This window comes from Streptomyces sp. NPDC088197 (genome assembly GCF_044741185.1).
GTDB lineage: Bacteria > Actinomycetota > Actinomycetes > Streptomycetales > Streptomycetaceae > Actinacidiphila.
The window spans coordinates 115,344-156,001 of the sequence record NZ_JBIUSD010000018.1 but is presented as its reverse complement, the minus strand read 5'-3'; the positions used below and the strand labels follow the sequence as shown (position 1 = coordinate 156,001).

The window sequence follows — 40,658 nt, the reverse complement described above, 5'->3', positions numbered from 1 at the left end:
GTTACATTCCGAACCCGGAAGCTAAGCCTTTCAGCGCCGATGGTACTGCAGGGGGGACCCTGTGGGAGAGTAGGACACCGCCGAACAATCTTTATCAATGCCTTGGCCCCCGAGCTTCGACTCGGGGGCCAAGGCATTTTTGTTTTCCGTTACCCTCTGTTCACGTCGCTCCGAGACTCTGGGCCTCCCGATAGGCGGAGGTGTGGAGACGTGCAGCAGATGACGACTGCCGGACGACGGCACAGGATCGCTTCGGACGCGACGGCCGCCGCGCTGCGCACGTCGCTCGAGGAGCTGGGTATCGGGACAGGGGACGAGGTCATCGTCCCGTCGTTCGGACCGGGCGCGCCGGCCGACGCCGTCCGACTCGCGGGCGCCACACCGGTGTTCGCGGACATCGACCCCCGGACGTTCTGCCTGGCCCCCGAGGCCGTCGCCGCGGGCGTCACGGCGCGGACGGCCGCGATCGTACCCGTCCACGTATTCGGGCACCCCGCGCCGATGGCGCGGCTCGACGACCTGGCGTCGCGCCGTGGTCTGGCGCTCGTGGAGCAGGGCACCGAGGGCGGTGTCGAGGAGGACGCGGGAGTGGTCGCCCGGCGGCGGGCGCACGCGCGGTTCCTGGACTCGGCGCTCAAGGGCGTGGTCGTGCCGTACACCGAGCCGGGGGCGCACCACCTCTACCGGCAGTACGCGGTACGGATTCCCGGCAACGGCCGGCCGGACCGGGACGCCTTCGCCGCGGCCCTGGCGGCACGGGGCGTGCGGGCGACCGTGAGCGTGCCCGTACCGGTGCACCGGATGCCCGCGCACCGGTCGGGGGCCGTGTTGCCGCAGACCGAACTGGTGGCCGCGGACAGCCTGTCGCTGCCGGTCCACCCCGGCATCACCCAGCGGGAGTTGACGCACATCGCGGACGCCTGCAACGCGCTCGGCGGGCTGCTGTGAACCGCCGCTGAACGACCCTTGAGCGTGCTTCGAGCACCCGCGTTCATGGGATAGGATCTTCCCATCGACGCGCCCCAATAGCTCAGTCGGTAGAGCGTCTCCATGGTAAGGAGAAGGTCTACGGTTCGATTCCGTATTGGGGCTCGGCACAGAAGGCCCTCACCGTCAGGCGGGGGCCTTCTTCATGTCGTCGCGCACCAGGACCCGCGCCGAGGACCGTGCGAAGAATCCCCGTGCGAAGAACCCGCGCTACTCGGACTTCTTCGGAACCCGCATCGACAGGATCGCCATGTCGTCGGACGGCGCGTCAGAAGCGAAGCGCTCAACGGCCCGTTGGATACGGGCGGCCACGGCGCCCGCGGTCAGGCCCGTACAGGTGGACAGGACGTCGGCGAGGCCGTCGTCGCCGAGCATGCGGGTGCCCTCGCGGCGCTCGGTGACGCCGTCGGTGACGCAGAGCAGGACATCGCCCGGGTCGAGGGAGACGGTCTGCTCGTACAGTTCGAGGTCGTCCATCACGCCGAGCAGCGGCTGCGGTTCGGCGGCGGGTTCGACGGTGCCGTCGGGGCGCAGGCGCAGCGGGAGCGGGTGGCCGGCGCAGACCATGCGCAGGACGGCGCTGCCGTCGTGCTGGGGCCACAACTCGCCGTACAGGAGCGTGAGGAAGCGGCTGCGGGCGCCCTCGTCGAGGATGGCGGCGTTGAGGCGTTCGAGGACGGCGGGGCCGCCGAAGCCCTCGCGGGCCAGCAGGCGCAGCGCGTGCCGGGCGAGGCCGGTGACGGCGGCGGCCTCCGGGCCCGTACCGCAGACGTCGCCGATGGCGAAGCCCCAGCAGCCGTCGCGGATCGGGAAGAGGTCGTAGAAGTCGCCGCCGACCTCGTTGCCCTCGCCCGCGGCGCGGTAGACGACCTCGACCTCGACGCCGGGGATGTGCGGCAGCTCCGGCGGCAGGAGGCTGCGCTGGAGGGCCTGGCTGATCGCGGTGCGCTCGCTGTAGAGGCGGGCGTTGTCCAGGGCGAGCGCCGCTCGGCGGGAGAGGTCTTCGGCGAGTTCGAGGATCTCCTGGCGGAAGCGTTCGTCGGCGGGCTTGCCGAGGGTGAGCATGCCGATGACCCGGTTGCGGGCGACCAGCGGCAGGACGACCGTTTCGCCGCCGACGGCCGCCGCGGTGGCGAGCGCGACACCGGGGGCGCTCGGCGCGCGCCCGCCCTTGCCCGAGGTGGGCGTGGCGGCGTTCGGCGCGGACGAGGAGGGCGCGGAGCGCGCGCCGACCCCGAGGCTGCGCAGAGAGGCCCGCAGGGCGCTGGAGTGGGCCGCGTCGGAGGGCGCGGTCCACATGCGGGCGCCGGGTGTCGGGTCGGGCTCCGGAGGCCGTACCTGGGACAGCAGCGCCTTGATGCCGTCGATGCGGTCCTCGTCCTCGTGCAGGACGAAGGCCAGCTCCGGCTCCGACTGCTCGGCGATCGTGTAGACCGCGCACCAGCTCGCCAGCGTCGGAACCGTCATCTGGGCCATGAGGGCCAGCGTCTGGTCGCGTTCCAGCGTGCCCGCGAGCAGGTCGGACGCCTCGACGAGGAAGGACAGCGAGCCGCGGCGCAGCCGTTCCAGCTCGGTGAGCCGGGCGCTCTCCACGGCGAGCGCGATCCGGTCGGCGGCGAATTGGAGCCGCAGCGCTTCCTGGTTGTTGTAGCGGCCGGGGGCCTCGGCGGCGACGCCGAGCGAGCCGGTCAGGCGCCCCTCGACCTTGAGCGGCACGGTGACCACCGAGCGCATGCCGGTGCCGGACAGCAGCGGTACGGCGCCGGGGACCGCGGTGAGGTCCTCGTGGACGGCCGGCATACGGGCGCTGCCGTAGCGTCCGGTGCCCGCTTCGACGGGGACGCGGGCGAAGCGCTGGCGGGCGGACGGCAGGCCGGTGGAGGCGCGTACTTCCAGCTCGGTCTCGTCGTCGGTGGCGAGCAGCAGGTAGGCGGCGTCGCCGTCGAGCATGTCGCGGGCGCGTTCGACGGTGCGCTGGAGGAGGCTGTCGAGGTCGTCGGGGGCGGGGGAGCCGATGAAGACCTCGAAGGCGTCCGTGGTCTTGCCGCGCTGGCCGAGGCCGGATTCCGCGCTCCCGGAGCCGCGGGACGGCGTCTGGAGCACGGCCCGCTCCTCGGCGCGCACCAGCAGGATGACGGTGGAGGGCTCGCCCTCGCTGTCGCGGACCCGCAGGTGGGAGCCGTACACGGGCAGGACGCGGCCGTCGGCGTCGCGCAGGCCGTAGGTGCCTTCCCAGCGGGAGTGCAGCAGGGCCTCGGCGAGGCCGATGCCGGTGCCGGGGGTCTGCGGCCAGGCGGTGAGGTCGGCGAGCGGTTTGCCGACCACGTCGGCGGCGGGGTGGCCGAAGAGCTCGGCCGCGTCGTCGTTCCAGCGCGTGATCGAGCCCATGCGGTCGACCTGGACGACGGCGACGCGCACGCTCTCGTCGGTGAGCGGGAGGTCGGCGGCGGGCAGGACGGGTCCCGCGGAGCGGGTGCCGGCGGGGCGCTCGGGCAGGTCGAGCTGGAACCAGACGTGCTTGCCCGCGCCGGTGTACTCCACGCCCCAGCGGCTGGCCAGGGCGGCGCACAGCAGCAGGCCGCGCCCGCCCTCGTTGTCGGGGTCGCGGAACTGGCGGCCTCTGCCCTGGATGGGGATCTCGCGGTCGGGGTAGTGGTCGGCGACCTCGACGCGTACGGCCGTCTCGTACCGCAGACACTGCACGTCGGCGGCGGTGCCCGCGTGCACGACGGCGTTGGTCACCAGTTCGCTGGTGAGCACCACCGCGTCGTCCACGACGTCGGCGAAGCCCCAGCCGTGCAGGGTGTCGCGTACGAAGGCACGCGCGACGGCGACCGACCGCCCCACCGGTTCGAAGCTGGCCGCAGCGCGCGCCGTGATCACCGGTCTCCTCGTTGCTCGTCCGTGGGCGGGTCCGCTGACCGGTCCCGCCGCCCGTGCCGCCGCCGTCCTGCCCGGTCCTCGTCGGCGGCCCCCTGAGGTGTACGCCTGGCAAGGTGCGGCGCCGCCGACACAAGAGCCAGGTTACTTACCCACGCGGACACCGCGTGCGCCGGTTGCGGGTGTTTCCACCCCGAACGTGCCACGGGTTATAAGCGTTGCCGCCGAACTGTTATGGCCGGGTGGGGCCATGGTGAAACACTGGGCATGCTCTCAAGGCAGCAATCTTGCACTTTTGCAGGTCGGTCGACCCTCCAGGAGGGACACGGTGGAGTCTGGCGCATCGGCGCGGGGCACGAGCACGCGCACGAAGAACGGGCGATCCCGCGCCAGTGGGACCGTAGAGGTCGATTCGGCCGCGCTGGTCAAGCTCCTCGGAGCGCTGGCCGCGATGCGGGACGGGAACTTCCGCAAGCGGCTGACGGTGTCGGGTGACGGCGTGATGGCGGAGATCTCCGCCGTCTTCAACGAGGTCGCGGACCGTAACCAGCACCTTACCGGTGAGCTGGCCCGGGTCCGGCGGGTCGTCGGCCGGGAGGGAAAACTCACAGAGCGGCTGGAGACCGGTGCCTGCGAGGGCGCCTGGGCCGCCGCGATCGAGGCGTCCAACGCGCTGGTGGACGATCTCGTACGGCCGGTGTCGGAGGTCGGGCGGGTGCTGTCGGCGGTGGCCGAGGGCGACCTGGAACAGCGGATGGACCTGCGGTCGCAGAACGCGGACGGGTCGGCGCACCCGCTGCGCGGTGAATTCCTCAAGGTCGGCCGGACGGTCAACGGGCTGGTGGACCAGCTCTCCGCGTTCACCGACGAGGTGACGCGGGTGGCCAGCGAGGTCGGTACCGAGGGCAAGCTGGGCGGCCAGGCGAAGGTCCGGGGCATGGCGGGGTCCTGGAAGGACCTCACGGACTCGGTCAACACCATGGCGTACCGGCTGACCGCCCAGGTGCGGGACATCGCGCTGGTGACGCAGGCGGTCCTGAAGGGCGATCTGTCCCGCAAGGTCACCGTGCACGTGGCCGGCGAGATGCTGGAGCTGAAGAACACCGTCAACACGATGGTGGACCAGCTCTCCTCGTTCTCCTCCGAGGTGACCCGGGTGGCCCGCGAGGTGGGCACCGAGGGCGAGCTGGGCGGCCAGGCCCAGGTGCCGGGCATGGCCGGTGTGTGGAAGGACCTCACGGACTCCGTGAACCTGATGGCCGGGAATCTGACGGCCCAGGTGCGGGACATCGCGCAGGTGACGACGGCGGTCGCCAACGGCGACCTGTCGCAGAAGATCACCATCGGCGCGCGCGGCGAGGTCGCGCAGCTCGCCGAGACGATCAACGCGATGACCGAGACGCTGCGGACGTTCGCCGACGAGGTGACGCGGGTCGCCGGTGAGGTCGGCGCCGAGGGTCTGCTGGGCGGTCAGGCGCAGGTGCCGGGCGCGGCGGGTACGTGGAAGGACCTCACCGACTCGGTGAACACCGCCTTCCGCAACCTGACCGGCCAGGTGCGCGACATCGCCCAGGTGACCACGGCGGTCGCCAACGGCGACCTGTCCCAGAAGGTCACGGTGGACGTCTCCGGCGAGATGCTGGAGCTGAAGAACACCGTCAATACGATGGTCGACCAGCTCTCCGCGTTCGGCGCGGAGGTGACGCGGGTGGCCCGCGAGGTCGGCGTCGAAGGTGTGCTGGGCGGTCAGGCGCAGGTGCCGGGCGCGGCGGGTACGTGGAAGGACCTCACGGACTCCGTGAACACGGCCTTCCGCAACCTGACGGGCCAGGTCCGTAACATCGCGCAGGTCACGACGGCGGTCGCCAACGGCGATCTGACGCAGAAGGTCACGGTGGACGTCTCCGGCGAGATGCTGGAGCTCAAGAACACTGTGAACCGGATGGTCGACCAGCTCGGTTCCTTCGCCGCCCAGGTGACGCGGATGGCGCGTGACGTGGGTACGGAGGGGCGGCTGGGCGGTCAGGCGCGGGTGGACGGGGTGGCCGGCACCTGGAAGGACCTGACGGACTCCGTCAACTTCATGGCCGGCAATCTGACGTCCCAGGTGCGGCAGATCGCGCAGGTCACGACGGCTGTGGCGCGCGGTGACCTGTCGCAGAAGATCGACGTGGACGCGCGCGGGGAGATCCTGGAGCTGAAGAACACCATCAACACGATGGTCGACCAGCTCTCGTCGTTCGCCGAGCAGGTGACCCGCGTGGCCCGTGACGTGGGTACGGAGGGGCGGCTCGGCGGCCAGGCGCAGGTGCCAGGCGTCGCCGGTGTGTGGCGCGACCTGACCGACTCCGTGAACGGCATGGCGGGGAATCTGACGGCCCAGGTCCGCAACATCGCCGAGGTCGCCACCGCTGTGGCGCGCGGTGACCTGTCGCAGAAGATCGACGTGGACGCCCGGGGCGAGATCCTGGAGCTGAAGAACACCCTGAACACGATGGTCGACCAGCTCTCCGCGTTCGGCGCGGAGGTGACCCGGGTGGCCCGCGAGGTGGGCACCGAGGGCATCCTGGGCGGGCAGGCCGAGGTGCAGGGCGTCAGCGGCACCTGGAAGGACCTGACGCAGTCCGTCAACTTCATGGCGAACAACCTGACCAGTCAGGTCCGCAACATCGCCGATGTCACCAACGCGGTGGCGCAGGGCGACCTGTCCCGGAAGATCACCGTCGACGCCAAGGGCGAGATCCTGGCGCTGGTGACGACCGTGAACCAGATGGTGGACACGCTGTCCGCGTTCGGTGACGAGGTCACGCGCGTGGCCCGCGAGGTCGGTACGGAGGGCCAGCTCGGCGGCCAGGCGCGGGTCCGTGACGCGTCGGGCATCTGGAAGGACCTCACCGACAACGTCAACCTGATGGCCAACAACCTGACCAGCCAGGTGCGTTCGATCTCGTCGGTCGCCACGGCCGTGGCCAACGGCGACCTGACGAAGAAGATCACCGTCGAGGCGCGCGGCGAGGTCGCGCAGCTCGCCGAGACCATCAACACGATGGTGGACACGCTGTCGGCCTTCGGTGACGAGGTCACGCGCGTGGCCCGCGAGGTGGGCACCGAGGGCATCCTCGGCGGCCAGGCGCGGGTGCCGGGCGTGGCGGGCACCTGGAAGGACCTCACCGAGTCGGTGAACGGCATGGCGTCCAACCTGACCGGTCAGGTGCGGCAGATCGCGCAGGTGACCACGGCGGTCGCCCGCGGTGACCTGTCCAAGAAGATCGACGTGGACGCGCGCGGCGAGATCCTGGAGCTGAAGACGACCATCAACACGATGGTCGGGCAGCTCTCCGCCTTCGGTGACGAGGTGACCCGCGTCGCCCGCGAGGTGGGTACGGAGGGACGCCTGGGCGGTCAGGCGCGGGTGCCCGACGTCTCGGGCATCTGGAAGGACCTCACCGAGTCCGTGAACCTGATGGCGAACAACCTGACCAGCCAGGTCCGCAACATCGCGCAGGTCGCGACCGCGGTGACCCGCGGCGATCTCAATCTGCGGATCGACGTGGACGCGGCGGGCGAGATCCTGGAACTCCAGGACTACATCAACACGATGATCGTCCGTCTGCGCGAGACCACGCTCGCCAACAAGGAGCAGGACTGGCTCAAGGGCAACCTGGCGCGGATCTCCGGCCTGATGCAGGGCCGCCGCGACCTCGGCGACGTGGCCGCGCTGATCATGAGCGAGCTGACCCCGGTCGTCTCCGCGCAGCACGGCGCCTTCTTCCTCGCGGAGGACACCCAGGAGGTCGGGGAGGAGTACGAGCTGCGGCTGATCGGCGCGTACGGCTTCTCCAAGCGGACGATGTCGTCGGTCTTCCTGCCGGGGGAGGGGCTGATCGGCCAGGCCGCGGTGGAGAAGCGCTCGATCCTGATCGAGAACGTGCCGCCGGGTTATCTGAAGATCACCTCGGGGCTCGGCGAGGCACCTCCGTCGCACGTCATCGTGTTGCCGGTGCTCTTCGAGGGCCGGGTGCTCGGCGTGATCGAACTGGCCGCCTTCCAGCCGTTCACCCAGATCCAGAAGGACTTCCTCAACCAGATCACCGACATCATCGCGATCAGTGTCAACACCATCTCGGTCAACACCAAGACCGAGGGACTGCTCAAGCAGTCCCAGGAGCTGACCGAACAGCTCCAGGAGCGCTCGGCGGAGCTGGAGAACCGGCAGGCCGCCCTGGAGATGTCCAACGGCGAGCTGGAGGAGAAGGCCGAACTGCTGGCCCGGCAGAACCGCGACATCGAGGTGAAGAACACCGAGATCGAAGAGGCCCGCCAGGTGCTGGAGGAGCGCGCGGAACAGCTCGCGGTCTCGATGCGCTACAAGTCGGAATTCCTCGCCAACATGTCGCACGAGCTGCGCACCCCGCTCAATTCGCTGCTCATCCTGGCGAAGCTGCTCGCCGACAACGCGGACGGCAACCTCTCGCCCAAGCAGGTCGAGTTCGCCGAGACCATCCACGGCGCCGGTTCCGACCTGCTCCAGCTCATCAACGACATCCTGGACCTGTCCAAGGTCGAGGCCGGCAAGATGGACGTCTCGCCGACCCGTATCGCCCTGGTGCAGCTCGTGGACTACGTGGAGGCCACCTTCCGGCCGCTGACCGCGGAGAAGGGCCTGGACTTCTCCGTCCGGGTCTCGCCCGAACTGCCGGTCACCCTGCACACCGACGAGCAGCGGCTGCTCCAGGTGCTGCGCAATCTGCTGTCGAACGCGGTGAAGTTCACCGACAGCGGCTCGGTGGAGCTGGTGATCAGGCCCGCGGGCGCCGAGGTGCCGCAGTCGATCAAGGAGCAGTTGCTGGAAGCGGGCACGATGCGCGAGCCCGACCAGCCGCTGATCGCCTTCTCCGTGACCGATACGGGCATCGGCATCGCGGCCAGCAAGATGCGGGTGATCTTCGAGGCGTTCAAGCAGGCCGACGGCACCACCAGCCGGAAGTACGGCGGTACGGGCCTCGGTCTGTCGATCAGCCGCGAGATCGCCCGGCTGCTCGGCGGCGAGATCCACGCCGACAGCCAGCCGGGACGCGGCTCGACCTTCACGCTGTATCTGCCGCTGTCCCTGGGCGACTTCCCGCAGGCGCTGCCGCAACTGCCCGCGGGCGGCCACGGCGGCGACTTCGAGCAGGGCTCGGCCGGCGACCGGGCGCGCCCCGGCAGCAGCCTGGCCCGGCTGCGCCGCCGTTCCGCGCAGCCCCCGCAACTGCCCGAGGGCGGCGGCCAGTCCAACGGCTCTGCGCCCTCGAACGGGTCGGGTCCGCGCGGCGGGTCCGCGAACGGCTCGGCCAACGGCTCCGCGCAGTCGCGGGGTCCGGGCGGAGCGGGCACCGAGGACACCTGGTCCGACGAGGGGCACCCCGACGCGTACACCGGCTTCTCCGGCGGCTTCAGCGGCGAGAAGGTGCTGATCGTGGACGACGACATCCGCAATGTCTTCGCCCTCACCAGCGTCCTCGAACAGCACGGCCTGACCGTGCTGTACGCCGAGAACGGCCGCGAGGGCATCGAGGTCCTGGAGCAGCACGACGACATCGCCGTGGTGCTGATGGACATCATGATGCCGGAGATGGACGGCTACGCGACGACCACGGCGATCCGCAAGATGCCGCAGTTCGCCGGGCTGCCGATCATCGCGCTCACCGCGAAGGCGATGAAGGGCGACCGGGAGAAGAGCATCGAGTCCGGGGCGTCGGACTACGTGACCAAGCCGGTCGACACCGACCATCTGCTCACCTTGATGGAGGAGTGGATGCACGCCCGGTGACGGCCGGGCGCGGGCCCGGCGACGCCATGGGCCCGCGCCCGGGATCGTGCGCCCGATGAGGTGTGAGGGCGCCGATTAAGGGGAACCTTCTGGTCTCCGCCTACGTTTGCGGTACGTGTTGAGTGACCTGGCGGTGACAGGGTGTGGCGAACGGCGGGGTGCGGCTACCATGACCGGCACAAGGACGGGCGGCACGACGGAGTCGTCCCCGGGGGCGGCGACCGGTGTAGTGCCGGGGCGAGGAGGGCGGGCCATGGTGCAGAAGGCCAAGATCCTCCTGGTCGATGACCGGCCGGAGAATCTGCTGGCGCTTGAGGCGATCCTCTCTGCGCTCGATCAGACGCTGGTACGGGCATCGTCCGGGGAGGAAGCGCTGAAAGCGCTGCTCACCGATGATTTCGCGGTGATCCTGCTCGATGTCCAGATGCCGGGCATGGACGGGTTCGAGACCGCGGCGCACATCAAACGGCGGGAGCGGACCCGGGACATCCCGATCATCTTCCTCACCGCCATCAACCACGGCCCGCACCACACCTTCCGGGGGTACGCGGCGGGCGCGGTCGACTACATCTCCAAGCCGTTCGACCCGTGGGTGCTGCGCGCCAAGGTGTCGGTCTTCGTCGACCTCTACACCAAGAACTGTCAGCTCCGGGAGCAGGCGGCGCTGCTGCGGCTCCAGTTGGAACAGGGCGTGCCGTCCGCCGCGGGCGCCAACGGCAGGGGACGCGGCGCGGGCGAACCCGCGGGGCTGCTCGCCGAACTGTCCGCGCGGCTGGCCGCCGTCGAGGAGCAGGCCGAGGCGCTCACCAAGCAGCTCGACGAGTCCGCGGACGCCGCGGCCGTCGCCACCGCCGCCCACCTGGAGCGCAAGCTGACCGGCCTGCGCCGCGCCCTGGACGCGCTCGAACCGGGCACCGGCAACGGCGTCGTCAAGCTGCCGAATCAGGAGTGAGCCGTACGGGGAAGGCCGCGCGCCGCTTTTGACGTCGCGTCAGTCCCCGGCCCCGGCCGGACGACACGAACGGGCGTACTCTCAGGCACGCGTGTCACCCGATCACAAGGGCGGTAACCTCGGCACCATGGCCTCACGTACGTCCGGCACCGCCAAAAAAGCCCCGGCGAAGCCTGCGGCCAAGAAGACCGCGGCGAAGAAGCCCGCCGCCGCGAAGAGCGCCGCGGGGAGACCGCCCGCCAAGAAGGCTGCGGCGGCCAGACCCGCGCCCCGGCCCGCACCGTCGCCGACCAGCGGGCTCTTCCGCATGGCGCGCGCCGTGTGGCTCGGCCTGGCGCACACCGTGGGCGCCGTCTTCCGCGGCATAGGGCGCGGCGCGCGCGGCCTGGACCCCGCGCACCGCAAGGACGGCCTGGCGCTCCTCCTGCTCGGCCTGACCCTGGTGGTCGCCGCGGGCACCTGGTCCAACCTCCAGGGCCCGGTCGGCAACCTCGTCGAGGTCCTGATCACCGGTGCCTTCGGCCGCCTGGACCTGCTCGTGCCGTTCCTGCTCGGCGCGGTCGCCGTACGGCTGATGCGCCACCCGGAACAGCCGGAGGCCAACGGCCGGATCGTGATCGGCCTGTCCGCCCTCGTCATCGGCGCGCTCGGCCTGGTCCACCTGGCCTGCGGCGCCCCCGGCCGCGGCGAGGGCGCGACCGCGATGCGCGACGCGGGCGGCCTGCTCGGCTGGGCCGCCGCCTCCCCGCTCGTCTACACCGTCGGCTCGGTGCTCGCCGTCCCGTTGCTCCTGCTCTTCACCGGCTTCGGCCTGCTCGTGGTCACCGCCACCCCGGTGAACGCGATCCCGCAGCGGCTGCGCCAGGCCGCCACCCGCCTCGGCGTGTACGAGGCGCCCGCGGACCCCGAGGCGGTCCCGCTGGAGGACTTCTTCGAGGACGAGGACGACCCCCGCACCGCCGCCACCACCGACGAGTCGCCCGTACGGCGGCTGCCGATCCGCTTCGGCAAATCGGCCGCGGAGCCCTACGACGTCGACAGCGACACCGACCCCGACGAGCGCTCCGCCGTCGCGTCCGCGGCCGGGGGCGACCCGGGCGCCGACGAGCCCAAGCCGCGCCGCCGCCCCAGGCGCCGCTCCGAGGCGCTGCCCGGCGACCGGGACGAGGACGGCAGGGACGCGGTGGACGTGGCCGCCGCTGCCGCCGCCGCGCTGGACGGCGCGGTGCTGCACGGTGTGCAGCCCTCCCCGCTGGTCGCCGACCTCACCAGCCGGATCAGGAAGCCGGTGCCGGCCGCGCGCGCCGAGGACACCCCGGAGGAGTCCGGCGGGGTCCCCGCGGAGTCCGGCGGCGTCCCCGACCTCACCAAGAAGTCGCCCGAGACCACGGGACCGCCGCTGCCGCCCCGCGCGGAACAGCTCCAGCTCTCCGGCGACATCACCTACGCGCTGCCCTCCCTGGACCTGCTGGAGCGCGGCGGCCCCGGCCGTACCCGCAGCGCCGCCAACGACGCGGTGGTCGCGGCGCTCGGCCAGGTGTTCAAGGAGTTCAAGGTCGACGCGGTCGTCACCGGCTTCACCCGCGGCCCGACGGTCACCCGCTACGAGGTGGAGCTGGGCCCCGCGGTCAAGGTCGAGCGGATCACCGCGCTCGCCAAGAACATCGCCTACTCGGTCGCCAGCCCCGACATCCGGATCATCAGCCCGATCCCCGGCAAGTCCGCGGTCGGCATCGAGATCCCCAACAGCGACCGCGAGATGGTCAACCTCGGCGACGTGCTGCGCTCCGCGGAGGCCGCGGGCGAGGACCACCCGATGACCGTCGCGCTCGGCAAGGACGTCGAGGGCGGCTACGTGATGGCCAACCTCGCCAAGATGCCGCACGTCCTGGTCGCGGGCGCCACCGGCTCCGGCAAGTCCTCCTGCATCAACTGCCTGATCACCTCGGTGATGGCCCGCGCCACCCCCGACGAGGTCCGGATGGTGCTGGTCGACCCCAAGCGCGTCGAGCTGACCGCGTACGAGGGCATCCCGCACCTGATCACCCCGATCATCACCAACCCCAAGCGGGCCGCGGAAGCCCTCCAGTGGGTGGTGCGCGAGATGGACCTGCGCTACGACGACCTCGCCGCGTACGGCTTCCGGCACATCGACGACTTCAACGCCGCCGTGCGCTCGGGCAAGGCCAAGACGCCCGAGGGCAGCGAGCGCGAGCTGACGCCGTATCCGTATCTGCTGGTGATCGTGGACGAGCTGGCCGACCTCATGATGGTCGCGCCGCGTGACGTGGAGGACTCCATCGTCCGCATCACGCAGCTCGCGCGGGCCGCGGGCATCCACCTGGTGCTGGCCACCCAGCGGCCCAGCGTCGATGTCGTGACCGGTCTGATCAAGGCCAATGTGCCCTCCCGGCTCGCCTTCGCGACGTCCTCGCTCGCCGACAGCCGCGTCATCCTGGACCAGCCCGGCGCCGAGAAGCTGATCGGCAAGGGCGACGGGCTCTTCCTGCCGATGGGCGCGAACAAGCCGATTCGTATGCAGGGCGCCTTCGTCACCGAGGACGAGGTCGCCAAGGTCGTCGACCACTGCAAGGCGCAGCTCACGCCCAGCTACCGCTCCGACGTCACGGTCGGCAGCGGCCCGAAGAAGGAGATCGACGAGGAGATCGGCGACGACCTGGACCTGCTGTGCCAGGCCGCTGAGCTGGTGGTTTCCACCCAGTTCGGCTCCACGTCGATGCTCCAGCGCAAGCTGCGGGTCGGTTTCGCCAAGGCGGGCAGGCTGATGGACCTGATGGAGTCGCGCGGCATCGTCGGCCCCAGCGAGGGCTCCAAGGCGCGCGACGTGATGGTGAAGGCCGACGAGCTGGACGACGTCCTCGCCGAGATCCGCGGCGGGGGAGCGTAGGAGCGGCCGGTCCGGAGCCGGGCGTCGGCAGGTCGAGCGCGCGGGAACGGCCGGTCCTGTACGTACCGGGGGCCCGGACGGCCCACGGAAATGCGTAAGTCACGGGACTCGGGGAATGTGTTGGGGCAACTGTTTCTCCTGTTCGTACGTCAAGTTGATACAGGGGGGCTCGTATCGATGCACACGGGTGAACCTGTCGGCTTCCGACGACGATCCCGACCGCGATCCCGATGGCAATCCTGATGGCGGACAAAAAGTGATCGTCCGGTTGCCGCCGCGTTTCGTACCCCCCCTAGACTGAACTTCCAGCAGGTGGCTGCACCCTCGAAAGGCGCCCTCGTGTCCGTCGGCAACTCGCCCTCCGAAGACCGGCCTTCGGTCGGTCACGCCCTCGCCCAGGCCCGTATCGCGGCGGGGCTCTCCATCGACGAGGTCAGCACCAGCACGCGGGTGCGCGTCCCGATCGTGCAGTCGATCGAACAGGACGACTTCTCGCGGTGCGGCGGCGACGTCTACGCCCGCGGGCATATCCGGACCCTGGCGCGCGCCGTCGGCGTCGACCCCGAACCGCTGGTCGAGCAGTACGTCGCCGAGCACATCGGCGAGGAGGCGCCCGCTCCCGTCGCGCCGCTCTACGAGGCGCAGAAGATCCGTTCGGAGCCGCGCCGGGCGAACTGGACGGCGGCCATGGTCGCGGCGATCGTCGCCGTGGTGGGCTTCGTCGGCTTCACGGTCTTCACTGGCGGCAGCGGCGGCGACAAGACCGCGGCGAACTCCCCGAGCCCGTCCGCGACCACCAGCGCGCCCGCCGTCACCCAGTCGCCGCAGAGCAACGGCGCCGATCCGAAGACGGACCCGACCGACAGCGCCATCGCCGCGGCCCCGCCCGGCAAGGTCACCGTCAAGATCAGCGCCGAGAGCGGCACGAGCTGGGTCCAGGCCAGTGACGGCAACGGCAAGCAGCTCTTCCAGAAGTCGCTGAAGAAGGGCGAGTCCCAGACCTTCACCGACGACAAGAAGATCAAGCTCGTCGTCGGCAACGCGGGCGCCGTCAAGCTCTTCGTCAACGGCAAGGACCTCGGCGCCGCGGGCACCGACGGTCAGGTGGTGCGTCTCACCTACACGCCGGGTGACCCCACGCAGGGCTGAATTGTGCTTCCCCGCCGTCCCGGCACCACCGCGAGCACCGGTGGCGCGGGGGCGGCGGCGACATGGCCGGGTACGCTGAGCGTATGCCCGAACCCCGTACCGTCGCTCTTGTCACGCTCGGCTGCGCCCGCAATGAGGTGGACTCCGAGGAACTCGCCGGCCGGCTGGCGGCGGACGGATGGCAGTTGGTCGACGACGCCTCCGAGGCCGATGTGGCGGTCGTGAACACCTGCGGCTTCGTCGAGGCGGCCAAGAAGGACTCGGTGGACGCGCTGCTGGAGGCCAACGACCTCAAGGGGCAGGCGCGCACCCAGGCCGTCGTCGCGGTCGGCTGCATGGCCGAGCGGTACGGCAAGGAACTGGCCGAGGCGCTGCCCGAGGCGGACGGCGTACTCGGCTTCGACGACTACGCGGACATCTCCGACCGGCTGCGGACGATCCTGGCCGGCGGCGTCCACGCGTCGCACACCCCGCGCGACCGGCGCAAGCTGCTGCCGATCAGCCCGGCCGAGCGGCAGGCGGCGAGTGTGGCGCTGCCGGGGCACGCGCAGGGGCACGGGACGTCCGGCGAGGAGCCGGTTGAGGCCGCCGCGAGCGCTCTTGAGGCTTCCGAGGACTTCGCGGCCCAGGCGCCCGCCGACCTGCCCGAGGGCGTCGCGCCCGCCTCCGGACCGCGCGCGCCGCTGCGCCGCCGCCTGGACTCGGGACCCGTCGCCTCCGTGAAGCTCGCCTCCGGCTGCGACCGCCGCTGCACCTTCTGCGCGATCCCGTCCTTCCGCGGCTCCTTCATCTCCCGCCGCCCCTCCGACGTCCTCGGCGAGACCCGCTGGCTGGCCGGAGAGGGCGTCAAGGAGGTGATGCTGGTCAGCGAGAACAACACCTCGTACGGCAAGGACCTCGGCGACATCCGCCTGCTGGAGACGCTGCTGCCGGAGCTGGCGGCGGTCGACGGCATCGAGCGGGTCCGGGTCAGCTACCTCCAGCCCGCCGAGATGCGCCCCGGCCTGATCGACGCGCTCACCGGAACTCCGGGCGTCGTCCCGTACTTCGACCTGTCCTTCCAGCACTCCGCGCCCGCCGTGCTGCGCGCCATGCGCCGCTTCGGCGACACCGACCGCTTCCTCGAACTGCTGGACACCATCCGGGCCAAGGCCCCGGAGGCGGGTGTCCGCTCGAACTTCATCGTCGGCTTCCCCGGCGAGACGGAAGCCGATCTGGCCGAGCTGGAACGGTTCCTGGGCTCCGCGCGGCTGGACGCCATCGGCGTGTTCGGCTACTCGGACGAGGACGGTACGGAGGCGGCGACCTTCGGCGACAAGCTCGACGAGGACGTGGTCGCCGCCAGGCTCGCGCGGGTCTCGCGGCTGGCCGAGGAACTGACCGCGCAGCGCGCGGAGGAGCGGCTGGGCGCGACCGTACGGGTGCTGGTCGAGGCGGTGGACGAGGAGACCGGCGAGGTGACCGGCCGGGCCGACCATCAGGCGCCGGAGACCGACGGGCAGGTCGTGCTGGCGGTGCCCGACGGCGCTCCCGCCCCGCTGCCGGGGACCTTCGTCATGGCGAAGGTGACGGCGACCGAGGGCGTGGACCTGATCGCGGAGCCGCTGGACGTCCCGGCGGTTCCGGCGAGCCGTGTGGTTCCTGGGATTCCGGCGGTTCCTGAGATTCCCGAGATTCCTGAGGATACGACCGGGACGGCGAGTGCCGCGGGGGGCGTGACCGACGCCCCGCGCGGCCTGCAGGAGGTGGGCAGATGACCGGAGCCCCCGCGCCCGCCGCCCCGGCCTCCTCGACCCCCGACCACCTCGGGGACCCGGTGCTGCCCAAGGCCGACCTGTGGAACATCGCGAACATGCTCACGATGGCCCGGCTGGTCCTGGTCCCCGGCTTCGTGCTGCTGCTCGTGCACGGCGACGGGCACGACCCGGCCTGGCGCTCCTTCGCCTGGGCCGCCTTCGCCGTCGCGATGATCACCGACCTCTTCGACGGCGAGCTGGCCCGCCGCTACGGCCTGGTCACCGACTTCGGCAAGATCGCCGACCCCATCGCCGACAAGGCGATCATGGGCGCGGCGCTCGTCGGCCTGTCCGCCCTCGGCGACCTGCCCTGGTGGGTCACCGTCGTCATCCTCTTCCGCGAGCTGGGCATCACCGCCATGCGGTTCTGGGTGATCAGGCACGGCGTGATCCCCGCCAGCCGGGGCGGCAAGCTCAAGACGCTCACGCAGGGCATCGCCGTCGGCATGTACGTCCTGATCCTGACCGGCCCGCTGGCCACCGTACGGGCCTGGATGATGGGCGCCGCGGTCGTCCTGACCGTTGCCACCGGCTTCGACTACGTACGGCAGGCGGTCGTCCTGCGCCGCGCGGGACTGGCGGCGGAGCGCGCCGCGGTCGCGGCGGCCTCCGAGGCGGTCGCGGAAGCGGCCGCCGCTCCGGCCCAAGCTCCGGCGGGCGCTCCGGCGGGCGCGACCGCGGCGGATTCCGTGGCCGGCGTCGAGCTGGAGGCCGAGGCCGGGGCCGAGCGACCGCAGGGCGTATGACCGCCGCTGGGCGGGCGGACGCGGCGGAGGTACTGCGGCTGCTGGACGAGCGCGGCCGGACGCTGGCCGTCGCGGAGTCCCTGACCGGCGGTCTGGTGGCCGCGGAGCTGACCGGGGTGCCCGGCGCCTCCCGGACCTTCCGCGGCTCGGTGACGGCGTACGCGACAGCCCTCAAGCACGAGCTGCTCGGCGTGGACGCGGCCCTGCTGGCCGCGCGCGGCGCCGTGGACGCCCAGGTGGCCCGCGAGATGGCCGAGGGCGTACGGGACCGGCTCGGCGCCGACTGGGGCGCCGCGACGACCGGGGTGGCGGGACCCGACCCGCAGGACGGGCAGCCGGTGGGCACGGTGTTCGTGGCCGTCGCGGGTCCCGGCGGTGCGGTGGGCGCCGCGCTCAGGCTGTCGGGCGACCGTACGGAGATCCGGCGGGCGACCGTGGCCGCCGTATTCGAACTGCTGACCTCGGAGCTGAGGAAGACCCGCCCCGAGAAGAGTCCGGAGGCGAAGGATAGGGAAGAACACGGGGGGAAGGGATGTTTGCAGCCCTGAGTGAACACGACATCGCTCCCCGCACGGCCGGTGCCCGAGGCGGTACGGTGGGGCGAAGAGGATGCGGATTCGCGGTCCGAGGAGGGAGCCACCGATGATCCTGCTCCGTCGCCTGCTTGGTGACGTGCTGCGTCGGCAGCGCCAGCGCCAGGGCCGCACCCTGCGTGAGGTCTCTTCGTCCGCCCGGGTTTCCCTGGGCTATCTGTCAGAGGTCGAACGGGGGCAGAAGGAAGCGTCATCCGAGCTGCTCTCGGCGATCTGCGACGCCTTGGACGTTCCTATGTCCGAGGTGATGCGGGAGGTCAGTGACGATCTGTCGCTTGCCGAGCTGGCACAGTCGGCGGCGTCCGAGACCACTGCCGCGCCGATGCGGCCCCTGCTGGGTGCGGTCACTTCTGTCACGTCCATGACGTCCACACCGGACGAACGGATCACTATCAAGGCGCCCAAGAAGTCTGCCGAGGCTGTCGACGTGGTCGCCGCCTAGCCTTCTGACCTGCTTGTTCCGACGGCCCCGACCGGCTCGCTCCCGGTCGGGGCCGTCGGCGTGTGCCCGACGTCCGCCGGGCTTCGGCCGTTCCGCCGCCCTTCTCCCGGCCATCTCCCGCCGCGCTTCGGGCCGCGCTTTCGTCCGCGCTGTTGTTCGTGCTTTTGCCATGTGTGCGAGCCCGAGGCAGGGTAGGCGGGGAGGGTCAAGGGGGGCGAAACGGACCTCATGGTGTCGATCCGCTAGGAGAGAACCGCATGACTGTCGTCAAGAGCCCGCTGTCGGAGCCGGACCGGAAGACCGTCGGAGACGCGCTTCAAGGCGCCCTGGTGGACCTCCTGGACCTGTCGCTGCTCGCCAAGCAGGTGCACTGGAATGTCGTCGGCCCGCGCTTCCGCTCCGTCCATCTCCAGCTCGACGAGGTCGTCGACACCGCCCGGCTGCACTCCGACACGGTCGCCGAGCGGGCCTCCGCGATCGGCGTGACGCCTGACGGGCGGGCCCGCACGGTCGCCGAGACCAGCGGGATCGACACGGTGACCGACGGCTGGGTCAAGGACACCGAGGTCGTCGAGATCCTGGTCGCCGCGCTGGACGCCGTGATCGTGCGGATGCGCGAGCGGATCGAGACCACCGAGCAGCCCGATCCGGTCAGCCAGGACCTCCTGATCGGGATCACCGCCGACATCGAGAAGTTCCACTGGATGTTCCAGGCCGAGAACGTCTGACGCACGGCCGGAATGTCGCTTTGCGTGCATATGTCGCAGCTGGTCGTGGCCGTGCGGCGACCCTTTCGGGTGAACGTTGCCCGGGGCCTGCCGGCGCGCGGCTAGCGATCTTGGCGGCAGGGCATCGCACCTGAGTACGGGACCCGCCGCGGGCGGCCTCCCGCCGCAACCTCGGGGGTCCGAAGGAGGCGGCCATGCGCGCACTGCGAGTTTTCGTGCTCCAGGCCACGGACCGGGTGGGGGGCTGGTCATGGGACGGGTCATGGGGTCGGTCATGGCGCCGAACATCGGTGCGGCCGCCGGGCCGGGAGATGCCGGACGGTTCTCCGGTCCGCGGTAGGGGATTCGCGGGCCGCGGTGCTGAATCCGGTGTCCGCCGTACGGGATCGGGCCGGGGCGTACGCTCCGCCGCCGTTGTGTTCGCGCTCGCCTGCGGGCTGCTGTGGTGGTGGGCGGTGCTGCGGCTGTGGATACGGCCGGAGGCCGTCGGGCCGTGGGAGGGCGCGATGGCCGCGGGCGGCTGGAGCCTCGGGCTCATACCGCTGCACGCGGTGCCGACGGTGAAGCGGCGGATGCGGGCGGCCGTGGCGGGGGACGCGGACGGGCCGTCCTTTCCGCGGGGGCCGATGGAACGGGTGCGGACCGGACGGCTGTCGCCCGACGCCGGATTCCGGGGATGCGTCCTACCAGGGCATGGCCACCCCGCCGTTGGGGCGGAGGATCTGGCCGGTGACGAAGGCGGAGGCGTCTGAGGCGAGGTAGAGCACGGCCGGGGCCACGTCCTCGGGCCTGCCGACCCGGCCCAGCGGGGACATGCGTGCCAGCGACTCCTCGGCGCGCGCCTGCGCCCTCTCGTCGAACACCCCGTCGGCGCCGGTGCCGTAGTGCGCGGTCATCGGGGTGCGGATGAAGCCGGGAGCCACGGTGTTGGCGCGGATGCCGAGCGGGCCCAGCTCGGTGGCGAGGGTCTTGGTGAGCTGGACGACGGCCGCCTTGGACACGCTGTAGCAGAGCAGGCCGCGCGCGCCCGTGTCGATCGCGCTGGACGACATCGTGATGATGCTGCCGCCGCCGCGGTCGGCCATCGCGCGGGCCGCCTCCTGGGCGCAGTGCAGCACCCCGCGGAAATTCACCGCCAGGACGCGGTCCAGGTCGTCGTCGCTGGTGTCGAGGACGCCGCTGCTGTGCATGATCCCGGCGACGGCCGCCAAGATGTCGAGGCCGCCGTGGTCCCGGACGATGCCGGCGACGGTCCGGGCGATGGCCGCTCTGTCGGTGACGTCGAGCGCCCTGGGCTCGGCCCGGCCGCCGGCCTCATCGATCAGCGCCGCCGTCTCGCGTACCCCCGGCTCGTCCCGGTCCGCGCACACCACGACCGCGCCCGCTGACGCCAGCGACCGCGCGCTGGCCCGGCCGATCCCGCTCGCCGCTCCGGTGACCAGGGCGACCCGCCCGCTGAGGTCGTACGCCGTGACCGTCATGAGTCCGACCGTACGACCGTATCTGACGGTGCGTCAATTGCCGTGCGGGGGCGGACCTTTCTGACAGCTCGGGCACCAGTACGCGACCCGGCTCTGGTCCGCTCTGCCGTGCCGGTCGGTCCTGACCGTGGTGCCGCAGCGCAGGCACGGCCGGTTCGCCCGGTCGTAGACCCAGTGCGTACGGCCGCGCCGCGTATCGCCCGTGGTGATGTGGCCGGGGCGCTCCTTGTTCGCCTCCAGCAGCCGCTTCGCCAGCGCGACCACCTTCTCCGGCGCCCTGACGTCGCCGACCGCCGTCCACGGTGTCACCCCGCGCAGAAAACACAGCTCGACCACGTACACATTGCCGAGCCCCGCCATATTGCGCTGGTCGAGCAGCGCCTCGGCGATCTCCCGCTCCGGCTCCGCGACCAGCCGCGCCAGCGCTTGCGCCGGGTCCCAGTCGGGCCCGAGCAGATCGGGGCCCAGGTGGCCGACGGCCTCGGACTCCTGCGCGGTCGGCAGCAGCGCCAGTACCGGCAGCCGGTAGCCGACGGCCGTCCTGTGCTCCGTCTCCAGCACCGCCCTGATCTGGTGGGCGGGACCGCCGCGCCAGCGCTCACCGGGCGCGTACAGGTGCCAGGAGCCCTCCATCCGCAGATGCGAGTGGAGCGTCGCGCCGCCGTCCAGCCGGGTGAGGAGGTGCTTGCCGCGGCTCACCACTTCGAGGACCCGGCGGCCGGTCAGATCGGCCGTGGCCAATTGCGGCACCCGCAGGTCGGCCCGCACGAGGGCGCGCCCCGCCAGCGCGTCATGCAGTCGGCGGGCCGTCAGCCAGACCGTGTCTCCCTCGGGCATCTGTCCATGATGACGCGGGGCGGGGGCGGGGGTCACGTCGGGGCGGCGGCGGTTTCGGCGCGCCCCTGGGGGCGGGGTGCTGGGGGTTCGGGTGCGGGATCAGCCGAGCAGGCGGCGTTCGGTCGCCGCGGCCACCGCGCCCGCGCGGGTGTCGACGCCGAGCTTGTCGTAGATCCGGCCGAGGTGGGTCTTGACGGTGGCCTCGCTGATGAACAGGGCGCGGGCGATGTCGCGGTTGCCGAGGCCGCGGGCGAGCTGGCCGAGGATGTCGCGCTCACGGGTGGTCAACTGCGGTCCCGGCGCGCGCATATGGGCCATCACGCGCCCCGCGACCGGCGGCGACAGCGCGGTGCGGCCCTGCGCGGCGGCGCGGATCGCGGAGAACAGCTCCTCCGGGCGCTCGGCCTTCAGCAGGTAGCCGGTCGCGCCCGCCTCGATGGCGCGGGTGATGTCGGCGTCGGTGTCGTACGTGGTGAGGACGAGGACGTACGGGCCGCCGTGCGCCGTGCCTGTCCCGGGCGCGGCGGCTGCTCCGGACGTGGCGGCTGCTCCGGGCGTGGCGGCTGTTCCGGGCGTCTCCGGCCGAACGGATTCGGCCGGTGCGTGGGCCGCTGCGGCGGCGATCCGGCGGGTGGCCTCGACGCCGTCGATGCCCGGACCGAGCTGGAGGTCCATGAGGACCACGTCCGGCCGCGTCTTCGCGGCCATCGCGACGGCCTCCTCGCCGCTGCCCGCCTCGCCCACCACCTCGATGCCGTCCGCGCTGGCCAGCAGCGCCATCAGTCCGGCACGCACCACGGCGTGGTCGTCGCAGACCACGAGACGGACGGGTCGGATCTCGGTCACGGCGCGGCCTCCAGGGCTTCGAGGGGGACGGCGACGGACAGCACGGTGCCCTCGCCGGGGGCTGACTCGATGCTCAGGGTGCCGCCGAGCTGGCCCACCCGCGCGCGGATCGCGGGCAGCCCGTGGCCGCGTACCCCGGTGGCGGCGACGGCGGCCGGATCGAAGCCGCGCCCGTCGTCGGAGACGTCGAGCAGCACCTCGTCGTCGAGATACGTCAGCGTGAGCGTGGCGTGGGCGGCCCCGGCGTGCTCCGCGGTGTTGGCGAGCGCGCCCTGCGCGATCCGCAGCAGCGCCGACCGCGTACGGTCCGGGAGCGGCACGGGCGCGCCCTCCACGTGGCAGCGGACCGTGAGGGCCGACGGCCGGGAGCGGGGAGCGTGCTCGGAGTCGTCAGAGCCTTCGGAGCGGTCAGAGCTTTCGGAGCGGTCAGAGCCTTCGGAGCGGTCAGAGCCTTCGGAGTGCTGCGCGGCGAGCGCGCGCAGGGCGTCGTCCAGATCCTGTCCGACGAGCGCGGCGGGCGCGAGGTCGTGCACGAAGCGGCGTGCTTCGGCGAGATTCTGCTCGGCCACGGCGGTGGCGGTACGGACGTGGCCGCGGGCGGCGTCCGGTGCCGTCTCCCAGATCCGGTCCGCGGCCTGGAGCAGCATCCGCTGGCTGGACAGGCCCTGCGCGAGGCTGTCGTGGATCTCCATCGACAGCCGCTGCCGTTCCGCGAGGGTGCCCTCGCGCCGTTCGGTGGCCGCCAGTTCGCGGCGGGTGCGCACCAGGTCGTCGATGAGGGCCTGCTGACGGCCGGTCTGCCGCCGCATGTGGACGAAGACGGCGGTGGCGAGGGTGGCGACGGCGGGTGGCAGCAGCACCAGATTGGGGTCCGTCCCGTCCGCCAGCCGCAACTCCGCGATGACGACGAGTACGGCGAGCACCGCCACGAGCGCCACGGCCGCCCGGGTCGGCAGCGACCGCAGGCTCGTGTAGATGAGCGGGACGGCGCACCAGGCGAAGCTCGGCGCCAGCAGGACGACGACGGTCCAGCAGGCGACGAGGGCGGCGAGGCGTGCCAGCTCCCACCTGCGGGGGAGCGGTTCGCGTCGCCGTCCGGGCCGACGGCCCGCGAACTGGAGGACCGTGAGCGCCACGCTCAGCCCGATCACCCACGGCAGGCGACCGCTGCCGGGGTGCCGGTCGACGAAGCGGATGAGGGCGCCCGCGAGGAGGACGACGAAGGCGCCGTTCATGACCGCCGCCAGCCACCAGCCGTCCGGATCGGGGCTCGGCTCCGGGTCCCGCTCCGATGCGGGCTCCGGCCTCAGCTCCCATACCGCATCCGAATCCGGCTCCGGCTCCGGCTGCGGCCTCCGGTTCGGCTCTGGCGTCCGGTTCGGCTCCGGGGTCGGGACCGGGGGCGCGTCCCGGTCCTGGCCGGGCGGCGGCGAGCTGTGCATCGGGGCTCCTGGTCGAGGGCGGGGTCGGGGCGCTGCGAGCGGTACGGGAGGCGACCCGGTGACCGGCCGCCATTCGCAGCGTGACCTGCCGGAACGGCCCGCGCATCGACCGATCGGATGACCCGCCTGTCCTCCATCATGCCCGCGCGGGCGAGCCGTATCGCGGACCGGCGCGGCCCCGGTCCGGCCCGAGGATCGAAGGCAGAGGCGGGAACGCGAAGGCGGTCCCGCAGACCCGAGGAGTTGGAACGTCCATGAACAAGATGTCCTCCCGTACCCGCGTCCTGACCGGTGCCGTGGCCGTCGCAGCCGTCGGCGCGGCCACCTTCGGCGCCGTCTCCGCGACCGCCGCCGCCCCGGCCGCGTCCGGCAAGGCCGCCCCCGCCTCGGCGAGCGCCGCCGCGAACAGCAAGGACACCCGTCAGGTCGACCGGCTCACCACCGCCGCCGCGACGAAGGCCGCGCAGGCGGCCCTCGACGCCGCGAACCGCGCCGGCCAGCGCGTCACCGTCGCCGTCGTCGACCGGGACGGCAACACCGTCGTCACCCTGCGCGGCGACGGCGCGGGACCGCAGTCGTACGAGTCCTCCGAGCGCAAGGCGTACACCGCCGTGTCCTGGAACGCCCCCACCTCCGAACTCTCCCAGCGCCTCCAGCAGACTCCGCAGCTCAAGGACATCCCCGGCACGCTCTTCCTCGCGGGCGCCGTTCCGGTCACGGCCAAGAGCGGGCCCGTCGCGGCCGTCGGCGTCGCGGGCGCGCCCAGCGGGGACCAAGACGAGCAGTTCGCCCGGGCGGGAGCGGCAACGCTCGGCCATTGAAGGCCGCCGGGCGGGGGGACACTCACCCCGGCGCCCGACAGACGTGAGCCGTGCGGGAAGCCCGAAGCACCGGAGAAGCCGGAGAAGCGGGAAAACCCGGAGAAGCGGGAAAAACCGGAAAACCCGGAGAAGCTTTCCGGAGAAGGAGGAGACACCGGCATGGCCGACCTGAACACCAGGCTGCTGGACGCCGCCCACTGCGGCGACGCGGAGCAGGTGACCGCCCTGCTCGACGCGGGCGCGGACATCGAGACCCGCGACGACCAACGGCGCACCCCGCTGCTGCTCGCCGCACTCGCCGACCACCCCGAAGCGGCCCGCAGGCTGGTCGCCGCCGGGGCCGATCCCAACGCGCGGGACTACCGCCAAGACACCCCCTGGCTGGTCACCGGCGTGACCGGCAGCGTCGAGATGATGCGCGCCCTGCTGCCCGCGCACCCCGACCTGACCCTCACCAACCGCTACGGCGGCGTCTCCGTCATCCCCGCCTCCGAACGCGGCCACGTCGCCTACGTCCGCGCCGTCCTCGCCGAGACCGACATCGACGTCAACCACGTCAACCGCCTCGGCTGGACCGCCCTCCTCGAAGCCGTCATCCTCGGCGACGGCGGCGCCGACCACCAGGAAATCGTCCGACTCCTCCTCGCCGCCCACGCTTCCCCCTCCCTCCCCGACGCCGACGGCGTCACCCCTCTCCAGCACGCCGAACGCCGTGGCTTCGACGCCATCGCCCAACAACTCCGCGCCGCGACCTGACGCAGGCCCAGACCCCGGTCCCCTCGCCGGTCCCCGCCCCGCCCCGCCGGGGCGGGCGACCGGCTGAGGCGAGCCCGCGACCGGTCGCCCAGGGCGAGGCGAGACGCACCCCACGGCCGGTGCGTCCGGGCGGACCGCAGACCGGGGCGACTCCCTGGGGGGCCAGGTCGAGATCCCGGCCCGCCACGACTGCCCCACGCAGTGGCCCGCTGCTTCCGCCGCCCTGCGTCCGACCGGGCTCTATCCGCCGTCCCGCAGGCGCAGGCCCCGCGGAGTGGCGTGGAAGCCCGCGGCTTCCAGAGCACGGCCGAGCGGCGAGGTGAGGGCCGACTCACCGTTGGTCCGCTCCACCGTGAGGCGGCCCAGCGCGCCCTCGCGGACGGCCAGCGCCAGCGCGTCCGCGGCGGCCTGGAGACGTATCTCGTCGTCGGGCCACGCCAGCAGCGTCTTGCCGCCGCGCTCGACGTAGAGGGCGGGCTCTCCGTCGATGAGGACGACCAGGGCGCCGGCTTTGCGGCCCGGTTTGTGGGTGACGCCCGCGGGCTGCTCGGGCCAGGGGAGGGCCGCGCCATAGGCGTTCGCGGGGTCGGCGGCGGCGAGCACCACCGTACGGGCGCGGGAGGCGTGCTCCTCCTCGCGGTCGCGCGCCGTGCTCAGGGCGCGCAGCCGGTCGACGGCGCCGTCCATGGCGAATTGGGCCGCCCCCAGACCCTCCACCACATAGCCGCGCCGGGCCTGCCCGGTCTCCTCGAAGGCCGCGAGCACCCGGTAGGCCGCGGAGAAGCCGCCCGCGACGCCCTCTGCGGCCACCGCGCCCCGGGTGACCACGCCGTGCCGGTCGAGCAGCGTGTGGGTGAGGGCGTGCGCCCGCAGCGTCGGGTCGGGCTCGGCGGACGGTACGAGGGACCAGCGGCCCGCGGTGGTCGGCGGACCGGAACGGGACGCCGTCGCACGCGGGGCGCGGGTCGCCAGCGAGCTGTACCGACCGCGCGGAACGGCCCGCGGCGCCCGGTGCGCGGTGGAACCCGCCGTGCGGCCCGAGCCGAGGAGCGCCCTGAGCGGCGACAGGGTGTCGTTGGTGAGCCGTCCCGACCAGGCCAGGTCCCAGACGGCGTCGGTCAGTTGGGGATCGGTGGTGTCCTGCCCCGCGGCGCGCACCTGCTCGGCGATCTGCCGGAAGAAGAGACCGTAGCCGCCGGACAGCGCGGCCAGCACCGCCTCGTGCAGCGGGGACAGCTCCAACGGCTGCGGGGCGGGCAGCAGCAGGGGGGCGCTGTCGGCGAGGTAGAGCGACACCCAGCCGTCCTTGCCCGGCAGGGCGCCCGCCCCGGCCCACAGGATCTCGCCGGAGGCCGTCAACTCGTCCAGCATCGCCGGGTTGTAGCCCGTCACCCGGGACGGCAGCACCAGCTTCTCCAGCGCCGACGCGGGTACGGACGCGCCCTGCAACTGCTCCACGGCCCGCACCAGCCCGTCCGGACCGCGCAGGCTGTGCGTGCCCACGTGCTGCCACTGCGGGAGGAAGACGCCGAGCGTGGCGGGCGGCACGGGCTCCAACTCCTGCCGCAGCGCGGCCAGCGAGCGGCGCCGCAACCGCCGCAGCACCGTCGCGTCGCACCACTCCTGGCCCGCGCCGCCCGGCCGGAATTCGCCCTGCACCGTACGGCCCGCCGCCGTCAGCCGTTGCAGCGTCCCGTCCGCCACCGCGGTGCCCAGGCCGAATTTCCCGGCCGCCTCCTTGGTCGTGAACGGCCCGTGCGTGCGCGCGTACCGGGCGAGCAGATCCCCCAGCGGGTCCTTCACCGGCTCGGTGAACGCCACCGGCACGCCCACCGGCAGCGCCGTACCGAGCGCGTCCCGCAACCGCCCCGCGTCCTCGACCGCCGCCCAGTGCTCCGCCCCGGCGATCCGCACCCGGATCGCCCGCCTTGCCGTCTCCAGCTCCTCCGCCCATCCCGGCTCCGCGCCCCGCGCGGCCAACTCCGCGCCGGTCAGCGGTCCGAGCACCCGCAGCAGATCCGCGACCCCCTCGGCGCTCTTCACCCGCCGGTCCTCGGTCATCCACTGCAATTCGGAGTCCAACTCGGCCAGGACATCGGCGTCCAGCAACTCGCGCAGCTCCGCCTGGCCCAGCAGCTCCGCCAGCAGCCGCGAGTCCAGCGACAGCGCCGCGGCCCGCCGCTCCGCCAGCGGCGAGTCGCCCTCGTAGAGGAACTGTGCCACATAGCCGAACAGCAGCGAGCGGGCGAAGGGCGAGGGCTCGGGTGTGGTCACCTCGACCAGCCGCACCCTGCGGGCCTCGATGTCGCCCATCAGCTCCACCAGACCCGGCACGTCGAAGACGTCCTGAAGGCATTCGCGGACCGCCTCGAGGACGATCGGGAACGAGCCGAACTCCGAGGCGACCTGGAGCAGTTGAGAGGCTCGCTGGCGCTGCTGCCACAGCGGGGTGCGCTTTCCGGGGTCGCGGCGCGGCAACAGCAGGGCGCGGGCGGCGCACTCGCGGAACCGGGAGGCGAACAGGGCCGAGCCGCCCACCTGATCGGTGACGAGCTGTTCGACCTCGCCCTTGTCGAAGGCGACATCCGCCGCGCCCACCGGCGACTGCTCGGGGTCGAACTCCGCTCCGCGCAGCACCGGATCGGAGTCCAGCAGGTCCAGGCCCATCAAGTCGGCGTCCGGCAGCCGCAGCACGATCCCGTCGTCGGCGTGCATCGCCTGGGCGTCCAGGCCGTAGCGCTCCTGGAGCCGCGCGCCGAGCGCCAGCGCCCACGGCGCGTGCACCTGCGCGCCGAAGGGGGAGTGGATGACGACCCGCCAGTCGCCCAACTCGTCGCGGAACCGCTCGACCACGATCGTCCGGTCGTCCGGCACATGACCGCACGCCTGCCGCTGCTCGGCCAGATACGACAGCACATTGTCCGTCGCCCAGGTGTCGAGACCGGCCGCCGTCAGCCGCTCCCTGGCCCGCTCCGGTGCCAGCGCGCCCACCTCGCGCAGGAACGCGCCCAGCGCACGGCCGAGTTCGAGCGGGCGGCCGAGCTGGTCGCCCTTCCAGAACGGCAGCCGTCCCGGCACTCCCGGCGCGGGCGAGACCAGGACCCGGTCGCGGGTGATGTCCTCGATGCGCCACGAGGTGGTGCCCAGGGTGAAGACGTCCCCGACCCGGGACTCGTACACCATCTCCTCGTCCAGTTCCCCGACCCGGCCGCCGCCCTTCTTCGGGTCGGAGCCCGCCAGGAACACCCCGAACAGCCCGCGGTCGGGGATCGTGCCGCCGGAGGTGACGGCGAGCCGCTGGGTGCCGGGGCGTCCGGTCACCGTGTTCGCCACCCGGTCCCACACCAGGCGCGGGCGCAGCTCGGCGAAGGCGTCCGAGGGGTAGCGCCCGGCCAGCATGTCGAGGACCGCGATGTAGGCGGAGTGGGGCAGCGCCGAGAACGGCGCCGCACGCCGCACCAGGGCCAGCAGGTCGTCTACGTCCCAGGTGTCGAGCGCGGTCATCGCCACGATCTGCTGGGCCAGCACGTCCAGCGGATTCGCGGGCACCCGTAGCGACTCGATCGCGCCCTGCCGCATCCGCTCGGTCACCACGGCGGACTGCACCAGGTCACCGCGGTACTTGGGGAAGACCACCCCGGTGGAGACCGCTCCCACCTGGTGCCCCGCGCGCCCGACCCGTTGCAGACCGGAGGCGACCGAGGGCGGCGACTCCACCTGCACCACCAGATCGACCGCGCCCATGTCGATCCCCAGCTCAAGGCTGGAGGTCGCGACGACCGCGGGCAGCCGCCCCGCCTTCAGGTCCTCTTCCACCAGGGCCCGCTGCTCCTTGGACACCGAGCCGTGGTGTGCCCTGGCCAGCACCGGCGGCGTGCCCTTGGCGGCACCGGACTGGGCCATGATCTCGGCGGGGGAGTGCGCCTCGGGCAGCGCCTCGCCCTCGGCCCGCTCGTAGGCGATCTCATTGAGCCGGTTGCACAGCCGCTCCGCCAGACGGCGCGAATTGGCGAAGACGATCGTGGAGCGGTGCGCCTGCACCAGGTCGGCGATCCGCTCCTCCACATGCGGCCAGATCGAGGCCCGCTCGGCGGGACCCGCCGCCGGCCCGGTGTGCTCGGCCACCGGGGAGCCGCCCAGCTCGCCCAGATCCTCCACCGGCACGACCACCGACAGGTCGAACCGCTTCTGCGACGGCGGCTGGACGATCGTCACCTTGCGGCGCGGCGACAGATAGCGGGCGATCTCGTCCACCGGCCGCACGGTCGCCGACAGCCCGATCCGGCGGGCGGGCCGGTCAAGGAACTCGTCCAGCCGCTCCAGGGAGAGCGCCAGATGCGCCCCGCGCTTGGTGCCCGCGACCGCGTGCACCTCGTCCAGGATCACCGTCTCGACCCCGCTCAGCGCCTCCCGCGCGGCGGAGGTGAGCATCAGGAACAGCGATTCGGGGGTGGTGATCAAAATGTCCGGCGGTCTGGTCACCAGCGCCCGCCGCTCCGCCGGAGGCGTGTCGCCCGAGCGGATGCCGACCCGGACCTCGGGCTCCGGCAGTCCCAGCCGTACCGACTCCTGCCGCAGCCCGGCGAGCGGGCTGCGCAGATTTCGCTCGACGTCCACCGCGAGCGCCTTCAGCGGCGACACGTACAGCACCCGGCACCTGCGGCGGGCCTCGGCGGGCGGCGGGGTGCTGGCCAGCCGGTCCAGGGCGGCGAGGAAGGCCGCCAGCGTCTTGCCGGAGCCGGTCGGCGCGACGACCAGCACGTCGGAGCCCTCGGCGATGGCCGACCACGCCCCGGCCTGGGCGTCGGTGGGCTCGCTGAACGCCCCCGTGAACCACGCGCGGGTGGCCGGGGAGAACGCGTCGAGACTGCTGCGACTGGACATGGCATCCATCCTGCCTCGCCGCACCGACACCGCGCGGCGGCCGACCCCTCAGCCTGTGGATAACTCGCTGGACGCCCCGGCCCGCCACCGGTCCACAATGGCCGTGTGACGGTGCGAGAGCAGGCCAGGTACTGGGAGCACCCCGGACTGCCCGGAGTCGACCTGCTGCGTGCCCGCTATGTCCGGCACACCTTCACCCGGCACGCCCACGACAGCTACGTGATCGCGGCGGTCACCGGAGGCGTCGAGGGCATCGGGCTGCCCGGCGGAGCCGAGCGGGCGGGCGCGGGCGGAGTCGTCCTGATCAACCCCGAGACCCCGCACACCGCCTACGCGGGCGTCGAGGAGGGCTGGAGCTACCGGGTCCTCTACCCCTCGCCCGCCGTGGTCGCCGCCGTCGCCGCGGAGACCACGGCGCTGCGCGGCACCCCCTCCTTCAACGCCTCGGTGCTCGACGACCCCGTGACCGCCCGCATGATCACCGACGTCCACCGCGCCGCGGAAGGCGACAACGCGCTCGCCGCCGACACGCAGCTGCGCCTCGTCGTCGCCCGGATGCTCGCACGCCACGCGAACTCCGCGGCCCTCGGACCCGCGCCCGTCGCGGGCGCGGGCGTCGCGGCCCGCGCCCGTGACCTGCTGGCCACCCGCCTGGCGGCCCCGCCGAGCCTGGAGGAACTGGCCCGTGAGGTCGGCACCGGCCCCTTCGCCCTGCTGCGCGCCTTCAAGGCCGCCTACGGGCTGCCGCCGCACGCCTGGCTGACCAGCGAAAGGGTCAGGGCCGCCCGCCGCCTGCTCGACACAGGCGTCAGCCCGGCCGACACGGCCGCCGCCGTCGGCTTCACCGACCAGCCCCACCTCAACCGGCACTTCGCCCGGATCGTCGGCGTCCCGCCCGGCGCATACCAACGCGAGCGCAAGAACGTACAAGACCCGCCGTCCCGCCGTCCCTAGCCTCATGCGGGTGACGGGACATCCGATAGCCACAGAACCCGCGGAATCCGCCGACCGCAGAGAATCCACCGGGCCGGCGGACCGGCAGCCACGCTCCGCGCGCGCCCAGGTCGTCCGCGACGCCCTCGGGGTGGGCGTCGCCGTCGGGCTCTCCGGCTTCGCCTTCGGCGTGACCTCCGCCGGAGCCGGGCTCGCACTCGCCCAGACCTGCGCCCTGTCCCTGCTGGTGTTCACCGGAGCGTCGCAATTCGCCCTGGTCAGCGCCCTGGGGGCGGGCGGCAACCCCTTCGCGGCAGCCGCGGGAGCCTTCTTCCTCGGCACCCGCAACGCCTTCTACGGGCTCCGGCTCTCCCAACTCCTCCGCCTGCCCGCCGCGATACGGCCGCTGGCCGCGCAGTGGGTCATCGACGAGACCTCCGCGGTCGCGCTGGCGCAGACGGACCGCGCCTCCGCGCGGCTGGGCTTCACCGTCACTGGAGGCAGCCTCTACGCCCTGTGGAATCTGACCACCCTCATCGGCGCCCTGGGCGCCTCGGCGCTCGGCGACCCCGCTTCCTGGGGGCTGGACGCGGCAGGCCCCGCCGTCTTCCTCGCGCTCCTCGCCCCCATGGTCAAGGGGCGCGCCGAACGGGCGGTCGCCGCGGTCGCCGTCCTCCTCGGCCTTGTCTGCCTGCCACTCCTGCCCGCCGGAGTCCCGGTCCTGGTCGCCGCCCTGGCAGCGCCCCTCGTCCTGGCCGTCACCCGCGCGAAGCGCACCGGAGAGGACGCGTCAGGAACCGTACGGAAGCCGGAACGGGCACCAGCACAGGCACCAGCACAGGCACCAGCAAAGGCACCAGCACGGGCATCGGCATCGGCACCGGCACGCGAAGAGGGAGAGACAGCGGAATGAGCACAGGAGCGAGTACCTGGATCGCCGTCATCGTGACGGCCCTCGGCTGCTACGCGGTCAAACTGCTGGGCCTGTCCGTACCGGCGGGATTGCTGGAACGCCCCGTGGTCAAGCGCCTCGCCGCGCTCGTGCCCATCGCGCTCCTCGCCGCGCTCACCGCCCTCCAGACCTTCGGCACCAGCGGACTGCGGCTGGCCGTGGACGCGCGCTCGGCCGGGCTCGCGGCAGCGGCCGTCGCCCTCCTGCTGCGGGCGCCCTTCCTCGTGGTGGTGGCCGCGGCCGTCGTCGTGACCGCGGCCGTACGGGCCGTTTCCGGCATGTGAGCCACGGGCCGGTCCTCCGCGACATCCGGTGCCCGGTCACCGGCGTAAGGACCGGGCACCTGGATCAGCGCCCCTTACCCGCGCGGCCTCGCCGTCAGCCCAGACGGCCGTACGCGCGCAGCGTCCGCAGCGCCTCGATCGTCACCATGGGCCGCCCTTCGAGGGCGGAGCCCGGCGCCCACTCGCGCCAGGTGATCGGCCAGCCGCCGTCGTCGCCCTGCTGCCCCGCGAGATGGTCCAGCGACCGTTCCATCTCGGTGTCGGTGAACCACGACCGGGCGGCCGAGTCGGGGGAGGGCGCGAAGTCGTGGGCGAAGTGGTGTTCGCCCGGCGCGTATCCGGTCGGCGGCGCGACCCGCCCGGCGCGCTCGGGCTCCAGCAGCGCCAGACCCTGCTCTCGCACCAGTCGTCCCAGCCGCTCCACCGCGCCCTGCGCACGCGGCCGGTCCTGCGCCGAGGCCAGGAACGCCAGCGAGGCCAGCACCTCGTAGGGATGCGTCCGGTCCAGGGCGTCGATCGCCGCCCAGCAGAAGTCCGTCGACCTGAACAGCCACGCGTGCCACACCTCGTTGCGGCGCAGCAGCCCCACCACGGGCCCGGTGGCGAGCAGGTCACCGGGCGGGTCGTCGGAGATCCGCATCCAGGGCGCGTACGGATAGCCGCGCAAGGACGCGTCGACCGCGGGCAGCGCGCCCTCCGCCGTCGAGCACGCCGTCAGATAGCGGCAGATGCGCTCGGCCCTGCCGCCCCTGCACCGGTCGATCTCGTCCAGCACCCGCAGCGCGTACGCCACGTGCAGCGGCTGGCTCACCGGGCCGCGCAGGTCGGGCTCCAGCGCGTGGCCGTATCCGGCGTCGTCATTGCGGTACGCGTCGAGCGCGGTCTCGACCGCGTCGCCGTCGCCGTCGAGGAAGTGGAAGGCGAACCTGCGCTGCTCGAGCACACGGGCGGTGAGCCACACGAACTGCTCGGCGCGACCTAGCGGGGTTGCTGGCATGCGCGCACCCTAGGGCGTGCGCGGCGGCCTGGAACACGGCCGAGCCGAGGAGCCACCCGGCTGTGTGACGGTACGCGTGCGGGCGCGGGATACTGGCAGTCATGCGGTTGACGATTTTCTGGGAGCGGATGCGCGCGCACTTCGGCGACGCGTACGCCGATTCCTTCGCGCGGGACCATGTGATGGCCGAATTGGGCGGCCGTACGGTGCATCAGGCGCTGGACGACGGCTGGGAGGCCAAGGACGTCTGGCGCGCGGTGTGCGCCTCGATGGACGTGCCCGCCGCCAAGCGCTGACGCGGCGTCGCGAGCGGAGCGACGGATTCAGGAGCGGCCCGACACCCCCGGCGGGTCGCTTGACATCAAATTCGAACATCCATTCTTATGGCTTGTGCCGGGTGGATTTCCGTGGTGACGAAGCGTGTTTCCGCCGGAGTTATCCACAGCACGGGGCGACGGCCGGGCGCGTTGTCAGTGCCAGGCGCTAGCGTCGTGGACGTGAAGCGATCGAACCAGACATCCCGGGTGGAGCCCATGGCAGGAAACGACCGCGAGAAGGCGCTCGACGCCGCGCTCGCGCAGATTGAACGGCAGTTCGGCAAGGGCGCGGTCATGCGCCTGGGCGACCGGCCGAACGAACCCATCGAAGTCATCCCCACCGGATCGACCGCTCTTGACGTGGCACTCGGCGTCGGCGGCCTGCCGCGCGGCCGAGTGGTGGAGGTCTACGGCCCGGAGTCCTCCGGTAAGACGACCCTCACCCTGCACGCGGTGGCCAACGCCCAGCGGGCGGGCGGCACGGTGGCGTTCGTGGACGCCGAGCACGCGCTGGACCCCGACTACGCCAAGGCGCTCGGCGTCGACACGGACAATCTGATCCTGTCCCAGCCGGACACCGGCGAGCAGGCGCTGGAGATCGTGGACATGCTGGTCCGCTCCGGCGCTCTCGACCTCATCGTGGTCGACTCCGTGGCAGCCCTCGTGCCACGGGCCGAGATCGAGGGCGAGATGGGCGACTCGCACGTGGGTCTCCAGGCCCGCCTGATGAGCCAGGCCCTGCGCAAGATCACCAGCGCGCTCAACCAGACCAAGACCACCTGCATCTTCATCAACCAGCTCCGCGAGAAGATCGGTGTGATGTTCGGCTCGCCGGAGACCACCACCGGTGGCCGCGCGCTGAAGTTCTACGCCTCCGTCCGGCTCGACATCCGCCGGATCGAGACCCTCAAGGACGGCACCGAGGCGGTCGGCAACCGTACCCGCGTCAAGGTCGTCAAGAACAAGGTCGCGCCGCCCTTCAAGCAGGCCGAGTTCGACATCCTCTACGGCCACGGCATCAGCCGTGAGGGCGGCCTGATCGACATGGGCGTCGAGCACGGCTTCGTCCGCAAGTCCGGCGCCTGGTACACGTACGAGGGCGACCAGCTCGGTCAGGGCAAGGAAAATGCGCGCAATTTCCTGAAGGACAACCCCGACCTGTCGGACGAGATCGAGAAGAAGATCAAGGAGAAGCTCGGCGTCGGCGTGCCGAAGGTCGAGGCGCCGGGCGCACAGCCCGGGGCGGACGCGGCAGGACCCGCGGCCGTGGCCAAGACCGACGCGCCCAAGGCCGAGGTCCCCGCGCCCAAGGGCGCGAAGGCGACCAAGGCGACCGCCGCCAAGGCCTGACGCCGTGGCGCGCAGGTCCCCTGAGCGCGGCGGCTCTTCCGAGTCGAGGGCCTCGCGAGAGCCGCCGCTCGATCCCGAGGAGCAGGCGCGGGCGCTGTGCCTGCGCCTGCTCACCGGGACGCCCCGCACCCGCAGGCAGCTCGCCGACGCCCTGCGCAAGCGCGAGATCCCGGACGAGGTCGCCGAGCACGTCCTGGAACGCTTCCAGGACGTGGGGCTGATCGACGACCAGGCGTTCGCCAACTCCTGGGTGGAGTCCCGGCACCGCGGCCGGGGTCTCGCCCGCCGTGCCCTCGCACAGGAGCTCCGCCACCGCGGAGTGGATGCGGAGCTGGTGAACGAAGCGGTCGGACTGCTCGACCACGACCAGGAGGAGCAGACCGCCCGCGAGCTGGTACGCCGCAGGCTGCCGGGCACCCGCGGGCTGGACCGCGACAAGCGGATCCGCCGCGTCGCGGGCATGCTCGCCCGCAAGGGCTACTCCGAGGGCCTGGCCCTCCGGGTGGTCCGGGAAGCGCTCGCCGCCGAGGGCGTCGAAGAGGAGCCCTGGGAGTGACGGCGGCGAGGACGGCGGAATCCTGGAAGGCGAGGGAGTACGAAGGCCCCGCCACCGGACGTCGCCCTGCCGCCAGGGCCTCCGAAAACCGCCCCGCCGTCCGGCACCGGGACCATCCGCCAAGGGAGACGGTGCCGGTGACCGGCAGCCCCGGCGGGCTGACGGTGACCGTCCGGCAGGGCGTGCCCGGCCCGGCTGCTACCGGGTGTGCCCGCTGACCCGCGTGCCCGCCGCGCCGCCGGGCCCGCCGCCTTCACCGTCACCGTCGTCGGAGTCCGGCTCCGTACCTTCGCTGCCCGCCGGCACCGGCGGACCGCCGCGGGCCAGGTCGGCGTACGAGTACAGCTCCGCGGGGCGGCAGCCCACCATCGCCGTGACCAGGCGCCCGTCCGGCCGGATCAGCAGCACACTGTGCGCGGTCGCCCCCGGATACGTCTCGGCGACGACCAACTCCGCGCGGGTCGGCAGCGCGGCGACCGCGGAGGCGAGCCGGGGCATGAGCCCGGCGGTCAGCCAGTGACGGCTGTCCCACACCCCCGTACCCGGCGCGATCAGCACCACGATCAACCCCCGGCCGAGCCGGTCCCGCAGCCGTCCGACGGTGCCGTCGAGCGCGGTCACCGACACATCGGTCACCGCACCGCCCGGCGGCGTGTCGCACCCGGCGACCAGCGGCGACGGCCCGGACTTGCCGCCACCGGAGCGCGGCGCGGGCAGCGCGAGCGGCGAGCGCCCGTAGACCGAGGACGCGGCGGCGGACCCCCGGCCGAGATGGCTGTCGGTCAGCAGCTCCGCCTGGCCGCGCGCCGAGCCCGACAGCACCGCGTGCCGTACCGTCTGCCACGCGCCACTGGCCCGCAGCAGCGGAAGCGCCTGGTCGGTGGCGCGCAACCGGGCGCCGACCGCGCCGCGCCGCTCCGCCTCGTAGCTGTTCAGCAGTATCTTCGACGCGCCGTCGTGCCAGGCCAGCGAGAGCTTCCAGGACAGATTCTCCGCGTCCCGCAGCCCCTCCTCGACGCTCTGCGCGCCGAGCGCGCCCATCAGGTGTGCGGCGTCCCCCGCGAGGAAGACCCGCCCCCTGCGCCAGCGCCTGGCCAGCCGCTGGTGCACCGGATAGTCGGCCGAGCCGACGAGTTCGTACGGGACGACGCTGCCGCACCAGGCGGTGAGCGTGGACCGCAGCCGTTCCACCAGCGCGTCGGACGTGAGCAGCCGTCCCTGCGGGGGCAGCAGCCAGTCCAGCCGCCACAGGCCGTCCGGCAACGGACGGGCCGTCACCTCCTGGCCCGCGGGCGCCCCCGGCGGGTCGCGGTGCAGCAACGCCACACCCGGTTCGGGGAGTTCCGCGCGGATCACCGCCACCGCGTGCCGGTCGACGGCGGTGCGGCCGGGGAAACGTACGCCCGTCAGCTTGCGGACCGTCGAACGGGGACCGTCGCAGCCGACCAGGAAACTGCCGCGCCACCAGGTGTCGTGCGACCCGCGGGTGTGCACGGTGATCCCGAGACCGTCCTGCTCGAACGCGTCCACCCGGCAGCCCGGCACGATTCGCACCGACCCGCAGGCGAGCAGCGCGTCGCGCAGGCCGCGCTCCAATTGGTGCTGCGCGATGTGCGTGGGGGAGTCCTCCGGTCCGAATTCGACGCGCAGCACTTCCGTACGACGGCGCAATGTGCGCCAGGCCGACCAGGAGGCTCCGTCGCCGCGGACACCGGCGTAGCCGAGCCGTTCGACGAACGCGACCGTGTCGGGGCCGAGGACCGCGGTGCGTGGGCGCCGTAACCCGTCAGCATCGGTCAGTGCCTCCGCCTCGTCGAGGACGATGACGGGGACGTCGCGGCGGGCCAGAGCGAGGGCGAGGGCCAGGCCCACGGGACCCGCCCCCGCGACGATCACCGGGTCCATGGAGAGGCCCCCGGAAGAAGTGCGGTCACAAAGCGTATGCAACCCACTGCGCCTTCCCACGTCAAGCGACGGTCCCGCCTCGGCGCGGTGCGCCGCTCCACGCGCCCTCCGTGTCCCGTGCGCGCCCTCGGGCACCTCCGGTGCGTACCGGGTCGGTAACGGTCCACCGCGCGAGCCGGTAGGGCCTTGACGCACCCCGTGCCGATCGGCGTGGATTCGGTCCACAGGTACCGCTACCGCACACGAACAACACGATCAGCCGAAATGATCATAAGACCGGATGAACAGGGAGGTTGACGATGCGACTGCTCCTCGTGGAGGACGACGACAGGGTCGCCTCCGCCCTCTCCGCGGTCCTCGGCAAGCACGGCTTCGACGTGCGGCACGCCCGCAGTGGCGAGGAGGCGATCCAGGCGCTGTTGCCCGGCGACGGCCCCGCGTACGACTGTGTCCTGCTCGACCTGGGGCTGCCCGACCAGGACGGTTTCGAGGTGTGCAGCCGGATACGCCGCCGTACCGCGACCCCGGTGATCATGGTGACCGCGCGGGCCGACGTACGCTCCCGGATCCACGGCCTCAACCTGGGCGCGGACGACTACGTGGTGAAGCCGTACGACACGGGCGAACTGCTGGCGCGGATCCACGCCGTGAGCCGCCGCCCGCCGCTGAACGCGCAAGGCGCCGCCGGGCCGACGGCCACCGGCGCGACCGTCGCGGGCACCGGAGTGCTGGCCGCCGCGCGGACCGGCGAGACCGGCCCGCAGGAGAGCGCCAAACTGCTGCTCGGCACGGTCACCATCGAACTGTCCACCCGCCGCGTCACCGTGGAGGGCGATCTGATCGCCCTCACCCGCAAGGAGTTCGATCTGCTGTCGCTGCTCGCCAAGCGGCCGGGTGTCGTCTTCCGCAGGGAGCAGATCATCAGCGAGGTGTGGCGCACCGCGTGGGAGGGTACGGGTCGCACCCTTGAGGTCCATGTGGCGTCCCTGCGCTCCAAGCTGCGGACCCCGGCGATGATCGAGACGGTGCGCGGGGTCGGATACCGGCTCGTCGTCCCCGTCGGCTGACCCGTCGAGGCCACCACCTTGCGCTCCCGCCTGCTCCCGCTGCTCATCGTGCTGATGGCCGGTGTCCTGCTGGCCCTCGGCTTCCCGCTGGCCGCCAGCCAGGCCGCGTCCCAGCAGCAGCGCGTCGTGGTCGACCGCATCGACGACACCACGCGCTTCGCGGCGCTCGCGCAGTACGTCACCGCGCGGGACGAACAGACCGCCGTGGACAGCGCCGACGACGAGCGGCTGCACACCCTGCGCACCGAACTCACCCGCTACAAAGAGCTGTACGGCATCGACGCCGGAGTCTTCTACCGCGACCGCACCGCGATGGCGGCCGCGCCCGCCGACTGGAAGGTGCCGGACGAGGGCGAGCTGTTCGACGCCTACAACTCGGCGCTGCTCGGCCGCCGCACCCACGACCCCCGCCAGGTGTGGCCGTGGCAGACCCGCAAACTCGCCATCGCCTCGCCGATCGTCCGGGACGGGGACGTCGTCGCCGTCGTCGTGACCGATTCGCCGACCGGCGCGCTGCGCTCCCGCATCCTGCACGGCTGGCTGCTGCTGGCGGCCGGGGAGTTGGCGGCGATGGCCATCGCCGTGCTCTTCGCCGTCCGCCTGACCGCCTGGGTGCTGCTTCCGGTCGCCACCTTGGACCGCGTCACCCACGACATCGCGACCGGCCGGATGAAGTCGCGTGTCGGAACGGCGGGCGGCCCGCCGGAACTCCGCCGCCTGGTCCGTTCGTTCAACGAGATGGCCGACAACGTCGAGGAAGTCCTCGACCAGCAGCGGGCCTTCGTGGCGGACGCGTCGCATCAGTTGCGCAATCCGCTCGCCGCACTGCTGCTGCGGATCGAATTGCTCGGCCTGGAACTGCCCGACGGCCACGACGAGGCCGAGGCGGTGAAGGAGGAGGGGCACCGGCTCGCCCAGGTGCTCGACGACCTGCTGGGCCTGGCGCTCGCCGAACGCTCCGGCAGTCATCTGGCCGTCACCGATCTCGCCGCGCTCGCCCGTACCCGCTCGGCGGCCTGGAGACCCGTCGCCGACCAGGCGGGAATCTCCGTGGAGTTCACGGTGGAGGGGGAGGACTCGGAGGACCGGGGAGGTGAGAGCGCGGGGGAGAGCGCGGAGGAGCGGGCGGCGCTCAAGGTGACCGGGTGGGCCGACGCGGTCGCGCTGTCCAGCGCCTTGGACGCGGTGATCGACAACGCGATCAAATTCACCCCGCGCGGCGAGGCCGTCCATGTGCGCGTGGCGGCGGACGACCAGCGCACCGCGATCTCCGTCGCCGACAGCGGCCCCGGTCTGACGGACGAGGAACTCGCCAGGATCGGCGATCGTTTCTGGCGCAGCGCCCGCCACCAGAATGTGCACGGCTCCGGCCTCGGCCTGTCCATCGCCCGCGCTCTGCTGAGCCAGGGCGGCGGCGCCATCAGTTACGGGCGGCGCGATCCGCACGGCCTGGAGGTCATCCTGACGGTGCCGAGGACGGCGCCGGTCGGGGTGTGACCGTCCGGTTGTCGGATCGTACGACCGTCTGATCATGACCACGGAGTGCGCGGCGGGGTGAGCGCGCGGCGCGGCCGAGGTCGCGGCGGAGCACCCGCTACGGCTTCACCGACCGGTAGTACCGCTCCGCGCCGACATGCAGCGGCAGCGGATCGGTGAACACCGCGGTCCGCAGGTCCACCAATTGCGCGGCGTGCACCTCCTTGCCGATCGCGTCCCGGCTGTCGATCACCGCACGGGTGAGCCGTTCGACCAGGCCGGTGTTCGCGCGGTCCGTGGTGACCAGCAGATTGGCGACGGCGATGGTGGCGATCGCCTGCCCCTTCTGCGCCTGCGGATACGCGTCGGCGGGCATCACGGCCTGCCGGTAGTACGACATCTGCGGTCCCATGGAATGCAGCTTCGCCACCAGGTCGCCGAGTTGGACGAGCTTGATGCCCGGCGAGGAGTGCGCCATCTCGGCCACGGCGGCGGTCGGCAGCCCGCCCGACCAGAAGAACGCGTCCAGCTGCTTGTCGCGCAGCATCGCGGGCGCCTGGTCGATGCCGACCGGTATCGCGTCCACATCCTTGGTGATGTCCAGGCCCGCCGCCGCGAACAGCCGCCTGGTGATCAGATTGACCCCGGAGTCCGCCTGGCCGACCCCGACCCGCAGCCCGCGCAGATCGCGCGCGGACCGCACCGTGGAATCGCTCGGTACGACAAGCTGCATGTAGTCGTCGTAGAGCCGGGCGCAGGCG

The 40,658-nt window shown here is 72.5% G+C and carries 27 protein-coding genes, 1 tRNA gene, 1 rRNA gene and 2 pseudogenes (1 of these 31 only partly in view); 22 read left to right on the top strand and 9 right to left on the bottom strand.

The features are described 5' to 3' along the window. From rrf to ACIOC1_RS31165, 3 genes are all read left to right on the top strand, one after another. Window positions 1–86 (top strand): 5S ribosomal RNA (gene rrf, locus ACIOC1_RS31175); the annotation flags it as partial. Window positions 87–219: 133 nt separating this feature from the next. Beyond that, window positions 220–948 carry a DegT/DnrJ/EryC1/StrS family aminotransferase gene (locus ACIOC1_RS31170; RefSeq protein WP_355338780.1) on the top strand — a complete coding sequence of 243 codons (729 nt, stop codon included), beginning with the start codon at window positions 220–222 and terminating at the stop codon, window positions 946–948. A gap of 71 nt (window positions 949–1,019) precedes the next feature. Then, a tRNA-Thr gene (locus ACIOC1_RS31165) sits at window positions 1,020–1,092 on the top strand. A 105-nt stretch (window positions 1,093–1,197) separates the two neighbouring features. Here ACIOC1_RS31165 and ACIOC1_RS31160 read toward each other — a convergent pair. Continuing rightward, on the bottom strand, window positions 1,198–3,870 hold the full coding sequence (locus ACIOC1_RS31160) for a SpoIIE family protein phosphatase (RefSeq protein ID WP_355338115.1): 2,673 nt from the start codon (window positions 3,868–3,870) through the stop codon (window positions 1,198–1,200). 325 nt (window positions 3,871–4,195) lie between these two features. Between ACIOC1_RS31160 and ACIOC1_RS31155 the strand changes: the two genes are divergently transcribed. The 9 genes and pseudogenes from ACIOC1_RS31155 to ACIOC1_RS31115 all read left to right on the top strand — a co-directional run bounded on the left by ACIOC1_RS31155 (window position 4,196) and on the right by ACIOC1_RS31115 (window position 18,993). Continuing rightward, the gene (locus tag ACIOC1_RS31155; RefSeq protein WP_401857297.1) at window positions 4,196–9,679 is read left to right on the top strand and encodes a HAMP domain-containing protein; all 5,484 of its coding nucleotides are present in this window, start codon (window positions 4,196–4,198) and stop codon (window positions 9,677–9,679) included. A 253-nt stretch (window positions 9,680–9,932) separates the two neighbouring features. Next, complete coding sequence (locus ACIOC1_RS31150) at window positions 9,933–10,631, top strand: two-component system response regulator (RefSeq protein WP_188286139.1); 699 nt, start codon at window positions 9,933–9,935, stop codon at window positions 10,629–10,631. Between the two features lie 127 nt (window positions 10,632–10,758). Beyond that, the gene (locus ACIOC1_RS31145) at window positions 10,759–13,539 is read left to right on the top strand and encodes a DNA translocase FtsK (protein ID WP_401857295.1); all 2,781 of its coding nucleotides are present in this window, start codon (window positions 10,759–10,761) and stop codon (window positions 13,537–13,539) included. 339 nt (window positions 13,540–13,878) lie between these two features. Further along, a complete protein-coding gene (locus tag ACIOC1_RS31140) occupies window positions 13,879–14,688 on the top strand; it encodes a RodZ domain-containing protein (protein ID WP_188286150.1) in 810 nt (269 codons plus the stop codon). 83 nt (window positions 14,689–14,771) lie between these two features. Further along, window positions 14,772–16,295: pseudogene (gene rimO / locus ACIOC1_RS31135) on the top strand (30S ribosomal protein S12 methylthiotransferase RimO); the annotation flags it as partial. A gap of 146 nt (window positions 16,296–16,441) precedes the next feature. Beyond that, window positions 16,442–17,230 carry a CDP-diacylglycerol--glycerol-3-phosphate 3-phosphatidyltransferase gene (gene pgsA / locus ACIOC1_RS31130; protein ID WP_355338126.1) on the top strand — a complete coding sequence of 263 codons (789 nt, stop codon included), beginning with the start codon at window positions 16,442–16,444 and terminating at the stop codon, window positions 17,228–17,230. After that, window positions 17,227–17,778, top strand: coding sequence for a CinA family protein (locus ACIOC1_RS31125; protein WP_355338129.1), 552 nt, complete (start codon window positions 17,227–17,229; stop codon window positions 17,776–17,778). The genes pgsA and ACIOC1_RS31125 overlap by 4 nt, the downstream gene beginning before the upstream one ends. 94 nt (window positions 17,779–17,872) lie before the next feature. Beyond that, on the top strand, window positions 17,873–18,265 hold the full coding sequence (locus tag ACIOC1_RS31120; protein ID WP_355338132.1) for a helix-turn-helix transcriptional regulator: 393 nt from the start codon (window positions 17,873–17,875) through the stop codon (window positions 18,263–18,265). Between the two features lie 257 nt (window positions 18,266–18,522). Next, window positions 18,523–18,993, top strand: coding sequence for a Dps family protein (locus ACIOC1_RS31115; RefSeq protein ID WP_401857292.1), 471 nt, complete (start codon window positions 18,523–18,525; stop codon window positions 18,991–18,993). Window positions 18,994–19,676: 683 nt separating this feature from the next. Here the strand turns inward: ACIOC1_RS31115 and ACIOC1_RS31110 are convergent. The 4 genes from ACIOC1_RS31110 to ACIOC1_RS31095 form a co-directional block, all read right to left on the bottom strand. After that, window positions 19,677–20,474, bottom strand: a complete 798-nt coding sequence (locus ACIOC1_RS31110; protein WP_401857290.1) for an SDR family NAD(P)-dependent oxidoreductase — start codon at window positions 20,472–20,474, stop codon at window positions 19,677–19,679. A gap of 33 nt (window positions 20,475–20,507) precedes the next feature. Then, a complete protein-coding gene (locus tag ACIOC1_RS31105) occupies window positions 20,508–21,311 on the bottom strand; it encodes an Fpg/Nei family DNA glycosylase (RefSeq protein WP_401857288.1) in 804 nt (267 codons plus the stop codon). A 99-nt stretch (window positions 21,312–21,410) separates the two neighbouring features. After that, a complete protein-coding gene (locus tag ACIOC1_RS31100) occupies window positions 21,411–22,091 on the bottom strand; it encodes a LuxR C-terminal-related transcriptional regulator (RefSeq protein WP_401857310.1) in 681 nt (226 codons plus the stop codon). A gap of 62 nt (window positions 22,092–22,153) precedes the next feature. Next, the gene (locus tag ACIOC1_RS31095) at window positions 22,154–23,599 is read right to left on the bottom strand and encodes a histidine kinase (protein ID WP_401857284.1); all 1,446 of its coding nucleotides are present in this window, start codon (window positions 23,597–23,599) and stop codon (window positions 22,154–22,156) included. Between the two features lie 254 nt (window positions 23,600–23,853). Between ACIOC1_RS31095 and ACIOC1_RS31090 the strand changes: the two genes are divergently transcribed. Then, window positions 23,854–24,420, top strand: a complete 567-nt coding sequence (locus ACIOC1_RS31090) for a heme-binding protein (RefSeq protein WP_401857282.1) — start codon at window positions 23,854–23,856, stop codon at window positions 24,418–24,420. 159 nt (window positions 24,421–24,579) lie between these two features. Further along, window positions 24,580–25,176: an ankyrin repeat domain-containing protein gene (locus tag ACIOC1_RS31085; RefSeq protein WP_391163789.1), complete on the top strand. Its 597-nt coding sequence runs from the start codon at window positions 24,580–24,582 to the stop codon at window positions 25,174–25,176. Window positions 25,177–25,416: 240 nt separating this feature from the next. Here ACIOC1_RS31085 and ACIOC1_RS31080 read toward each other — a convergent pair whose 3' ends face one another. Beyond that, complete coding sequence (locus ACIOC1_RS31080) at window positions 25,417–30,060, bottom strand: ATP-dependent helicase (protein ID WP_401857280.1); 4,644 nt, start codon at window positions 30,058–30,060, stop codon at window positions 25,417–25,419. 105 nt (window positions 30,061–30,165) lie between these two features. Here ACIOC1_RS31080 and ACIOC1_RS31075 point away from each other — a divergent pair, with 105 nt between their 5' ends. The 3 genes from ACIOC1_RS31075 to ACIOC1_RS31065 are packed head-to-tail and all read left to right on the top strand — an operon-like array spanning window position 30,166 to window position 32,229. Continuing rightward, window positions 30,166–31,014 (top strand): AraC family transcriptional regulator, encoded by an 849-nt coding sequence (locus ACIOC1_RS31075; RefSeq protein ID WP_401857278.1) that lies wholly within the window; start codon window positions 30,166–30,168, stop codon window positions 31,012–31,014. A gap of 4 nt (window positions 31,015–31,018) precedes the next feature. Then, window positions 31,019–31,906: an AzlC family ABC transporter permease gene (locus ACIOC1_RS31070; protein WP_401857276.1), complete on the top strand. Its 888-nt coding sequence runs from the start codon at window positions 31,019–31,021 to the stop codon at window positions 31,904–31,906. Further along, window positions 31,903–32,229: an AzlD domain-containing protein gene (locus ACIOC1_RS31065; RefSeq protein ID WP_355338161.1), complete on the top strand. Its 327-nt coding sequence runs from the start codon at window positions 31,903–31,905 to the stop codon at window positions 32,227–32,229. Before ACIOC1_RS31070 ends, ACIOC1_RS31065 begins: the two co-directional genes overlap by 4 nt. A gap of 94 nt (window positions 32,230–32,323) precedes the next feature. On the opposite strand, the gene ACIOC1_RS31060 is transcribed toward ACIOC1_RS31065, so the two are convergent. Continuing rightward, entirely contained in the window at window positions 32,324–33,226 is a 903-nt protein-coding gene (locus ACIOC1_RS31060) for a hypothetical protein (protein ID WP_391163794.1), read from the bottom strand. A 101-nt stretch (window positions 33,227–33,327) separates the two neighbouring features. Between ACIOC1_RS31060 and ACIOC1_RS31055 the strand changes: the two genes are divergently transcribed. The 3 genes and pseudogenes from ACIOC1_RS31055 to recX form a co-directional block, all read left to right on the top strand. Next, complete coding sequence (locus tag ACIOC1_RS31055; protein ID WP_188286122.1) at window positions 33,328–33,522, top strand: DUF3046 domain-containing protein; 195 nt, start codon at window positions 33,328–33,330, stop codon at window positions 33,520–33,522. Between the two features lie 237 nt (window positions 33,523–33,759). Next, window positions 33,760–34,893, top strand: a complete 1,134-nt coding sequence (gene recA / locus ACIOC1_RS31050) for a recombinase RecA (protein ID WP_355338167.1) — start codon at window positions 33,760–33,762, stop codon at window positions 34,891–34,893. Next, window positions 34,850–35,449: pseudogene (recX, locus tag ACIOC1_RS31045) on the top strand (recombination regulator RecX); the annotation flags it as partial. The gene recA and the pseudogene recX, both read left to right, overlap by 44 nt. Window positions 35,450–35,647: 198 nt before the next feature. Here recX and ACIOC1_RS31040 read toward each other — a convergent pair. Continuing rightward, window positions 35,648–37,354 carry an FAD-dependent monooxygenase gene (locus tag ACIOC1_RS31040; protein ID WP_401857273.1) on the bottom strand — a complete coding sequence of 569 codons (1,707 nt, stop codon included), beginning with the start codon at window positions 37,352–37,354 and terminating at the stop codon, window positions 35,648–35,650. Between the two features lie 299 nt (window positions 37,355–37,653). Between ACIOC1_RS31040 and ACIOC1_RS31035 the strand changes: the two genes are divergently transcribed. After that, complete coding sequence (locus ACIOC1_RS31035) at window positions 37,654–38,421, top strand: response regulator transcription factor (protein ID WP_355338173.1); 768 nt, start codon at window positions 37,654–37,656, stop codon at window positions 38,419–38,421. Window positions 38,422–38,439: 18 nt separating this feature from the next. Continuing rightward, complete coding sequence (locus ACIOC1_RS31030) at window positions 38,440–39,918, top strand: ATP-binding protein (protein ID WP_401857271.1); 1,479 nt, start codon at window positions 38,440–38,442, stop codon at window positions 39,916–39,918. A 97-nt stretch (window positions 39,919–40,015) separates the two neighbouring features. On the opposite strand, the gene ACIOC1_RS31025 is transcribed toward ACIOC1_RS31030, so the two are convergent. Beyond that, window positions 40,016–40,658, bottom strand: the 3' portion of a protein-coding gene (locus ACIOC1_RS31025) for a TAXI family TRAP transporter solute-binding subunit (protein ID WP_401857269.1). The gene runs 374 nt beyond the window's last position; 643 of the gene's 1,017 nt are visible here — the last part of the coding sequence; the start codon falls outside the window, past its right edge; its stop codon occupies window positions 40,016–40,018.

Excerpts from the sequence above, each read along its gene's own strand:
- ACIOC1_RS31170 (WP_355338780.1), top strand. The coding sequence starts at position 220 with ATGACGACTGCCGGACGACGGCACAGGATCGCTTCGGACGCGACGGCC.
- ACIOC1_RS31150 (WP_188286139.1), top strand. The coding sequence starts at position 9,933 with ATGGTGCAGAAGGCCAAGATCCTCCTGGTCGATGACCGGCCGGAGAAT.
- ACIOC1_RS31145 (WP_401857295.1), top strand. The coding sequence starts at position 10,759 with ATGGCCTCACGTACGTCCGGCACCGCCAAAAAAGCCCCGGCGAAGCCT.
- pgsA (WP_355338126.1), top strand. The coding sequence starts at position 16,442 with ATGACCGGAGCCCCCGCGCCCGCCGCCCCGGCCTCCTCGACCCCCGAC.
- ACIOC1_RS31125 (WP_355338129.1), top strand. The coding sequence starts at position 17,227 with ATGACCGCCGCTGGGCGGGCGGACGCGGCGGAGGTACTGCGGCTGCTG.
- ACIOC1_RS31120 (WP_355338132.1), top strand. The coding sequence starts at position 17,873 with ATGATCCTGCTCCGTCGCCTGCTTGGTGACGTGCTGCGTCGGCAGCGC.
- ACIOC1_RS31115 (WP_401857292.1), top strand. The coding sequence starts at position 18,523 with ATGACTGTCGTCAAGAGCCCGCTGTCGGAGCCGGACCGGAAGACCGTC.
- ACIOC1_RS31110 (WP_401857290.1), bottom strand. The coding sequence starts at position 20,474 with ATGACGGTCACGGCGTACGACCTCAGCGGGCGGGTCGCCCTGGTCACC.
- ACIOC1_RS31105 (WP_401857288.1), bottom strand. The coding sequence starts at position 21,311 with ATGCCCGAGGGAGACACGGTCTGGCTGACGGCCCGCCGACTGCATGAC.
- ACIOC1_RS31100 (WP_401857310.1), bottom strand. The coding sequence starts at position 22,091 with ATGGCGCTGCTGGCCAGCGCGGACGGCATCGAGGTGGTGGGCGAGGCG.
- ACIOC1_RS31095 (WP_401857284.1), bottom strand. The coding sequence starts at position 23,599 with ATGCACAGCTCGCCGCCGCCCGGCCAGGACCGGGACGCGCCCCCGGTC.
- ACIOC1_RS31090 (WP_401857282.1), top strand. The coding sequence starts at position 23,854 with ATGAACAAGATGTCCTCCCGTACCCGCGTCCTGACCGGTGCCGTGGCC.
- ACIOC1_RS31085 (WP_391163789.1), top strand. The coding sequence starts at position 24,580 with ATGGCCGACCTGAACACCAGGCTGCTGGACGCCGCCCACTGCGGCGAC.
- ACIOC1_RS31080 (WP_401857280.1), bottom strand. The coding sequence starts at position 30,060 with ATGTCCAGTCGCAGCAGTCTCGACGCGTTCTCCCCGGCCACCCGCGCG.
- ACIOC1_RS31070 (WP_401857276.1), top strand. The coding sequence starts at position 31,019 with ATGCGGGTGACGGGACATCCGATAGCCACAGAACCCGCGGAATCCGCC.
- ACIOC1_RS31065 (WP_355338161.1), top strand. The coding sequence starts at position 31,903 with ATGAGCACAGGAGCGAGTACCTGGATCGCCGTCATCGTGACGGCCCTC.
- ACIOC1_RS31060 (WP_391163794.1), bottom strand. The coding sequence starts at position 33,226 with ATGCCAGCAACCCCGCTAGGTCGCGCCGAGCAGTTCGTGTGGCTCACC.
- ACIOC1_RS31055 (WP_188286122.1), top strand. The coding sequence starts at position 33,328 with ATGCGGTTGACGATTTTCTGGGAGCGGATGCGCGCGCACTTCGGCGAC.
- recA (WP_355338167.1), top strand. The coding sequence starts at position 33,760 with ATGGCAGGAAACGACCGCGAGAAGGCGCTCGACGCCGCGCTCGCGCAG.
- ACIOC1_RS31040 (WP_401857273.1), bottom strand. The coding sequence starts at position 37,354 with ATGGACCCGGTGATCGTCGCGGGGGCGGGTCCCGTGGGCCTGGCCCTC.
- ACIOC1_RS31035 (WP_355338173.1), top strand. The coding sequence starts at position 37,654 with ATGCGACTGCTCCTCGTGGAGGACGACGACAGGGTCGCCTCCGCCCTC.